Here is a 57,671-nt window from a genome sequence, read left to right as displayed (position 1 = left end):
AGTCCATACGATGCACTTGAATCATCTGATTGATTTGGCTTAAACGACTGTTGGCCTCGTCTTGGCGATCACAAGCATCAGACTTGGCGTCCCAGCTCGTACCTTCAAGGAAAAGGTCACAGTCTTTCTTTAGGCGTTCAATGGAAGGGATGAGTTCATCGCGTTGATCTTCCAGTTTTGCAAGTTCAGCTTTCACTGTCAGCTCTCGCTGAAATAGCTCTCTAGAGCGTTCGAGCATAACAACTTGCATATCCGCTTGGCGATTCAGTTGCTCATTAACTTGGTTTGAAGAGGCCAAACTCTCTTGGTTCTCTGAAAGCTCTGTTCTTAGGGTTTCATTTTGCTTATTCAGCGCCGCTATTTTACGGTCACGATCCGCAATTTCACTCTCATACGTCGCGATTTGTTCTTCCATCTCCTCATTGAGCTTTTCTTCAACTTCGGTATCCAGTTCCGCAGTTCTTCGCTCAACTGAGGTGGCCAGCTCGGTTTTCTCATCAAGCAAATCTTGGTAACGAACTTCCAATGCATCGTACGTTTCCTGCCAGCGGTTTGCGGTGCTAGAAGAGCCAATCACGCCACCCAATGCCGCGCCGAGCACGACTGCAAGAACGATATACAGCCGTGTTTTGTTGTCTTTCTGTTCAATGACAACCACATTTTCTTCTTCAGTGTTTTCCAGTCGTTTATCCACGACAATCTCCAAGCGCTTATCGAGCTAATTCAGTAATCATAACGCCAGCGGCGTAGACAAGAAAAGCACCTACCACTGATATAACGACAATCTTCTGTAATTTTTCGTTGGTTCGATAACGTATCAACAAAAAGGCAATCACAATCAAGGCAACAATCGAAATCAGTCTAATCATAAGAGTTTGCTCCACTCAATCCTTATCGCGGGAATCAAAATGATTATTCATATTGATTCGTTCATCGTACATGAAAGTTAGTTATCTTTCAGTCAGTTCTTCGCAAACCTGGTAGTTGAAAAAGTAAATAAAGGTAACGCGATTCACTCTACTAAATTCTACGTGCCTCCCTCATTCATGCATCAAACTTGAAGCATGCCGTCCACCGAGAGATTGTCTATAAATCATACTAAACAACGCTTCATTATTGGCCAAACAATCACCACTCAGGGCTTTTAACTGATTATTTGATGTAAATCAGGTTGATTGTTTAAATAAATTTGTTAAATTACCGCCAACTTGTTGACCAACAGCAAGATTAGTTTACTCGACTAAATCGAGTAAACGTTCCGATGAAGACTTACAGGAGAGAGGCATACCTTAGAGTATGTCCGCCGAAGAATTAACTATTTCAGGCAAAAGGACTGTTTGTTGGAGGAACCTCTGGAGAGAACCGCACTACTTTGTAGAGAGCGGTCGCCGAAGGAGCAAGCTATCGCACGATAGTGAAACTCTCAGGCAAAAGGACAGAGGAGTGAAAATTTGTTCTCACTTTTTTCGGGCAATATCGTCTTAAGGTATTGGTCGTAGAAGGTTTGTATTCGCGACGATCTCTAATTAGCTCTAGCACCTTTCACTCTTCTCCTTAGTTACGATGTATCTATTAAGGGGAATCAAATGACCACTATTCAATCTGTATTACAAACTATCGACAACCTCGTTTGGGGTCCACCGCTACTGATCCTTTTGGTTGGTACGGGTATCTATTTCACTTTTCGTCTTGGTTTGTTGCAGTTTCGCCACCTTCCAACCGCACTAAAATACGTTTTCAGCAAATCATCTGGCAAAGAAGGCGATGTTTCACCATTTGCTGCGCTTTGTACTGCCCTATCGGCGACTATCGGTACTGGTAATATCGTTGGTGTGGCAACCGCAATTAAACTTGGTGGCCCGGGCGCACTATTTTGGATGTGGCTAGCTGCTCTATTCGGCATGGCAACCAAATACGCAGAATGTTTGCTTGCGGTTAAATACCGTAAGGTAGACTCAAAAGGCCAAATGGTTGGCGGCCCAATGTACTACTTGAAGTATGGTGTGGGCTCAAACGTTTTGGCAGTAATTTTCGCTGTATTTGCATTGGGTGTTGCCCTTCTGGGTATCGGTACTTTCCCGCAAGTGAATGCAATTCTTGATGCGACTCAAATCTCATTTGGGATTGACCGAGAAATTACAGCCGTTGTACTGACCATTCTCGTTGCATGTGTAACGCTTGGTGGTATTCAGTCTATCGCTAAAGTAGCGGGTAAAATTGTTCCATCAATGGCGGCACTTTACATTGTATCTTGCTTAGCGGTTATCTTAATGAATGTCGAGCACCTAGTAGACGCGTTAACGCTCGTTGTGACGTCAGCGTTTACTCCGACTGCAGCAAGTGGTGGCTTCTTAGGCGCGAGCATTATGCTGGCGATTCAATCTGGTATCGCGCGCGGCGTGTTCTCGAACGAAGCTGGTCTAGGTAGTGCGCCTATTGCAGCAGCATCAGCGAAAACCGACTCGTGTGTACGTCAGGGGCTTATCTCTATGACGGGTACTTTCTTTGATACCATCATCATTTGTACAATGACGGGATTAGCGTTGATCTTAACAGGCGCGTGGCAAGGTGATCTTGCTGGCGCAGCAATGACAACCCATGCTTTCGCTACGGGTTTGAATGCTCACACGCTCGGGCCAATGCTTGTCTCTGTCGGCCTTATCTTCTTCGCGTTCACTACGATTCTTGGCTGGAACTACTACGGGGAACGTTGTGTCGTTTTCCTTTTTGGAACAAAAGGTATCCTACCGTACAAAGTCGTATTCTTATGTTTAGTTGCATCGGGTGCATTCTTACATTTAGACATGATTTGGCTTATCGCTGACATCGTTAATGGACTAATGGCGATTCCAAACTTGATTGGATTAATCCTGTTACGTCATGTTGTCATTGAAGAAACCAAACTATTCTTCAATACGGCTAAACAGCCTAAAATGCAGAAAACAGCTATCTAGTTGATAAAAATATGTAATTATCCACATAAAACTTAAGTTTTATGACTTACCTCATGAACACCCTCCGACGCCTTGTGCGAAGGAGGGTGTTTTTGTTTTAACTTGTTAAAACTCCCCTAAACAACACATTTTGTTACTCGCTGTCTTTTTTCCGTCATAGATCTGCGAATTTACTGTCACATTGGACCACTACCTTAACGTCAACTTTTTCAGTAAAACTAATGAGTATTCAAGATGAAACTTATCAAATCAGCTGTCGCTGCAGCACTAGTGATGTCTTTCAATACCGTAGCGATGGATGCACGTTACGAAGACCGTACTGGTAACCTTGTTGCTGACCTTCCTACTGCTGAGTCAGAATGGTCTGACCCATCAACTCTAATCTTCGCTTACACACCTGTTGAAGACCCTGCAGTATACGCTGACGTTTGGAGTGAGTTCCTAACACACTTGGAAAAAACAACTGGCAAAAGCGTTCGTTTCTTCCCTGTACAAAACAACGCAGCTCAAATTGAAGCAATGCGTTCAGGCCGCCTTCATATTGCTGGTTTCAACACGGGTTCTACACCACTAGCAGTAAACTGTGCTGGCTTTAATCCTTTTACTATCATGGCTGGTGAAGATGGTTCTTTCGGTTACGAAATGGAAATCATCACTCACCCAGAGTCAGGTATCGAAAAGGTTGAAGACCTGAAAGGTAAGCAACTCGCGTTTACTTCTCAAACTTCAAACTCTGGTTTTAAAGCGCCTTCGGCTATCCTTGATGCAGAGTACGGCCTAAAGCCTGATGCTGATTTTAACCCAGCATTCTCTGGTGCTCACGATAACTCTATCCTAGGTGTTGCACACAAAGATTACGACGCTGCGGCAGTGGCTAACTCGGTTCTAACACGCATGCTAGACCGTGAAGTAGTTAAAGAAGACGCAATCAAGTCTATCTATAAGTCTCAAACGTTCCCAACAACGGCTTACGGTTTTGCTCACAACCTACACCCAGATCTTCAAGAGAAAATTCAACAAGCGTTCTTCACGTTTGACTGGGAAGGTACAAAGCTAAAAGAAGAGTTCGAGCGTAACGGTGAATCTCAATTCATCCCAATCACTTACCAAGAGCACTGGGAAGTGATTCGTACCATCGATACAGCAAACGAAGTTTCTTACACTTGTAGCTAACCTCTAGTCACTAAAAGTATTACTCAACAAAGTACTACGAATTAAGATGCAGCCTATTGGCTGCATCTTGTTACATTCGGCAACCTATTCAACTCCTAAGGTAAACCATGTCCACACTGACACTTAAAGGCTTAACAAAGCATTACTCTAATTCTGACAAGGCCCTCACAGATGTGAACCTGTCGATTCAAGCTGGTGAAGTGGTAGGACTTATCGGCCCATCTGGTGCTGGTAAATCAACCCTGATTCGCTGTATCAACCGTCTCACTGAACCGACATCAGGTGAAGTTCTATTTGAAGGTAACGATCTGACCAACCTTTCAAAAGGTCAACTAAAACAAGCGCGCCGCCAAATCGGTATGATTTTCCAAGAGTACGCGCTTATTGAACGTCTTACTGTGATGGAAAACGTCCTTTCCGGGCGTCTTGGCTATGTCCCATTTTGGCGTAGCTTCCTACGTAGATACCCTGAGACTGATATTCAAAATGCCTACGCCCTATTAGACCGAGTGGGTCTATTAACACACGCTGACAAGCGTGCTGATGCCCTTTCTGGTGGTCAGAGACAACGTGTCGGTATTGCCCGAGCGTTAGCCCAACAACCTTCTCTACTGTTGATTGATGAGCCAACCGCTGCTCTTGACCCTAAAACTGCGCGTCAAATCATGCGTTTGATTACCGATATCTGTCGAGAAAGCCAACTGCCTGCGATCATCAACATTCATGATGTAAACCTCGCGACACAATTCGTTGACCGTATTGTGGGATTAAACGCAGGCGAAGTGGTATTTGATGGCTCACCTGATTTGCTAGACGAAGCGGCATTGACCACTATCTACGGTGAAGAAGACTGGAATGCGACCAGCAATGAAGAAGTGCAAGACGCTGAACTAGAATTGGGGCTAGCAGTATGAGCCACTACCCAACAACATGGAAAAAACCGCCACTGATTCAAAATGCCTGGGTTAGAAATGGTATTTGGATTGCGATTGCTCTGTATCTTTATGCTGCGACTCAATCAATTGAAATCAACTGGATTCGAATTTATGAAGGCTCTGAGCGTGGTCTTAACTTCATCAAAGCGTTTATGAGTCCAGACTTTAGCGGACGATGGAATAACATCTCACAAGGGCTTGTAGAAAGCTTAACGATGACAATGACATCAACCGTGGCCGGTATTATTCTCTCAATCCCATTTGGCTTAGGTGCGGCAAAGAATCTCGCACCTAAACCAGTTTACTACTTCTGCCGAAGCTTCGTTGCCGTTGCACGTAGCTTACAGGAAATCATTATTGCGATTTTGTGTGTAGCACTGTTCGGTTTTGGTACTTTTGCTGGTTTTGTCACTCTTACTATTGCAACTATCGGCTTCTTAGCCAAGCTGTTTGCGGATGAAATTGAAGCACTCAACCCTGCCCCACTGACCGCAATGAGATCGGCAGGTGCAAGCTGGTTACAACAAGTTAACTACGCGGTGCAGCCTCAAGTTATGCCTCGCATTATTGGCCTTTGCTTATACCGTTTCGATATCAACTTCCGTGAATCTGCGGTTATCGGCATTGTAGGCGCAGGCGGTATTGGTGCCACACTGAACACAGCTATGGATCGCTACGAGTACAGCGCGGCTGCAGCTATCCTAATGATCATCATCGCTATTGTTATGGCCGCTGAGTTTCTCTCCACACAGATCAGAAAGAGCATTCGTTAATGAACACGTCTACACCGGTTCAATGGAGCCGTTACACTCCAAAAGAATCACTACAACAATTTGTCCTTTGGTTGGCGTTTGTTGCGTTAACTGTTTTTTGTTGGCAAGTAATGAACGAAGACACCATGTGGTTCTTTGTTGTTGATGCACCTAAGCAGTTTTCTGATATTTCATCGCGTATGTGGCCCCCTCGTTGGAGCTACTTAGAGCAGCTATGGGTTCCACTTTGGGATACTATCAATATCGCGACACTGGGTACTGCACTTGGCGTTGTCATTGCTTTCCCGATTGCATTTTTAGCCGCGCGCAATACGACACCGAGCCAAACCATTGCTCGTCCGATAGCGCTGCTCATTATTGCATCAAGCCGTTCAATTAACTCACTTATTTGGGCACTATTACTTGTAGCAATCATGGGGCCAGGATTACTTGCGGGTATCATTGCCATCGCACTACGTTCTATAGGCTTTGTCTCTAAGCTTGTGTATGAAGCAATTGAAGAGGTAAACGAAACTCAAGTCGCAGCAATACGAGCGACCGGAGCCTCTGAGTTGCAAGTATTGAGCTACGGCGTGTTACCGCAAATCTTGCCAAGTTTTATCGGTACGAGCCTATTTCGTTGGGATATCAACATTCGTGAATCAACCGTATTGGGTCTTGTCGGTGCAGGTGGTATTGGCTTGAAACTTCAAGAATCGATGTCAATCCTTGCTTGGCCACAAGTAACCGTGATTTTCTGTTCGATACTGGTGACGGTTATCGTCTCCGAGTGGATATCAGCAAAAGCGCGAGCGGCACTCATCTAACCCCCATTAAGGTGCAGTGAAAGCCCTGCTTTCTTGCACCTTTCTTATCTTCATCGAATTCTTGGTCTTATCGAATATCTTTTGGCGAGTCCATCACAACCATAGTAGTTATTGAGTCAACAACGGGGCACTCTCCAAGTACATCAGCATGGAATGTTTTATAGCTGGCCAAGTCTTTAGTCTCAACCCGCAACAGATACTCACTCGCTCCGGTAATGTTATGGCACTCTACAACCTGATCCTCAAACTCAACGTGTTGTTCAAAACTTAGCTGAGCCTGTTTTCTGTGACTTGATAGACCGACGGAGACATAAGCGATAAATCCAATCCCTACTTTCTCGCGATTAATATTCGCTTGGTAGCCAGATATCACACCTGTTCGTTCTAGCTCTTGTACACGGCGCAGTGTCGCTGAAGGGGACAATCCCACCTTATCCGCTAATTCAACATTAGAAATTCGACCATTTTGCTTAAGCTCACGCAATATCTTTTGTTCAAACGCATCCATAAGTGACCATTTGTTGTGTAAAAAAATCATTTTAGTCAATTTTAAACACAAAATTGCGCATATATGAATATAAACTCTCCTCAACGACAACAAATGGAGAACTCATTATGGAAATGGGTGTGATATACGCACTAGCGATTTTTGCTTTCGTCTCAACCTTTACGCCTGGTCCGAACAACATCATGTTGCTCACCTCAGGGGCGAATGTTGGCTTTGTTCGCACACTGCCGCATATGGCGGGCATTATGTGCGGATTTTCATTTATGGTGCTGGTGGTGGGTATCGGGCTTGGTTCAGTCTTCGAACTATACCCTCAACTGCAACAGGGGCTTAAATGGGCCTGTCTAGCGTACCTACTCTTTTTGACTTATAAAATCGTCACCAGCAAGCGCGAACTGAAAGCAACAGACTATGAACCGATGAGCTTTATTGGCGCGTGTCTGTTCCAGTGGGTAAATCCAAAAGGGTGGACGATGGCGCTTACGTCTATCACCGTCTACAACACCACTAGTGATGTGACGGGTGTCATCATCATCAGTGTGGTATTCGCCATGGCAAACATTCCATCAGGCACATTATGGACTTTGATGGGACGAGAAATTGGTCGCTTACTCAACACCCCTAAACGTTTGAGAGCCTTTAACTGGTCAATGGGGGCATTATTACTAGGCAGCACTTTACCTATGCTTTAAAGACGTAACACCTCTATTTCAGTGGTAGTGAGTAAAAATGAACTACCACTGAAATAAATGTTTAACAACGACGTGCCCATCGACTCATACACTTAACGCTATACATTCAAACTGATACGCTCAAACAAGAGCACACTGGTTTAACGATGAGCCATCTGCCAAGAGAAATTGAACATATACTCAATCTAAGCAATAAAAATGCGCAGGTCGACCTCATTGAACTCGCACACATACAACATGAAAATCACTCTCTCCCGCTTTATGCACTGAATATAGGTGCAAAAGACCCTACTCTTCCCTGCCTCGTTTTAACCGGTTCGATTCACGGTGTTGAACGTATAGGTAGCCAGATAATTCTGGCGTTTATTAAGAGCCTAATGCGCCGCATACAATGGGACAAAGAGTTACAACGCTTGCTGACACGGATACAGCTAATAGCGATACCCGTAGTTAATCCGTGGGGCGTAGCGTTAAAAAAAAGAGCCAATCATAACGGCGTCGACTTAATGCGTAACGCCCCTGTCAACGCGACAAACCCAGCAATGCAGCTTTATGCAGGACAAACGATTTCGAGCAAGTTACCTTGGTTTCGAGGTAATCCCGATAATATGGAAAAAGAGCTGACTCACACTTCAAACTATCTATTAAATGTGAGTCGGTCGGCCTCCTCGACGATTGTGCTCGATCTACATAGTGGCTTTGGTACTAAAGACCGTCTTTGGTTTCCTTTCGCCCACCATAAAAAACCGCCAGACAATATTGAGCAGTATTATTTGCTATATCGACTGTTTCGCAAGAGCTACCCACACTACGAGCTCTATCAGTTTGAGCCGCAGTGGCACCAATACACAACGCATGGGGATTTTTGGGATTGGCAGTATCTCCAACACTTTGAGCAATCTAGTCATCACTTTCTGCCACTCACTCTAGAGCTTGGCTCTTGGCTTTGGGTTAAGAAAAACCCGATGCAACTATTGAGTTTCAGCCAACTGTTTCACCCAACTAAGCCCCATAGAATTAAAAGAGTTCAACGTCGTCACAGCACACTTCTAAACTATTTAATGCAGGTGTTAGATAACCGAATCCTAGAGACGATCGACAACAAAGAGCAACTGACTGACAAGGCACTCAAATTATGGTACCCATAGTATTGTTGAGAGGTTTACTCCGTGAAAGTGGTCACTGGCAAAGGTTACTTTGCGAGCTCAAAACCATCGAACCAAGCCTAACGATCATAACTCCAAATGTGGCAGGAAATGGCGAGCTTTACGAACAAACAAGTCCGCTATCCATTGATTCGATGTTACCGCAAGTTATGTCACAGTTGCCTGATGGCTGCACCCGTTACCATTTAGTGGCGATTTCGATGGGATCAATGCTAGCAAGCCAATGGGCCAAGGCGTACCCCGAGCAAATTGCTTCATTAACCCTAATTAACCCCAGCTTTGCGCGATTCAGCCCTTTCTGGCAACGTATCAATTTGCGGGCATTAGGGTCGATACTGGCCGAGCGAGCAAAAGGCGAAAACGCCTTTCAAGATCGTATTCTAAGTATCACTTACCCAAATTATCAACAAGATGGGGAGATTCTGTCTTACCACGTTGAGCTTGCATCCAAACACCCTGTATCTGTTAATAATGCGCTTAGACAACTTGTCGCTGCTGCACGGTTTCGCGGTTTTGAAACGTCTCCAAAATGCATCACTCAAGTTATTGTCAGTGATAAAGATCAGTTAGTCAGTCCTCAATGTGGTGAAGCGATTGCTGATCACTGGGGAGTAGAACTCAACCTATTTGATAGCGATGCCCATGATCTACCTTTGGCTGAATCTGAGGCACTAGCCAAACACCTTTACACGTGGTGCTTAGATAAGCATTAAGCTCTAAATTTGCGGCTTTTCAATTAGCAGTTTCACACCTAATACAATCAGAACAGCGCCCGTTGTGCCTTCCATCCAACGCACAAAAGTGGCGTTATTGAGCAGTGACTTCGCAGAATTAAGCATGCCCGACAAACCACACTGCCAGAGCATCGCAATGACAAAGTGAATCGCTGCCATCAGCAACGACTGCAAAAATGGAGAGTATTCTGGATTGATAAATTGCGGTAAGAACGCCAAATAGAAGACAGCAGTTTTAGGGTTCAATACGTTTGAAAAAAAGCCTTCGCGCAGCGACCGACGCACATTCACATCTTGACTTCCCACAGAGCCAACCGTAACGCCACCACTGTGTTTAATCGACCTTAAACTCGAGATGCCTAACCAAATTAAGTACGCTGCACCCACCGTTTTTACTGCATAAAACAGCTCTGCTGATTGAGTCAAAATTACCGAAATACCTAACGCTGAAAACGAGGCGTGGACAAACAAACCCAGACAGATCCCTAAACTGGTTAATGCTCCATCGTGAAAGCCGCCGCGAGAAGTATTACGGATCACCAAAGCGGTATCTAATCCCGGTGTCAGGGTTAAAATCGTTATCGCTACTAAAAAGGCACTAAAGTTCTCAATCACAATCAATGTCCGTCTATGCTTTATAATCAATGCTTGTTAATCAATGGAATATATCAGATGTCACTGACTTGGGTAGTAAAAAAGACCCTGTTAGAATGACAAACTTATTACAACTCTCTAGAACGACATCGGTCATGGAGGATCCACAGTGAGTGCATTCGAAAACCTCAAAGCACATTTTCAAACCATTTCTAATTTCAATCACCTTTCCGCGATCTGTGGCTGGGATGCAGCCTCTATGATGCCTGCAGGCGGCAATGAAGCCCGCTCAAACGCCATGGCGGAGCTTTCCGTACATATTCACAAATTGATGACGCAGCCACAATTAAGTGATTGGTTCGCCCAAGCAGATCAAGAGTCATTGCAAGGTGACAACCCTGCCGTACTTCGAGAGCTAAAACGTCAGTGGCAGCAAAGCAACCTATTACCTGAAAAACTTGTCCAAGCGAAATCATTAGCCGGCTCGAAGTGTGAGCACGCATGGCGCACTCAACGTAAAGAGAACGATTGGCAAGGTTTTGAAAAGAACTGGGCAGAAGTGGTCAAACTTTCTCAAGAAGAAGCGCAAATCCGCGCAGATGCCACAGGCTTATCCCCCTACGATGCCATGTTAGACATCTATGAGCCCGGCACAAAAACCGAATCCCTCAATCAACTGTTTGATAACGTAAAAACTTGGTTACCTGAATTGATTGATCAAGTTATCGATAAGCAAAGCAGTGAATCCTTTATCGAGCCAAGTGGTCAGTTTGATACGGCTCATCAAAAGGCACTAGGCCTTGAGGTGATGAAGCTACTCAAGTTTGATTTCAACCACGGCCGACTCGATGAAAGTGTTCACCCATTCTGCGGCGGCGTGCCAAGTGATGTCAGGATTACCACGCGCTATGATGAAAATGAATTCGTTCAGTCGCTTATGGGCATTGTTCATGAAACGGGTCACGCACGCTATGAACAAGGCCTGCCAAAAACCTTAGCCGGACTTCCTGCAGGTGAAGCGCGCTCAATGGGTATCCATGAATCACAGTCTCTATTTTTTGAAATGCAGGTAGGCCGAAGTGATGCCTTCATCAAACACCTATCCGCTATGGCCGGCAGCACCTTCAAGGGGCATAACCCAGAGTTGTTCGCATTTGATAACTTCCAAAAACTCTACACTCGTGTGAAGAAAGACTTCATTCGTGTCGATGCCGATGAATTGACCTACCCTGCGCACGTCATTTTGCGCTACGAGATTGAGCGTGACTTAATCAACGGTGACATTAAACACACTGATGTACCTGAGCTCTGGGATAGCAAGATGCAGGAGTATCTTGGCTTATCTACGCAAGGTAACTTCACTAATGGGTGTATGCAGGATATTCACTGGACAGATGGTGCATTTGGTTACTTCCCTAGCTACACGCTCGGAGCTATGTATGCGGCTCAATTTATGGCAGCGATGAAGAAAACGGTTGATGTAGATGCTGCGATTATAAGCGGTGATCTATCGCCTATCTTTGCTTGGCTATCTGAAAATATCTGGAGTAAGGGTAGCTTATTGACGACGGATGAGTTGGTTAAATCTGCTACGGGTGAGACATTGAATGCTGAATTCTTTAAAGCGCACTTGAGAAGTCGTTACCTTTAATCATTTCATTCGATAGAAATGAAAACGGGCTAGCACTTTGCCAGCCCGTATTAATTGAAACTCTTATTACACTTAGAAGCGTCTGCCTAGAGCAACGAACAGGGTTTCACGTGAGCCGAAGCCTGCTTCAAACAAGATATCCCAATCGCGATTGAAGGCGTATTGGAAGCCTGCGGTGCCGTTCCATTTGTCGTCTGCGCTTTGTTGGACTTCGAAGCGCCCATCTTCAAGTATATCAGCCAACTGTGGAATGATATCTCCTATGTTTCCAGACAAATATTGTTGAACATCTTGGTACATAGCTCCCACCCAAACTCTAAGCTCTTTGCCACCATCATATTGCCAACGATGACCGACTCTAGGTGCAGCAACAAATGTCTTAATCTCACCATCAATAGCATCAATATTTGTTAGGGTATAGTTCATGTCAACAAGTGCAAACCAATTGCCCACACCGCCTGCGATTGTTGTACCGGCACCATAGGTCGTTCCATCCATATCTAAAGTGAATGGTATATTTAGGTCATCTATCGTGCACCCATTGTGACATGGCCATCCACCATTGTATGTAACCGACTCAATTAGTGCGGTACTTTCACCTCTAGTTTGTCCTAAAATTCCATAAACATTCAAGAATGGAAATAGCCATAAATCTCCACGAAGTGTTATGTTGGACCCTTTGAACTGTGCTTTAGTCGCATCAATATCGACAGACTCCAAAAGAGGTGTTCCACTCAGACCAATATTATTTACGGTAATTGGATTATTCATATCCATGTAGGATAAAGAAAGGCCCCAAGGTTTTGGCAATGTATAACCACGAGCCTCTGCTTCTTCTCCCCATATGGGGAACATTGAATCTTGTGCATTCGCAAAAGGTGCGCTTACCGCCACTAGGGTAAGCCAAAAAAGTTGTTTCATTTCATTTTTCCAGAGATTGGAAAACAACGACAAAGCGATAGTTATATGTCCAGTAGTGCTACTAAATGCTGTAACACCAAAATTGTCTTGTTTTCATAATGCTTAATGACCCTAAATGAAGAGTCTAGTTAATCATTAATGTTCGGTTAGTTATATAGTTGTACTAATTTAGGGAGCGCATCCTACCACCAGCTATAGGTTGTGATCAAGTTATCAATTTTTGCTAAAAATGAACGTACTTTACAGAGTGAGCAAACGACAAAAGCCGCGTTAGACCAACGTTATATTACGTCAATCAAACGCGGCTCATTATTGAATTTGCAACCGCTTTCCTATGCCTTACCTAAGGCTAATCGCCCTAAGACTTCTTACTAATAGTCAACTGAAGGCTAACCGGCAATAACACCAAGCTATAAACCAAAATGCTGCTCAACGCGATGGTCAGCACCAAACCAATTGAATGCATGCCTTGGTGCTGCGCTAAAATCAGTGCGCCGAATGTCATTAGGGTTGATAGACAGCTCACGACTGTCGCTTTCGGGGTGGATGTCGCGAAGAATGAGTGGATATCCCCAACGGCTCTAAATCGGTTCACGATATGGATACCATTGTCTACGCCAAGACCAAAGATAAGCGGAATCACGATAATATTCGCCATATTCATGGATAGATTGAACCAATGCATCATGCCAAGAGTGGTCAATGAAGCGAGCGTTAATGGCACAAAGATCAGTGCAATGTCTTTGGCACTACGAATTGTCGTTGTGAGTAGAAGCGTAATCGCCACTACTGCAATAATGATCGCCGTCTGGAAAGCATTCACGATGATTTTACCGACTTGTTGCTCGGCAACCGCACGGCCAGTAGCATTAGGCGTAATCGCCTGAACCTCGCGAATAAAACGTTGAACACTATCAACGTTGGTCATATCACCTTGCGGTACAATCGTAACAAGATAACGCTTATCGTCACTGACATATCGATTCAATAACTCACTTGGTATGTCGCTGATCTCTGGTGCGGGCTGTGGGCTTAAAGACTCAGCAAACATCTGTGTACCAGAGAATAGATAAGCGCTATTTTGGGGCTCAAATGTCTCAGGAAGTTGCTCTGCTTGTGGCCAGTTTTGTTCTTGTGCCAGTGCCTTAAACTGCTGATAAGCCATTGGTGCTGCCGGAGTAACGGACGAGATGGTATCCACCACCGCATTTTGGCGAGTCACCCATTGGTGCGGCAAGAAATCATTGGCTATCGTCACACTACTCACCATGTCCAACTCACGCAGTTCATGTTGCCATGCTTGTGCCTGCTCTTCATCATCAGCAACAGCGTAGAGCTGATAGCTTGAGCCCAGACCTAACTCTTGCAGTCGGTTGAGTGACAGCACTGATTCCGATTGGGGATTTTTCAGTACAAGTGTTGAAAAATCAAATTTGAACTGACTCGCGCCTATCCCCATCACCACAAAAAGCCCCAGAGCTGTCGCAACAATGTGCTTTTGCCAACGGTAAATGAAAGTGGCATAACGTTTGCCAAAGCCATGTTGTGCCGAATGACGCACCGTTGGATAACCAAACAATTCAAAAAACAGAGGGATGACGGTAAAGGTGGCTACTAAGCCAAGCACCATCCCCATCGCCGAGATGACACCTAACTCACCGAGGCCTGTATAAGCGGTCGGATAAAAGCTCATAAATCCAATGGCCGAAGACAATGCACACAAGCCTAATGGACGAAACGAGTGCGTTAACGCATGCTTAAGGCTTTGTTGATTATCCTCACCTCCAGCGCGTAACTCTTGGATATGAAGGCAGAGGTGGATAGCGAAATCGACCGCTAGGCCGATGAACATCACCATAAATACGATCGAGATGGTACTGTAATGCCCTACAACGGCGAGCCCTGCTGCAAATGTCCAGGTCAAACCAATGAGAACTGTCACATAACAAGCAACAATCACGCGCAGTGAACGTATGCCAATAGTGAGGATGAGGAGAAGGCCGATCAAAGACGCTGTACCTGCTAGTGCAATACTGTCATTGGCATCTTTAATTTCGTCATAATCAAGCGGTGTCTGCCCTGTGAACTCTACCGTCACACCATCAGGTCGTTCTATGCGGGATAAAATTCGCTCAAGTTTACTAATGACTTGCTGATTTGGGTTTTTCTGTGAGTTGTCTGGCTCAGCAGTTAACGTGACAACGTAATGTTGAGGCGGTGACACCACTTGCTTTAACAGCTGTTGCCAATCCACCTCTTGCTGTTGACTTGCTTGCAAAATCGGCTCTAGTGGCTGCTCAGTGTGCTCAGCTCGGTCAGCCAGCAAGGCAAAATACTGCTCAACGCTCTGCATCCGCGCAGCCAAAATAGCGGGGGCCAGTTGATGCTCAAATTGACTCAACAGACGTGCAAAATCATCCTGTGAGACAAAGCCCAGCGCATATTCATCGAACCAAGGCAGACTGCTTGGCGCAAACACATCGGTAAATATCGGCTCTTGTCTAAATGCCTGTTCAAGTTCCATCGCATATTGACTTGCAGCAACGGATTCGTCACTTGTTTCACTGCTGATAAGTACAAGCACATTTCCTGTATTAGGAAACGTCTCGTTTATCTGTGTGAGATTATCTACCCACTCACCCTCTTGCTTAACGAGCGACGATAAGTCGGCATTGACCTCAAAATTTCGCTGACCATACCAAGCGCTGTAAGCGGTAATAATGGCAAGGAAAATAGCAATGACATAAGGGTGGCGCTGTAAAAGAGAAAATAGTCTGTTCATGCAAGAAGCGGATGAAGAAAAACGGTGGTTTATCATAGCCGTTAACTCATACAAATTGCATAGAATTGATCAACAAAAGGCGTGGGTTTTATGTAACGAAGTACTGATAGAACAGTAAGTAGACAGGAATAGTAAGAAAACTAGAAGAATAACTTTGCGCTTCCATGCGCAAACCGTTGATGCGGTATCAGTAGTTTTGAATATGTTCCACAGCTTGAGTTTGATACTCACTCTTTGCAGCCATGTCACGCAAACCTAGAAAGGTTTTGTAGGGTTGAGAGACCGCGACAGTGTTAACTAACCATGCTGGTAGCTTGCCACCAGGTTCAGTAAACACTTGATAGGTTACATAGGTTTCTGTCTCGCTAACAGGTGTAAACGTCCAAGTACTATTAAGTTGCTCGATACGCACGTTTCCCTTCACTCTTGGAACGAAATCAGGCACGGCGGCTTGGTCAATGGTAACAACCAGTGTTTCAGGATCTTGTGTAGTGATGTTATGCACCACCGCGTCACGATCTGATACAGGCCAAGGTGCTTTTGATAGCGTGTAAGTCACCGTATCAGCAACCGTCGTTGTCTTAACCAAACGCATTTCATCAACGTTTTCTACCCAGCTCGTGCCCGCTTCTACATCATTAAATGCAGCAATGAGAGTGGTAAGGTTGGCATCTACTGTCATCTCAGCACGAAATGCTTTAAAGCTACTGCCTTCAATGCTTTGGTTATAGACTTTAACGCCTTTCTTATCTTTGACCTCATGCCAGTTATTCTGCATCGCACTAGCACCTAGTGAGCAGAACATGAACAAGGCGACAATTAATTTAGATCTCATTGAGAGATACTCCTATTTTTCCAAGTCACACGATTAAGCTTGTGTAATCGCAGTGCGTTTAATGTCAGGAAGCCATTTAAGCTAATACCAACAGGAACAAAAATTGCGTAGTGGATAGGCACAAAAAGCTCACGAACTAAACCAATAAAGGTCGCAATAAGCGCAACGATAGTTACTGTATTAACACCTAGTGTCCATAACGCTAAATCTGAAGGTGTTTGTAGATAATTAAGTGTCGATACCACCAACAACACTGGCGCTAACCATGCGATCCACTGACACTTAAACCAATACCATGACGCTTGAATAAACGTTGGGGCTTTGACAATTCTATGCATGTTTTTAGAAAAGCCATCCCACACTTCTTGTGCATTGGTGTACATGCGCGTTCGCATTAATGAATCGGCAAATGCCCAATAAATTCGGTGTCCACGGCGCTTAAATTTTTCAGCAAACGCGAGATCTTCCGAGATGTCAGCTTTCACTAAATCGTGACCATTTTCAGCGTGGTATGCAGAAGCTAAAAACAACATGGCTTGACCATTTGCGATCGCTTCATCTTTACCTTCGGTATTCGAGGCAACGAAATCCATCGAGTTAGCCGTTGAAAGGAACACGCCCGGTAGCAGCGATTTCTCACTGAACGATAGCATTTCTTGTTGCGGGTTAAATGAGAGCAATTCGATATCGCGTTGCTGACTGAAATCTATGATGCTCTTTATCAGAGCAGGTTCAGATTCGGTGTCAGCATCAACAAAGAATAGATACTCACCCTTAGCATTCATCGAACCCCACATACAGGCATTGCTTTTACCTAACCAGCCTTTAGGCAGTGGGCGACCCGAGATAACGCGAGCATCAAATGCTGTGCCTTCAATCAGTTGCTCGGCGATAGCACGAGTTTCATCTTCAGAGTCATCATCAACAACAATGATTTCCAGTTTGTCAGCAGGATAATCTTGAGCCAGCATGCTACCGAGTGATTTGGTAATATTGGCCGCTTCATTACGCGCGGGAATGATCACAGATACCAGAGGCCAATCGGTGCGTTCATTTTCATGCGCAATAATATGGGAACGCTGCCCTGCAAGTCTTGCTAACTTGACTAAAAATACCAGTACTGTCGTTAAGCAGATGACTGAGATGGCGAGTAAAAACATCTGTTGGCCTCGAAACAAAATAAGGCCGATACAGTAACATTTTGTGTGACCAAGATCGAAATATTAAGGGATTTTGTTGCAGACATTTACATAAATGCACTGTCAGTGCTCATTCGACTTAAACTCGCTAACCCGTAAGGGGTAATAACAGTCAGCTTATTTACTGAGATCTGACTTGTTCAGCCATTTTAGAGCTTCTCTACGCGCGAGCCCTTGTATGCCCTGCTCTTCTATAAAGTTAATAACGCTTGTTGGCGCTGTTTTGGAATACTCCCGCAAGACCCACCCGATGGCTTTTTGAATAAAAAACTCATTATCGTGTTGGTTCTCTTTAATCAGGCTAAAGAGTAGCGCTTCATCGGTGTCAGCTTTGAACTTTAACTGATACAAAAGTGCTGTGCGCCTTAGCCAAATATTCTCCGATTCTCGCCATCGCTGAATATACTCAAACGTCTGTGCAGGATATTGGATAAACAACGCTGAAGCGATGTGCGTAGCCAGCATATCGACCGTATCCCACCAAGAGTGGGTAGTAATTAGCTGTTCGAGGTTAGTTAAATAGTATTCCGGCAACCTCTTTTTCTGCTTAATCAGCAGATCAATTGCTACCAACTGATATTCCCTTTGAGGCAAAGCCCAAAGCTCTTGAACCACTTGTGGCACTTGCTCTATACAAGGAATACGACTTTTACCAAACAACGGCTTTAGCGCTTCGCGTCTAGGCCCTGACTTTATCCCAAAGAACTCAAATTGACCACGCATATAAGCCTTCATATGGCGCGCATTTTCTTCATTTGCCAAAGGCTCAAGCTGAGAAATAACTTGCTGGTTCCAGGTGTGCATGGTGAGGTTCCTTCAGGCTGATGGAGGTATTTTTGATCAGGAATTTAGATTGGTAAAGCGTTACTGACTATTGGGTCGGTAGTTAGACTAGCTGGTAATTAAGATACGACAGAATCGCTCGGTGATCACACGAGCCAGCCGAGGTAGCTAGCTCGGAGCTGGACAAAAACGTCTTAGATTAATCAATCTGATTTAGGGAAATGAGGATAACTTTTGGTCTTGGAAAGCCGTTTAGTTAAGTGCCCAGTCAAGGCCCCTTACATACTCACTGTGGTCTGAATGAATCAGAAAAAAGTGACTAGCTCATTTCACTAAACTAATACTTTATGATCTAATCGTAATGGTGTCAGCAGTTTAGCATACTGACACCGTCATAAATTATAAAAGCTTGTGGTGCATTAACTAACAATCATATGAAGTAGATTGATAAGCTAGTACTTCAGAATGCATGTTATGTTCTAGTTATTGTTTGTCGCCCTGTTGTTTTAGTTATTTTCTTGAAGGGCACCAACCACAGCTAAACCCAGGGCGCGAGCATACTTTGCTCATTTTATAAGCCAAAGAATACTTGCGCTCTATAATCGTCACACCAACCAGCTTTTTTAAGCTTTTGTCTTTGACTCGCAGCGCCACATTCACATTGCTTCAATATATTCATGACGAAGCGCCTAAACAACGCTATATTCTCAACGGCACCATCTAGACAGATTCTTGAACTATCTTCTTTGAAAACTACATCTAAAACATAATGTTGGCTATTCTCAATTCGCCAGTGCTGGCGAATATAATGACCAAGCAATTTGTGATTCGGTGAAAGTGAGCTGACATAATACGATGTATCTACAGTGCCTTTTCCATTGACCGTACGATGTCGCTCTACTGCAATAATGCTGCGTATCGTAGGCCATTTCTCTGTAAGCTCCTCTGGCAGTGTTGCTTTCAGTTGGAACACTATACGCTCTTCTTTTCTACCATGACGAGTCTGCGTTACTTGCGTCACCACTTTTTCTTTTTGGCGTCAAAAACGGCTTGGAACTGAGAGATAACTGCTTCCCGTAGTTTAGGTTGGTTCTTCTTAACCTGAACAACCACATGGGCTTTTTTCTCGGCTATCTTTTCCAATGTCTTTCGTTGGCAGTGCAAGGCATCAACCGTTATGACGCCGCCCTTAACGTTAATAATATCAAGCATCTGCCGTACAACATTGATTTCGCCATTTTTCGTTTCTGTCGGTTTTTGACTAAGTACTAGACCGCGCTCTGCATCATAGGCAGTCACTAATTGGAGTGCGGTTTTTGGGTCGGAGCGATAAGAGCCGCTAGGTACCTTACCATCAAAAGCGATTACTGACTTGCCCTGGCTTTCTCTTTGCTCATTTATCCACAATGAGAGCGCTTCAAGTAAAGATTCCGCTACAACTGAGCGCAATATTCTAGCGATAGTGTGCCTACGAGGGATGCCATGAGTGAATGGTCGATACTTTCTCAGCCATTCAAGCTTGTGTTCACCATATGTTTCGATGTCTTGCCAGCCCTTACTGCCAGCAGAGATGGGGCTAATTACAAGGAAAATAATATCAATTAAATCATGTCGTTGATTGATATCTGAGCGAGTATCTTCGACAACAGAAAGGTGTTCTATAAGACTCAAGGTTGGTATCAGTTTATGAATTTGAGCCTATTAGATCATATATCTTAACAAAGTGCGATCCCGCCCTGGGGCGAGCATCAAGAAGCCTAAATTGACTATCAATTAGTTTATTCAAACGCAATCCATACTTGCTCAATTATTACTCTTTCCTTGCACCAACGGACTCATTCTGCACAAAGGCCAAAATTAATGCGCCAATCATGATAGCAATTGCTATGGAAATAAAACGCATAGCTTGTGCAGAGAATGAGTCATAACCTGGATGGCTAATAATCTTATAAGTCAACGAGGTAAAATTGACGAATAACAGCTGATAAATTGATAAACTGGGTTGGCGACGAATAGCGAAACTCGCAAGCTGTAACCCACAAAACAGTGAGATACCAAAGACAACGAAATCAGGTGCACCCGCCGTCACTAAAAACATAGCAGGCAATGTAAAAAGTACACCTACTGCAGTAGTGATTAACTTTTTATAGCTAAATGTTTTATGGTCACGGTGAGTTGGACTCTTGATCATATTGCTGATTGTGATCGCAATGAGCATCGTTTGTGTCGCGTCAAGGCCGATCAATACCATCACAACCACCGTTAATGCCGTTGCTTTTAGCGCCACGGCAACAATGTCGTATTGTGTTTCATCGGCTTGGGACATTCCTTGTTCTGGCAGTATATCTTTATCGTCACCAGGAAATAGCCAGAAACCAATATAGGTGACGATCATCGCAACAACCAACTTCTCAAATAAGAGGATCGGCAACCCACTCATCGGCAGCATCATCTGCTTGCTAAACACGACCATAACGACCACAACAACCAGCGTTAAGGTCGCAATAATGTCTTTAGGGTCACGATGACTACGTGAATAACCCCAGAACAACAAAAGCCAGCAGTAGAGCAAAAAACCTGTGGGTGAATCGACTAATACACTACCGAACAAAACAATACCAAAGCTGATAAACAGCATCGCTGCAATCACCTTTAGAATCACGCTCATCGGTGGTTTCGATGGCATGATAGTCATGAACATTACAATGAAAATAGGCGATAATACTGGCAGCATTGCTCCGCTGCTTTGTAAATAAAACAGCAGAGCAATAGGTAGGAAAACCAATCGAATGATTGGGTTAGCGGCACTATGAAACATAAGTCCACACACTTAAGATTCGCATCCAAAGCATGGCTAGCCACTCGCCTAATTCACTCTGCTCTGTCATTATCGCGACGGTTGCTTGTGAACCAAAACGAATGTTATGAGGCACATCATCATGGTCAAAGACGATATTGACTGGGTAGCGCTGTGCACTTAATGAGTTGCCATCGGCATTTAAAAATCCAGTTTCTTGGTCGATGCTATTGCTGCCTCCTGTTCCCCAGCCGATACTCTCTACCTTTCCGGTCAATACACGCCCTGGCAGTGCATCGAGCACCATCTTAACGGTTTGCCCTACTTTGATATGTTCTAAAGAATTTTCTCTTAGCTGCGCTGTCACCCAAACTCCGCGAGGGTCAATAAACGTCAGTACTGGCGAGCCGGAGGTAGCGCGCTGCCCAACGGTAAGCTGCACGTTAGTCACCACGCCATAAGAAGGTGCTAATACCTTTGTCTTTTGTAGGTTGAGCTGTGCTTGCTCTAATGTTGCTAACGCAGCGAGAATCTGCGGGTTTTCATCACCTTGTGGGCCTAGAGCTTGCTTAGCTTGAACCAGTGAGGCTTCAGCGGCATTTAATGAGGCTTGGGCGCGGTCTTTCGCTTCAATAGCATTATCGAGATCGGATTGGCTTAAGACACCTCTGCCAGCTAACTCTGAAACACGCGCGGCTTGGTCTCGAGCATTGTCTCTCGCTGCGACCGCATCCGTCACTTTGGCCTGTGCAACTTCGACTGCTGCCGTGCTGGCTCCAATGTTTTGTCCTGCAATCGCTAGGTTGGCTTCTGCCGAACGTACACTGACTTGATAGTTACGATCATCGATTTCAAAAAGTGTGTCACCGGCCTCTACTGTCTGGTTGTTCACTGCGTTAACCGCGGTGATATTGCCAGACACTTCCGGTGCAACGCGCACAATGTAAGAGTGGACACGGGCGATTCCAGTCATTGGGGTTACGCGATCTGCCCATAAGCTATAGAGCCAGATTACGATAATGACACTGATGATGATGGTGCTTAATTTACGTGATGATTTTTCGGCTTTCGACATTTTCTTTCTCTTTTACTCAGTATTATTGTGCTCTGAGTTTTACTGCGTTAATGAACAATATAAAGACTGTGTTATCAGTGTAGTAAACCTACAGGCCGACAAAAAAACTGATCACAAGTGCATTAATAAGATCGACAAAGAAGCCACATACTAGAGGCACGACAATAAATGCTTGCGGACTCGCGCCATATCGGTTGGTCACTGCCGTCATGTTGACAATAGCCGTTGCGGTCGAGCCTAGTGTGATACCACCGAACCCTGAACAAACCACCACCGAATCATAGTTTCTGCCCATTAGGTAATAAACCACGAAGATGGTAAACAAGAGAGAGACTAAGATCTGCATCGCCATAATGACTGAGATATACCCAAACAAACCATCAAGATCCCAAATACGCAGCCCCATCAAAGCCATAGTCAAAAACATGCCAAGACAGATGTCCGAAATCATCGCTAGGCCTTTCTGACCTTGCTCAATTTTCTCTTGTGTTCGGCGTTTGGTAAAAAGTGCGCGTCCGATGTTACCGATCAAAATGCCAGAAATAAGGCAGCTGACAAACATTGGTAGTTTCAGGCCCAGTGAATCGATCACTTCACTGACACTGTAGCCAAGCATTAATGTCACATTGAGCACTAGCCATGCCCATAGCACACCGTAATGACTAAGCTCTACTCTAGCTTCACTCTCTTGGTATGCACCGACTGCTACATCTTGTTGATTAGATGGCTCGATATTGTGTTTTTTCAATAGATAGTTGGCTATCGGGCCACCAATGACACAAGCGGCAATCAAACCGACAGTGTTAGAAGCGACTCCGAGTTCTAAGGCATTGCTGATCCCGAACTCTTCAACAAACGTTGGAGCCCACGCTAGCGTAGTCCCTACGCCACCTATTAGGCTAACTGAGCCTGATAGCAAACCCGCTTTGGCATCTAATCCATAACCGCTCGCTACCGCCATGCCGACTAAGTTTTGGATCACAATGAAGCTTGCCGCTAACACAAGCAATACAAACAGAGGTTTGCCGCCATTGATCAATGTCTTAAAATCCGCTTGTAGCCCGATACCAGCAAAAAAATACAACAACAAAAAGTCGCGGACATCTAAACTAAAAGTAATTTGAATATTGAAAATGTAATACAGCGCAGCGACAGTCGCCGCACAAACAAACCCGCCTATTACTGGCTCTGGTAGTGAGTACTTCTTTAGCACGTCAGAGCGTTCAATGAGGGCCTTGCCAATAAACAGTAACGAGATGGCTATCGTGAAGGAGAGCAAGGGAGGAACAAGTGTTTCTGTCATAATACGTACAATTCCTATAAAACGTGACCATAAGTATTGCCTAGAATTTTGTTGATTGTTTTTTAATCGTGGCAATATTTAAAAAGCGCAACAAATTATTAGAAATAGGCCGACTTGTCTTGGTCATTTCGCGCCAAAAACAAAAAAACCACCAAACTCGTTGAAAATTGAATTGGTGGCTTTCTCGAACAAGCTCTGGCTGTGACATTCTGGCGGCTTTAGGCCGTCTTGGCAGTCGCTATCGAGGCAACTTGAGTCTCTTTTTTGTCTTTTGTGCTTGGCTCTGTATGCGATTGCTTCTCATACAAGAACCTCAAGACCGCTTGACGACACTTCTGATATTCTGGGTTGTCCGCTAGCGCTACGCGGTTTCGCGGTCGAGGCAGGTTGATATCCAACACCTCTCCGACCGTAGCTGCAGGCCCGTTTGTCATCATCACAATTTTATCCGATAGCAACACGGCCTCATCGACATCGTGTGTGATCATAATGACGGTATTGTTCAACTCTGCCTGAATTTCCATCAGTGAATCTTGTAAACGCGCACGAGTCAAAGCATCAAGAGCGCCAAATGGCTCATCCATCAATAACACCTTTGGCTGCAGCGCGAGAGCGCGAGCAATACCTACACGCTGCTTCATACCTCCGGAGATCTCATCGGGCTTCTTATCCGCAGCATGGGACATTTGGATAAGCTCTAAGTAGTGGTTCACTTGCTCTCTGATCCATGCTTTGTTCTGCCCTTTGGCAATCTGCTTCACGGCCAGTTCGACATTTTGATAGACCGTGAGCCATGGTAACAATGAGTGGTTTTGAAACACTACCGCTCGGTCAGGGCCAGGGCCTGCGACTTCTCTACCATCAACGATTACACCGCCACTGGTGGGTAAGTGAAGGCCTGCCACCAAGTTAAGTACGGTTGATTTGCCGCAGCCAGAGTGGCCAATCAATGAGATAAACTCCCCTTCTTGAATACGCAGATTAACATTCTTGAGCGCGACGAAATCACCGTTTGGGGTGGGAAAGCTCATTCCTAATTGAGTTAAATCTAATAGTGGTTTAGACATTGTCTTTCTCCTTAACGTAGCGCCTGCTGTTTATTCCAAGACAGCCATTTTTGCAGTTGAAGCATCCCTCTATCGAGCAACAAGCCAACAAAACCGATGGTGATGACTGCAACCATTATTCGACCTAATGACGCAGAGCTTCCGTTTTGGAATTCATCCCAAACAAACTTACCGAGCCCAGGGTTTTGAGCCAGCATTTCTGCGGCAATTAAAACCATCCATGCGATACCTAACGACAGTCTAAGCCCTGTAAAGATCATCGGAATTGCGGAAGGCAAAACAATCGTCCGTATATGCTGCCACCAAGACAGTTGTAACACTTTACTGACGTTCACCAAATCTTTATCCACACTGGTTACGCCAACCGCCGTGTTAATCAGGGTTGGCCACAAACTACAAAGTGCGACCGTCAATAATGAGTTAATAAATGACTTGGCAAACAGCGGATCATCGCTGACATAAGTCGCACTGACGACCATAGTCACAATCGGCAACCATGCCAGTGGTGATACAGGTTTGAGTAGTTGAATGATCGGGTTAAACGCTTGGTAAACGCTGTTATTCAACCCCAAGACGATGCCGAGCGGAACAGCAATAACGGTCGCGAGTAAAAACCCACACGCAACGGTAAACAGACTCGTGATAATTTGGTCAAAGAAGGTGGGCTTACCGGTATAAGGTCGGATTTTTACTTTGGCATCTGGGTTTTTCGCCAACTTCTCAGCATTGCGTTTTTCTTGTCGCTCAATAAACTTCTGCTCTTTATCTCGCTCCTGCCAATGTTCATCAACAAGATTGGTAAACTGCTGGAAAGTTTGTACTGGTCCCGGCAGCGTACCTAACGATGTGACCACTTGTCTGGCACTCAAATGCCAAAACATCAAAAACACTAAAATACCGATAAGTGGGAAAAGAATAACTTTGCTTTTGTTGGCAACAAGCTTTCTGCTTGGCATCAACGCGATAACATTACTCGACATAAGTGACTCCTGTTACTTCCTTGTAGCGCGCCCAGCAAGCACTCTTGCTGGGCGCTTTATCGTTATACTTTGTCTTGGCCTTTCAGGCCGATGTTAAACTTCTCTAGATAAGCGTTAGGCTTGCGACCGTCATAAACAATGTCATCAATAAAGTGTGTTTGTGGTGCTCTAAAGCCATCTTCTTTGTCAAAGTCTGGGAAGTCTTTATTCGTCAAAATACCTTCTTCCACCAGCGCTTCAGCAGCTTGTTTATAGATATCTGGACGATAAACCTCCTTCGCTACATCCATATACCAGTCGTCTGATTTCTGCTCTGGTAATTGTCCCCAGCGGCGCATTTGCGTGAGATACCAAATTGCATCACTGTAGTATGGGTAAGTCGCGTTGTGACGGAAGAACACATTAAAGTCAGGGACATCTCGTTTATCCCCTTTTTCATATTCAAACGTGCCTGTCATAGAGTTCGCGATCACTTCGTAATCTGCGCCAACGTATTCGCTTTTTGCCAATAGCTTCACCGCTTCTGGGCGATTAGCGTTGTCATTCTCATCAAGCCAATGTGCCGCGCGAATCAATGCTTTTACTACACGAACGTGGGTATTGGGGTATTTTTCTGCCCACTCTTTTGAAACACCGAATACTTTCTCTGGGTTGTTCTTCCAAATTTCGTAGTCGGTGACGACAGGAACACCGATACCTTTAAATACCGCTTGTTGGTTCCACGGTTCGCCGACACAATAGCCTTCAATCGTGCCCGCCTCCATTGTGGCTGGCATTTGAGGTGGCGGTGTGACGCTCAACAATACATCCGCATTCAGCTGACCACTATTATCTCCGGATGTCGGTGCGTAATAACCCGGGTGAATACCGCCAGCGGCTAGCCAATAACGTAGCTCATAATTATGCGTCGAGACCGGAAACACCATTCCCATATTAAATGGCTTACCATCATCTAAATAACTTTCAACAACCGGTTTTAACGCGTCTGCTTTTATTGGGTGAACAGGCTTACCGTCTGCTTGTTTTGGAATGTGGGGAACCATTTTCTCCCAGGTGTTATTTGAAACAGTAATAGCATTGCCGTTTAAATCCATACTGAATGCGGTAATTACCTCCGCTTTTGTACCGATACCGACGGTCGCTCCAAGCGGTTGACCGGCCAGCATATGTGCACCATCAAGCTCACCATCAATCACGCGATCTAACAGCACTTTCCAGTTAGCTTGCGCCTCTAATGTGACATATAGCCCTTCGTCTTCAAAGAAGCCCTTTTCATAAGCGACAGCCAGTGGAGCCATATCAGTCAGTTTAATAAACCCAAATTTTAAATCTTCAAGTTCCGGCTCGCCTAATTCAGCAAAGGCGGAAGGTAAATATAACGAACCACACAGTGCAGCACATGTTGCTGATAACTTAATTGTTGAGATCCATTTCATACAATTTCTCCTGTTGAGCATGACTTTATTAATCCATCGATTGAATAGTGAATGTGCATTTTATTTATCATTCATATCCATTCTTTTATTTCTTTTATGGATTCGTTGTTCCAAGTTACATGCCAACTTGAAAAAACTATATATAATAAACACTTAACCAAGCGTCGCACTATTGACAACATGAGGATGCATAATATTAGTGCGTAGCGCACCAATATCACTTCAATAGTTATAACCCCAAAGTAGTATTGGCATTCAAACACCCACATTAAATATATGGGGTAGCCCATAAACTAGAAAAGGCAGAATGGATAGTACCCATTCTGCCTTTAAAGTTCGAAATATCTATTTCAGATTTTGACTATTTACCGTTAAGTTTAAGCGCCGAAAATGTCACGCTATTGTAGTCGCCATTCGCTTTGTCCACTTTGAAGTCGCCTGTGCCAGCACAGCCTGGGCCCCAAACTGGATGAGAGTCTTGCGCGCTACACTGCCCATACGCCCCAGCTTTAAAGTAAAACGCATCTTTTGCATAGCCTGATGGATAGTCTTTGTCATCCACACCTTTACTCAAGTCAATTTCGTAAGTCACCGTATCATGACGCTCAGTGTCAAACTTCAAAAGCATCATCGTACCCTTGACTTCAATTCGGTAACTGAACTCTTCACCTAGCGCGATACCAGCATCACCCGGCTCTGCTGGGTTTTCCCATGTATTACCCCATACTGGGTAAGCAATATCGATACGGTCAGGGTCATTTTTCGCTAGGTTACGCTCATAGTTCCAGAAAACAGAGCCCATTTTGTGGCCAGGGAATTTTTTATAGAAGATCTTGATAGGCTCGTTGCCGTGGCCATAGCCCGTTTCTGCTTTAATTTGTGCGTTGTCTTTCTCAGCGTGAATTTGTCCTACGACAACCGAATGCGCTGGATATTTTTCAGGGTACTTCGCGTTCACTGAGACGTGATCGACTTTCAAAGTCGCCTCTAACACACCTCCAATTGCACTAAACTCCTCTGCTTGAGAGTGGCTTGATAGTGCCCAGTTATTCAAATGATCATGCGTACCAATCGAGAAATCAGCACCACGTGCCATTTGACGCAGTTCCGAACGAGCATTCTTTGAGTTTTTGGTTGTGATCGCTTTATTGTGAACCTCAAAAACAAGATGACCATCTTCGTTAAGGAAGAAGAAATCTTCATGTGAGTAACTCATCATCGCTACCCCTTCAATCTCATCCACTCGTCCGTCTTGATTTATGTCTGATGGAATCGTGATTTTCCAATTACGCATATCAAAGTTATCCGCTGGAACGGGATAAGACACACCATTGTTCGCGACGGCGGCAAACGCCCCAGAAGCTAGGGAGAGTAGGATTGCACTGGTAAGTACCTGCTTCTTGTTCATCGTTCAATTTCCTTCTGTGTTATTGTAATACAGTATGATATTGATGCAGTTAGAAACAAAAAGTAACAAGATGAAGTTCTATTAACCTGATCACATTCGATATTCAGAATGTTTGATCGAGTTAACATCAATTGTGAGGAGAAATACTTGCACAGAGACTTATTCAGCATCCTATTGCATTCTTCATCCCCCTCTTACAATCACAAAAGGTCTAGCAAAAGCTAGACCTTAAGAATAAAGCGACCAATATTTAACTACGTCGGCTTTTAATTACATCCAAGTGATCGTATCCATTGGGGTAAGTTGATTAGTCACATCACCAAACTGATTTTCTGGACCATCAACAACAATACCTTTAATCGAAGCACCTTCACTAAGATCCAGTTTGTTTAGATCTACCCAGAAAAGCGCAGGCTGGCGTGAAGACTCTAGGTAGTACGTTTTGTTACTATGATCACCAAGCGAACGCCATAGAGTCGCTGAGATATTTGGATGATCTGGATCTTCCATACCTAGAGGTACACCGATTGAGCGCATGATAGACATCGCCGCTGCAGTCGCCATCTTGCCATCTTCAAACTTCGGCGTACTCTCAAGTAAATAGTCGACACGAACAAAGCGATCCGCTGCATTGATAGTACCTGGTAGCATGCGATTGCCTCCTACAAGCTTCCAGTACTTATTGATAGCCAATTGCTCATCAAACGTTGGAGAGTTGGTCATCACTGTATATTCATTGCTATGGTGGATCGTCAGTTCACCATCAATGTACTCTAGAATTGCTGAATCTCCGCTTTCATCAGACAAAGAAATATGTGCAGTAGCCGGTCTGCCATTGGCAAGTAATGGAGCACAAATGATAAACGCAGGCTCACGCATTGCTTCAACGGCTTCAGCAACGGTGGCAAAGTTATCTAAGAAATATTGTGCCCACGCACCAACTGAGATAACAGGCTTGTCTGATTTTGTGTAGTCGCCGTAATCCGCTTCTGCAAAATAAAGAGCGTTTGCAACCAAGCCTGCCTCATTCATGCCATCAGATGACGCTGCATCATACATTGACGTAAAGACTGAACCATATTTTGAGGTCCAAGTAAGGGCATTCGGGTAGTTCCCTCCACTTTGCTTATAACCACGAGGCATAGCAATGACAGCGAACTTAGACGTCGGATCGTTCCAGTCCATACCGCGACCAGTAATAAATTTTTCAGATTGAGTTTGATAGATAATACGAGTACACATAGTTGGCTCCAAGTGAGAAAGTTAATTGTGTATTGACTGAGCAACGGCTCAACTTGGACTCACTTTAACTTTTCATAACCCTTCAAACCAATCACATATGACGGATGGAACTCTCACTACGCTTTGTCAATTGTGGGGCTAGACCGCGTATAGCTAACATCACCAATGAGACTATATTGCCGAATAACCTAAATAGACACCTACTCCAATGGCTCTCCTGCCTCATCTTCAATAACAACCTCTGTTTCTAAACTCGCTTCTTGTATCCAACGTTGCATCGAAGCACTTGCCAGCACCTTTTGCTGATAGGCTGTTGCTGCCGCAGACAACTCAATACCATAAGTTTGAAAGCGTAAAGCTACGGGCGCAAACATCGCATCGGCAATTGACCACTCTCCAAACAACCATTCTCCCCAATGCTGTTCACTTTGCTCAGCCCAGATTTGTTCAATCCGAGCAATGTCATTTCTAGCCCCTTCGCTAAGTGCTACCCGTCTGATAGCACGAATATTCATTGGTAGTTCATTTCTGAGATCATTGAAGCCTGAGTGCATTTCTGCTGCAATCGATCTGGCTTTAGCTCGTTCAATCGCATCTTTAGGCCATGCTAGTCCATCTAGGTACTGTTCATTGATGTACTCTAAAATCGCTAGTGAATCCCATACTGCCGTGCCTTGGTCGACTAACGTTGGTACTTTTGCTGCAGGATTAATGGGCTCAAGTTTTGTGTAAAACTCTTCACTGAATAGTCTTAACTTGATGATTTCTACATCCAAGTTGAATTCAGAGAAAATTAGCCATGCTCGAAGTGACCAGGTTGAGTAGTTTTGGTTACCAATATATAGCTGCATCAATGCCTCCATGATGTGTGTTGAGTGAGTGTCTTTTGTCAGAAACCACAATATCCAATTGTTTTATCAAGCACTAACGGATAGTTTAAATAGAACACTTCAAAATAATCGATGGATGACAGTTTAGGATGGATATCGACGCGCTACGCAGTTTTCTTGCTTTTGTCGAAACAGGGAGCTTTACTCGCGCAGCAAAACAGATTCACCGCACTCAATCTGCTTTTAGCGCCCAGATGCGCAAATTGGAAGAGGAGCTTAATGTCAGCTTGTTTGAAAAAGAAGGACGTAATCTTGTCTTGAGTGAAGCAGGACTCGCATTGCGAACCCACGCTGAGCAGCTTGTGAGTTTGCATAACCAAGCTATAAAACAAGTCAAACGCTATGAAAACAAGCGCCCTCTGCGCTTGGGCTGCCCAGAAGACTACAATGACAGCATCTTGCCTCAAATAATTAAGGTATTACAACAAGCTGAACCGACTTGGTCAATTCATGTATTTAGCGACCCTAGTGTTTCACTGAGAGACAAACTGGATCGTGGAGAGTTAGACGCCGCTATCGTCACTCGCTCACCAGAAAGTGAAGAAGGACATTGGCTAACAAGTGATAGCGGTGTATGGATTAGTCACCCCAGCTTTGATTTAACCAATTGTCAGGCACTCCCCTTGGCGCTGTTCCAAACTGATTGCAAATACCATGCAGCCGCCATTGATGGCTTAACTAAACAAGGCATCAATTATCAACTGATGACCTGCTGCAACACCGCGTCAGCGCAGCGCGCTATCGTACGATCAGGCATTGCCATCGGAGCAATGGGTAGACTCAGTGTTTCACCTGATTTGAAAATACTTGATGGTATGCCACCACTTCCCAACGTCGATATTGCTTTGATTACCAGCGTGGATTCTCATCCAATATTGGATAAAGAGTGTTTGATTCAGTTGCAAAAGGCACTTAGATAGTGAAGATACAAAGTTAGTCTGCTAAATAAATATCGAAATCTTCTAGGCGGGTGACGACATTAGCATTTTGTAACTAACTAAAACGTCAAATGACTATGTTTAGGTTTAGCCAATTTTAAGTGAACCAATAACTCGACCTCTGGCTCATAAAACGACAAAGGCCCGACAACTTAAAAAGTTGTCAGGCCTTATAGAATATGGCACGCCCTGTAGGATTCGAACCTACGACCACATCCTTAGAAGTGATGTAGTTACATGATTACATACAATCACGCACACATAAAAAAACCTTTAAAATCAGTGTAATAATATCCAACCGAAGCTGGGGAATATCACTTACCATTACATATAACTACACAAAACCACTTCCTTACTTGACTAGTTACTTGACTAAATTTAATGTTAGTCAAGTAACGGATATAGGTAACGACATGCTCACAGCAAAAGAGATTAAATCCTTCAAACCCAAAAGCACTCCTTATTATCGATGGGACAAGTCGGGCGAGCGAGGGAAAGGTAGACTAGCAGTTCAAGTCAGTCCATCTGGTTCAAAGAGCTTTAAGTTTAGGTATTTTAAAAACACAAAACCTGTCTTTATCGCTCTAGGTAAACTGCCTGGTATGACGCTTTCTCAGGCTCGTGATCTTACGAAAGAGTACAGCGGAATGTTGTCTCAGGGACTTGATCCTAAAGAGGAGCTTAAACAACGCACCGATACCAAGAAACAAGAAGCGCTTGACGCTAAAAAAGCTGGAACATTTGAACAATTAATGCTCATGTTTACCGAAGACAAAAAAAGTAATGGTAATCGAGGTTATGAAAACGAGCTAAAGAAAATAGTTGATAACGTCTACCCTTATATAGACATACATAAAAAAGCAAAAGATTTCAAAGCTGAGGACTTTATCCAACCTTTAGCCATACCCATCGAAGAAGGCTTCGAACCTAAAAGCAATAAGCTGCGCTCAATCCTTCATGCCGCGTTTAACTTTGCGTTACGTAACGATAATGACCCTAAATATCAAAACCGAGACATCAAGTTTGGTGTTATTGGTAACCCAATATCTGATATTCCGAAACAAACTCAAGCAGAACGAGCAGGAACACACTACATGACATGGGAGGAGGTATCTCAGCTTCTTTTTGACATGGAGTACAGGTATAGCGATTTAAATTTCGCATATCAAACTCGCCAAGTACTAAGACTATGTTTTTACCTTGGTGGTCAACGACCTCATGAAGTAGTCACGATAAAATGGTCGGAAGTTGACTTCGAGCAAAAAACAGTCCTTATTCGAGAGGAGTTTGAGAAAACCAAAAAGCCTCACATTGTCCCCCTAACTGATTCAGCCATCAAAATATTAAAAGATGTTAAAGAGCAATCAAGCTGTGAAAGCCCATTCGTTTTTTTTAAGAAGACCAATGTTCAAGAGCACATGCCTACAAACACCATTGCCCAAGCAATTTTAACCTACAAAAAAGCTACAAAGGTTCGCCCTTTTGTAGCTAGAGACTTTCGTAGAACTGTAAAAACACTTGGTGGACAAGCGAAAATCTCCAAAGAGTATCGGGACAGAATTCAAGGCCATGCAATCAGCGATGTATCTGGCAAACACTATGACATGTACGAGTACTTGGATGAAAAGCGCGAAGGGTTAGAAATTTGGGAACGAGCACTCAACAAACACATAAACAAGTTGATGCACCAGATGAAGTAAAACAGTAAGTCTGTCTGTGCAACTGTACTTCCATACCTTGAATCTGTGACCCTGCAAAGGGTCACCATGATACTGACCGAGGCTTCAAATCTGTGCTCAAGAAGAGTTGATGAGATGGTTTTCTCTTCTCCATCCAGAATGGTGTAAAGTAGCGTTAGGGGTAAGCAGGCGTTGCTGACCATCGACTATGTTGAGTGCGCCCTTTCCTTCGTTGGTTTTTGAATCTTTGTCTTTATGCAGTACCACCGTACCAAGCCGATAGCAAGGCTTAGTGCGGTGGTTAAAGATGTCATCAATCAGTTGATTAACGTGCTTGGGTTGCCATTTGTACGGGCGCTGATACTCAGGAATGGTGAGTTTTTGCTCTAGCAACTGCGCAATAGTTTGAGGCTGATTGAAGACAACTGCCATAGTTATACCGCCTGTTCAACAATAGTGTCGGTAAGGTTTAGTTGGGTAGCCTTAGAATCTTTTATGTACAACTTAAGCTGTTCACAGATAGCCAACAGCTCAGAAACTTTAAAAACGATTCTTTCCTGCTCACACAATGGAGGAATAACGCCAACTAAGTTACTAATTGCACCCAAGAACAAATTTGCTTGTGCTGATTGCTTCGAACGGTTTTTCATCTGAGATTGCAAATAAGTACTTCGCAACATTAGAGCCAAATATTCTTTTGATAAGTTAGTATTGCAAGGGCGGATCATTGCAGCACTTCTAACCATAGAATAAGCATTGTCTCTATCAACCAGAGCAACACGCCCAACACTACCTGAACAAGAAATTAGAATATCTCCAATGTTGGGGTCACATCTATTTCTTATCCTTGCAAATTCAAAATCAGGAACATAATCAACATCACCTAAAATAATACCCTCATTAGTCACATTTCTTGCGGATAACAAGTAATGTCCAGTTTCAGTCCTTTTTGGAGTTGAATGCTCTCCATCGGTGATTTTAAAACAAAGGTCTTGAAGTTTACTCCACTCCCAACCATTTGGCAGTTTAAACGGCTTTTCATCATCAGCGATCGGCGGTAGTGCTTTTTGCTTTTTGATTTTCTTCTCTTTGATTAACTGCGCTTTTTCTTCCCCAATACGCTCAAGCAGCTTTGCAGCAGGTTCATCATTTGAGTCTTGTGGGACAAGCTTACCCATTACCGCCAGTTGCAGGATGGTTTGTTTTAACTGGTCAATGCTTTCTTCTGTGGTGAACAGGGTATCGAAGTGCTCCGCAACCATTTGCCAGTTTTGCATTAGCTCTTCAGCGTTTGCCGAGTTGGTTAGGGTGTCTAATAGCGTTGCCACTAATACTTGATGTGCCGCAATACTGGCTTCGGTTTGTTGCTCTAGTTGGTCGCAGAGTGTCATTAGTTCATCGACTTTTGCGACGATACGGTGTTGTTCTTGTTCAGAACATAAAGGAATGACAAGCTCTGTAACATCACTCATTTTTAAATTTGGTTGCAAGCCACTACCACTAAAGCGGTTCTTATATGTATTCAATACATATGGACTACTCAACATGAAAAAAGCATATTCAGGATTCACATATGCTCTAATTGCTGCAACACGTTGGTTCAATAAAGAGTTATGGTAGCTATCTGGACACATGCTCACTTTCAGTCCATCTGAGATATATGGTCGTGTAAGAGCTAGAATAAGGTCATTCTTTACCACTCTATATTGACTATATGTAGTCAAAAATTCTTCTGGTAAATACTCATCAGTTTCAATCAAATGACCTACACCTGCATTGGTAATTTTGATAGCTTTTGTGCCAGCTTCTGAAGAGAAGTCGCCACTTTTAAAAGCATTACCTGAAAATATTTGTGCATAATCGGCTAAGCGAATCCATTTCCAATTTTTAGGTATATCAAATGGCTTCTCATCATCACTAATTTCAACAGACTTTTTAGGTGGCTTAATCTTCTTTTCTTTGACCAATTGCGCTTTTATTTCCACAATTCGCTCAAACAAAACAGAAGCAGGCTCATCACTTGGATCTTGAGGTACTAACTTACCTCGCACAGCTAACTCTAAAATCAGCTCACGCAGTTTTTTAACGCCATACAGCTCTAGTTTTTTACTACTGCCACGACCTGTTGTTGCTTTAGTTTTTACCGTTGAAGTCCAAGTATCAATATTGTCTGTAATCAACTGATTGATAGGTGTTTGGTCAAGGCTCATCATTCACCCTCACCTACTGATGATTTCAGCGCATCACCAAGAATGCCTTTCAGCTTGTTACGCAGCTCTGTGATCTCTTGTTGCTGCTGCTGATAGCTTTCTAGTAACTCTTGTGGGTCATGACTGACCACTTCTTCTTGATATGGGTTCTTAATATCAAGGTTGAAGTTGCGTTCGATGATCTCTTCAATCGACACTTTCCATGCATGTTTGCTCTCAACACGAGAAGCAAAACCGTCTTCTTCGCTACCCCACCACTCTTGCTCTTGCTTGAACTCTTCAAACTTCATTGGCTTGGTTTTGCTGTAGTTCTTAACGCCTTCTGGGTATGGATGCTCGTAAAACCATACGTCTTTTGTTGGCTGGCCTTTGGTGAAGAACAGAATATTGGTTTTGATGCCTGTGTATGGGTTAAACACGCCATTAGGTAAGCGAACGATGGTGTGTAAGTTACATTCTTCGGTCAGCATCTTTTTGATTTTGGTTTTAACACCTTCACCAAACAAGGTGCCATCTGGCAGTACCACACCTGCTCGACCACCGCTCTTGGTATCAGAGCCTTCATCAAGCACTTCGATAATTAGTTGTAAGAACAGATCGGCAGTTTCACGCGTCTGCATTTCGGCAGGGAAGTTTTTCTCAATACCATCTTCTTCTGTGCCACCAAACGGAGGGTTGGTCGCAATCACATTGATGTTGCTGTCCCAACTTGAAAGCGGCTTGTTTAGCGTATTGCCGTGTTTGATTTGTACAGGTACTTCAATGCCATGCAGCATCATATTGGTGATACACAGTAAGTGCGGAAGCTGTTTCTTCTCAACGCCGTGGATCTGCTTTTGTAGGGTTTGGTGGTCGGCAGCCGTCTTCACGTAATTGTTTTTAACATGGTCGAATGAACAAGCAAGGAAACCGCCTGTACCCGTTGCAGGGTCCATGATAGATTCACCAAGCTTTGGATCGAGACGGTCAACGATAAAACGAGTCACGGCACGAGGGGTATAGAACTCACCTGCATTACCTGCACTTTGAAGATCTTTAAGGATTTGCTCGTAAATATCACCGAATAAGTGACGTTCGTTAGAGTCTGTAAAGTCGATTTCATTCAGCTTATTGATGACTTGGCGTAGAAGCGTACCGTTCTTCATGTAGTTGAACGCATCGCTGAATGCTTCTTTGACTACAAAACCGCGAGGGTTCTTATCAATCGGTGCGGTGTAGTTTTTCAGCGTTGGGAATAGATCGTCATTAACAAACTCAAGCAGATCATCACCTGTCATGCCTTCAGCATCCGCCGCCCAGTTACGCCATAGGTACTCTTCTGGGATTGGTTCTCGATAATCATCCATCTCAAGCTCTAGCTCTTCTTCTTGAGCATCAAACACTTTAAGGAACAATAGCCAAGACATTTGACCTAGACGCTGCGCATCACCATCAACACCCGCATCTTTACGCATGATATCTTGGATGGATTTAATTACTGAACTGACCGACATAATTTTCTTACTTTTCGTATTCCATGATTGGGCGATATTATAACTTAATTGCACTTTTTAACTCAGCGCTGCATTGCATTGTTTACGGCTTTTGAAGGTATTCGAATGAAAGTTCACCAGTCTCTTCCAACGTCACAATTAGATGACCTAAAAAGTGAGGCCAGTCGGCTAATGTAAGGTTGTTAGGTAACGTTCTGGAGGCAAGTGTGGCGAGCATAACATCGTGTGTGACCCAAACATGTAACCCTTCGCTAGCCTCATCAGCCAATGAGGTAGCGATGTTATTAAGGAAAGCGTTCACGGCCGTTTCAAAATCCGCAAAGCCTGGCAAGGCATCAGTTGCTGATAAGAGGTGTTGATTTACTACATCATGGCCTTTGGTTTGCCATTGCTGCCATGCAATTTTGCCATCTTCAATCACAAATCCTGGGTTCCCTAGTAAACGACTGCGTTCTATCTGCTCAAAGGGAAACCCGTTTTCCTTAGCGATAATTTCAGCGGTTTCTATACACCTCTCGATAGGACTCGTCATCATAGAAACAACCTGACCGCTTATGCTTTTGGCATACTGAGTCGTATCTTGCTTTCCCTGTTCGGTCAACACGACATCATTACCCACCTCGTTTGGTGCTATCTCAGGTCGTTCCGCATGACGAATTAAAATCAACTTACGCATATTTACCTCTCCGATATTGGGCAATAACTAACTCTTGTTCCGATTGCTGTTTTCTTAACATCACATACAGGCCCCACGTTAAAAGTGCGTCAAAGGTTATTCCTAGGCCAAACATAATGGCTACCCACTCAAGCGTTGGCTCAAACCAACCGAATTGATATAGCACAAAGGCAGCGCCGTAAAACAAGGTATTCACAGCTAAGGACTGATACAACATTAGGTCTGTACGGCCGATGCCATAGAAGTAGCTATCAATGACATTGTTCAACGCAAAAACAACGTAGAAACCCACCATCAAATACACGAGGTTGACCACCTGTTCTGCGTTACCTACCCCCATTACATTGTGAATAAAGCTCTCCCACAGAGGAGAAGAAATGAACCAAATCAAGAAGATGCCACATGTAACAAGTAGATAACGATTTACCTTTTGTGTGGTTAGTCCGTCATTGGTCGCTGCATCTTGTTTAACTAACTGCCCTAATGTTAATACTGGGAGTAACAACCAACCCCATATAAAACCATTGGTCACCCAGAATGTACCTGCTTGCTGAAGTTGGTTCATAAGCTGCAAAATCATGACTACAAAGGCGGTATTTCTAACTAGGGACTCCGCCCCAGAAAGAGTTCCAATCTTAAACCACTCTTTCAGCCACTCAGCCTTATCAAAAGTCACTGTGCATAGGTTTAAAGTCAATCCATTGAAAGACAACAGTTTATAGGACACGACAACTAAGACCGAATTAACTGCAATTTTTGTGATTGCAATACCCGTCACGCCAAGCTGAAGTGACATTGGTAACTGACTGACTAGCACCGTGTCACAAAGAACCGTCAATACCGTCTGAATTACTAAAAGGCTATACAACGCTTTTTGCTTGTTATGGAGTACTAATACGAGGTTAAAGAACAGGTAAGCACTTGAGACGAAGATCGCAATGGATTCCAAGCGAATATACTTGATAGTTTGCGCCAAGAGACTCTCTTGCTGCTGCATTGCAGAAACTAACTGTGGCGTAAATACAAGAACAAACGCTGTGACTATCGCATAAGTTAGGACCACCACTCCTAGTGAGACGACCGCCCTATTTTGAAAAGCCTCTTTGGTCATGATCACTTGCCCCAGTATGAAAGCAAGTGGTAGAAGTAAGGCTTCGTTGATCACCTCATAGCCGATATTTAGCCACGCGACTTGAGCCGCAATACTAAACGCCCATGCATCAGGCATACTGCCAATAAAGTGTATTCTTGTAGTTGTATAAATTAGCGGGGCTAAGCTGCTTAGAATCAGCACAAGCCATAACTTAACGTTTATTTTGTCTATCCTAGCCACAAGGCAGCCCTTCTATTTTAAATGATGGAGTTGTTCTGCTTGCTTTGAAAAGTACTTATCAATCTCAAGTAAGTCTGCTTTCTCCAATCGCTTAAAGAGTCTCACAAGATATTGAAACAGAGAGAAGTACTGATGTGTTTCTATTGACGTTGGTGACGTGTCGAAACTCTCCCAAGGAAATGCAGGAAGGTTGACTGTCGCTTGTTTTGGCAGGTAGTTATGTGCCGAAATCCCGAGGAGAAGGTGCTCTAATTGAACTGCATAATGACGAATGATCATTGTATGAAAAGAGTACTTATAAGCGTCACCTGATTTGACTAGCTTGGGCAGTGAACAGAACAAAAAGTAAAGTTCACCCGCTATCGATGCTACCAAATTGCTAGTCGAGACCTGTGTACCTATGAAGCTAGTCAGTTGGTCTAGGTCTTCTGAGCTACCTTTAACAAGAGTGAAGGCGCTATTGTGGATTAATGACTCTCGATAATATAGCGCTATCTCTGAAAGCTCTTTTCCAATTACTACTTCCACAAGAAGTGAGGTTTTAAAGCGTAAAGTGATCTTGCTACCAATGAGATCTGCGTGGATGATCTCATGACCAAAATACTCTTGAAACGCCTCAAGCCAATATGAAGCGGGGGTACTCGATTGGATGAAATAATCAATGTCTGAATCGAGTGTAACCTGATTTGCTCCCAATGAGCCGTATATTACGGCAACTTCAATACCTGTTTGCCTTGATGCAAATCGGTTGATACGCGCTGTTAGCTCATGGTGCTGTTTAGGAAACTGCTTCCAAAAAGAGTGAAAACTCTGTTCAAAATTATGCGTATATGAGTGCCAAATTTGATTTTTCCAGGCCAATTCCAATGCCGACAAAGTAGTGTGGCATTCTAACTGTTCAATCGTCTGAACCAGAGTTTGTTGCTGCTTATATTCAATAGGATATGGGACGTTTTCAAACTTTTCAGAGTATACAGATGCGATGTTTTCAGCCTTGTTTCGTGTTATCACAACAAGAATACCGCACTTATACGTAAGAGCAGCTTGAAGCTTCTCAGCGACTGGTCCACGACCAGTAAACTCAACAATAGCGCTAGGCGTATTTGCAACCGCATCAACAAACTTATCGCAGGCAAGCGCCTCACCTTCAAGGCTTCCATCACTGTACAACTGTCTATGATGATCTAGGGATAGCTGAACATAGGTGGGTAGTTTTTCACTTAACTTCTTACAAAACGAAGACTTTCCTACATTCAAATTACCGAACACAAAAATATGCACTGACTATCCTTAGGGTGCTACTAAAAAATCGTTTGAACTTCACTGTTCAATTATCCTACTTGGTAAATTGCTGCTTCTAGATCTTGCACCGCTTCTAGATACTGATTCTTACCACCAAATCCCTTTTTAATGATTTCCAGCGGTCGGCCCATTTCATCAAATGGTTTAACCTTCAGTACATGAATGTTCTCTATCTCTTGAACACCCTCATCAGCGTATTTGTCTAACAGGTTATTGAGCACTTGCTGCGCAGTGTCACCATATTTAGTGAAGTAGTTACGCTTCTTCACGTTATCGGCACGCTCTTTACGAGTCAAAGCAGGTTGGTCGTAAACGACATGGCAAATCATATCGAATGGGTCCATTTCTTTACCCACTTCGTCTTCTAACGCTTCCCATAGAATACCTGCTTCGGCTAACTCATCGATAATGGCTTGCTTACGGTCGGATTCATTCCAACGCTTGGTGAATTCGTCTAAAGAGGAGAACTGTTTCACCATGGTTTTGCACGTGTAATCTTTAAATGATTCGGTTACGAGCTTGCCATCTGAATCATAATATTGAACACGTTCAGCGAGCGCTTTAACCGATACGCCATTGACATGGAACTTACGAACTTTGTTTTCGTCATCCCAGTCATCATTGCCTTCAGCATTACCGCTAGATGAACTGCCCGAATCGCTACCGTAAGTCTGTTCTGGCTCTTGAATTGAATCTGAGTCTATTTCTTCATCACCAAACGGATTGTCTATATCTACATCATCAATACCGTCAATGATGTCATTTAAGTCATCAACATTTTCAAATTGTTCAGGGGTGGTGACTTTCACTCGCTCTGGTGTTCCATCAAAGCGCTCATCGGCAAACAGTTCGGTTGCTTTCTTAAAGTCTAATATGGTGAACCACAGTTTGCCGTAGCGGTCATCAATGCGAGTACCTCGACCAATGATCTGTTTAAACTTGGTCATCGACTGGATGCCTTGGTCCAACACAACCAACTTACAGGTTTTTGCATCTACACCTGTTGTCATAAGCTCTGAGGTTGTGGCAATCACAGGGTATTTCTTTTTAGGGTTGATGAAATTATCAAGCTGGGCTTTGCCGATTTCATCATCCCCAGTAATCTTCATTACATACTTGTCGTTCTTTTTGACCTGCTCTGGGTTGAGGTTAACTAAAGCACGACGCATACGCTCTGCATGGTCAATGTCATTACAGAACACGATGGTTTTTGCCATTGGGTCAGTGCGTTTAAGGTAATTGGTAATAGTTTGAGCCACTAAATCTGTACGCTCATCAATGACCATGGTGCGATCAAAATCTTTCTGGTTGTAGATTCGATCTTCAATCACCTCGCCATGCTTATCAGTTTGACCTTTGGTTGGTCGCCAACCTTGCACGTCTACGTCAATATCGACACGAACCACTTTGTAGGGCGCTAGGAAGCCATCCTCAATACCCTCTTTTAGCGAGTAGGTATAAACTGGGTCGCCAAAGTATTCTATATTAGAGACTTCATCGGTTTCTTTAGGGGTTGCCGTTAAACCAACTTGTGTTGCAGAGCTGAAGTATTCCAAAATTTCACGCCATGCGCTATCTTCAGAAGCACTGCCACGGTGACACTCGTCAATGATAATCAGGTCAAAGAAATTTGGGTCAACTTGCTTATAGGCTTTTTGTTCTTCTTCTGGTCCTGTTAGTGCTTGGTAGAGTGCTAGGTGAACCTCGAATGCAGGGTCTACCTTTCGACCTGTGATTTTCGTCATCGCAGTACCGAATGGTTGGAAATCATTGGTTTTGGTTTGATCGACTAGAATATTGCGATCAGCAAGAAATAAAATTCGCTTCTTGGCTTTCGCTTTCCATAAGCGCCAAATGATTTGAAAGGCCGTGTACGTTTTGCCTGTACCCGTCGCCATGACCAGTAAGATACGATCTTGCCCAGCGGCCACGGCTTCAACTGTTTTATTGATAGCTTGAAGCTGATAGTAACGTGGCGACTTGCCACTACCGTCATCAAAATAATCCTGTGTAATTACTGGCAGGTGTTCTTCTTTGTAACCTCTCCATACACAATATTTTTTCCACAACTCTTCTGGTGTTGGGAAGTCTTCTAAACGAATCTCGGTTTCAAGCTGAATGGGATTAGTGAGATCTCTGAAGATAAACCCATCACCATTTGAAGCAAAAACAAATGGCACTTCGAGTAACTTGGCATAATCCATACCTTGTTGCATGCCTTTGCCTACTTCGTGCTTATTGGCTTTCGCTTCCACAACAGCAAGCGGCATACTTGGCTTGTGATATAAGACGATATCAGCAGACTTTACCTTTTTGCGAGCAGCAGCTTGCCCTCGAACGATCACTTTACCATCGCGCAGTTTCACTTCCTGGCGAATCTGAGTCATATCATCCCACCCCGCCTCTTTGATCGCAGGAAGTATGAATTTGGTAATGATGTCTGTTTCGGATAACTTGGCTTTGTTAATGCTGTTGGTCATTGATGCACTCGCTCAGTTCGACAGAGACATGATTATATCTTAATGCTGATATGAATCCGATGGTCTATATTGATGCATAAATCACTGTTATGCAAAAGAAACCGAATATGATTGTTAACTCTGAAAAACATAGTCAAAGCGTTATAGACATACCTGGTAAGTATCACATTTGAGTTTCAATCTATCAGATTGAGCATCCTCTTATATTACCATTTTTGTTCATACCTTCAGGGCTTTACTGATGCTAGATAAATCTTGAAGAGACGCACTTGGGAATAAGGGTCGTCCACCCGACAGAACTAATTTAGCTAGTTTTTGGGGTGACAGCAGAACAAACTAGTAAAAGCCACCTATTAACACCAGAGGTCAAAGAAAACAGCTATGGACGATCGCCACTATTCCCCTACTGAAATAACCATACATTCATCAATAAAATCAATTACATATAAGCATGACTGGAAATGTTTTTTGTATGATCGGTCAATTGGGGTTGTGTCGAGCTGATACCCTCACGAACCCTCAAAATTTGACTCTAGGCCACCTATTAACACCAGAGGTCAAAGAAAACAGCTATGGACGATCGCCACTATCCCCTACTGGAACAACCATGCATTTATCAATAAAATCAATTATATATGTCATGATATGGAAGTGATTTTTGTACGATCGGTCAATTGGGGTTGTGTCGATCTGATACCCTCACGAACCCTCAAAATTTGACTCTAGGCCACCTATTAACACCAGAGGTCAAAGAAAACAGCTATGGACGATCGCCACTATTCACCTACTGAAACAACCATGCATTTATCAATAAAATCAATTATATATCGGCATGAATGGAAGTGATTTTTGTATGATCGGTCAATTGGGGCAGGGCAACCGCATGAGTTATAAAGTTGTTATCAGAAACAAATTCCCAGCAAGTACAGTACGAAAACCGAAATGTGGCTGTTCGATTTTTAAGCCTTATTTCTAGGTTTCATTTTCTGTTATAGCGTGATTTTGACTAATCATTACAAAGTATAAGATTTTGCTTAACACAAAATCAACTCATGCGGTCGCCCTGTCAATTGGGGCTGTGTCGAGCTGATACCCTCACGAACCCTCAAAATTTGACACTAGGCCACCTATGAACACCAGAGGTCAAAGAAAACAGCTATGGACGAACGCCACTATTCCCCTACTGAAACAACCATACATTTATCAATAAAATCAATTACATATCAGCATGAATGGAAATGATTTTTGTATGATCGGTCAATTGGGGTTGTGTCGAGCTGATACCCTCACGAACCCTCAAAATTTGACTCTAGGCCACCTATTAACACCAGAGGTCAAAGAAAACAGCCATGGGCGATCTCCATTATTTGCCTATTCGAACAACCATATGTACCTAAATAAAATTAATTAGATAGCGTATGAAGTGAGGTTATTTCTGTTAGAACGGTCAATTGGGGCTGTGTTGAGGTTGATTACAAAGATTCCCATTGGCTTAGATAAAGAACAAATACGAAGTGGATTAATTATTAGGAACGAATTCATTCAAAATGCCAACAAAGAATAGGCACGCGTAAACTCGTGAAGTTCATATTTCGGAAATATAACCTGAAGCAATAAAGTCATCAGTAGCCTGATGATGAGTTAGACCAAGTTCGGACTACTAGTAACATCAAGAAGATATGTGCTACTTAAAGAAAACTAGGAACAAGGAGTTTTAACTATAATTTTTCATTACGTATATCAACGCTAGAACCATCCCTGTGAATATCCCAAGGCCTACCCCCGTCAAAAGTGCGAAGTTATTGTTAATAAGTTCAATCATGTGTCATTCCTCAAGAATCGAATCGCTTTTTAAAGCATACATCACTTGAATCCGAATTCAATATCACGAAACTATCATAGCTGTACTGCTTTGTTCCAATGGCGCTTTACGATTGGCAGCGCGAACCTAGTCGCTGCTGCTACTTTCGATTGACTCAACCCCTTTGCTTTATACTCCTGAATTTTGGCGGTTGTAGCTACTGCCTCAGGCCGCCCTACTTTTTTACCTTCCGCACTTGCTCGGGCTTGTCATTCCTGCGTTCTTTCACGAATTCTATTTAGCTCAAATTCCGCAAATGCTAAGAACATTTGCAACCTGAGTCTTCCATTAAAGAACCTAGATCCTTTAATGGAAGATCTAAAGAAACGGGAGTTACGCCTTTTTTCGATCAACATACTAATCGTATGTTGAACATCAATATTGTCTCTACCAAGCCGATCCAGTTTCAATACAACTAAGCTATCACCTGGTTCCAACTTATGTTCAACCAATGTTCTAAATGCTTGCCTTTCCATCGCTAGTGTAGAACCTGAGGTTGTCTCACTAATTACTCGATTGTGCTGGATTTCATATCCAGCGCTTTTAATCGCTAAAACCTGGTTATCAGTAGTTTGTTCACTTATTAAAACACGGCAATAAGAAAATATACGTCCAGCACTCATAATCGAACTCTTTATTGGTATCATAACTAGTATCAACAACAGCAAGGGTATCATAAATACACAACAACCACTTAATAATACCATTTACCATATATCTTTAAACGGTATCAAAAAAATGAGTATTTATTGACACTATTAAAAGATATGGACTTAAATGCCTATATCCCCAAATTAGCACACAACTCAAGTGGGTCACTTGCTGGGAGCTATAATTGTGCGTGCAACTAATTAAAGGCAGTTTAAAAAAGCAGGCTTGATGAATAAGTACTTCAGCAACGTAGATTAATTAGTGAACTGCTAGTGTATTAATTTTAGTGAGCTAGCTATCTGTTATTAATATTTTAACCCCGATTTCAGATAATAAGTGCGACATTCATGGGAAGGTGTAGAAGAGGAAGCCAACTGCTGAAAGTGGTACGCTCTTCTCGCCAAAGAAACAAGCAGTACTACCATGAATTATCAGCAGTTGACCGAGGGCAGAAGATACCAGATTTCTGCTCTTTTGGAACGGGGAATTTCAGTTTCTGAAATCGCTAAAACAGTTCAGTGCCATCGCTCCACGGTTTATCGAGAGCTTAAAAGAGGTTGTAAGGACAATTATTATTGTCCGAGCATGGCTCAAATGGCCTCGAACACAAGGCGCAGAGCAGCACTCAAGTACCGAATACCAAGGGAGCGCGTTGATTTTATTCGCCTTCTTCTAGAAGCGGATTGGAGTCCAGAGCAGATTTCAAGCGTGTTGACGAAAGCTGGCGCAGCAGTCAGCCATGAGTGGATTTATCGCTTCGTTGCTCGGGACAAATGCTCGGGTGGTAAATTATATCGCCACTTGAGGCAAGGCCATAAACGGTATCGTCGTGGTAAAAAAGAGAAAGCTCCAGCGATAAAGAATGCCGTTTCGATTGATGACAGGCCAAGTATCGTTGATAGCAGAGAGCGGTTTGGAGACTGGGAGATTGACACTGTTCTTGGGAAGCATGGTACAGGCGCAATGGTAACTATTTTAGAACGTAAGACACGGTTTTACTTGGTAAAGAAAGTGCCATCTAAGTCAGCCGATGACGTTACCCAGGCCACAATAGAGCTATTGAAGCCTTACAAGAAGCATGTGCATACCATCACCGCAGATAACGGACGAGAGTTCGCAGGTCATGAAGCCATCGCGAGAGAGCTACAGGCAGATGTATACTTTGCTCACCCCTACAGCTCTTGGGAGCGAGGTGCTAATGAAAATGCGAACGGCCTTTTAAGGCAATATGTGAAGAAAGGAACCGACCTATCGACGGTGACCGACAGTGATATAGAGTTCGCTTTATCGCGGATAAACTATCGACCCAGAAAGTGTTTAGGCTTCAAACAGCCAGCCATTGTATTTAACAATATGGCTTTGGCTGCTTGATATTGGAGAGTGTCGCACTTCGCAGTTGAATTCGGGACTACCAACAGGTCTGCTTGGGCGTATGCGTACGCATAAAGCTGGTGAACAACCGCAAATGGGAGTTGAAAACTACCATCGCTTGGGCGTATGCCCACGCATAAAGGTGGCAATCATCCACAAATGTGAGTTGAAAACTACCATCGCTTGGGCGTATGCGCACGCATAAAGGTGGCAATCATCCACAAATGTGAGTTGAAAACTACCATCGCTTGGGCGTATGCACACGCATAAAGGAAGTGTTCAGTATGCGGCAACAAAAAGTTACGCCAGTCAAAATACACTTTATTTGAGAACTCCGTATAATAATTAAATGCGAATGCCACAGGGTTGGGTGTGTCGTTACTTGGATCATAAAATCCATTTCTAAAAAATAAAAACAGCATAATTTCGTAAAGACTAATAACTATTAAATAGCATTTATCGATAAGATAAATATAGGATATACATTACTAAAGGAAGTGTAATATCAACACCAAAAGAGAGACTGTCCTAAATTCTGTGTAACTGTCTAAACTTAAAGCCTTAATGGCTAAGGATAGGCACATGGATAAGAAAGCACTTGAAGCTTTTGCTAAAGAAGCTGCAAAGGGAATTAAAACTCCCGATGACTTAACTGAGTTCAGCCAGATGCTCAAAAAGATCACTGTTGAGGCGGCGCTCAACGCTGAAATGGAAGAGCATCTTGGCTACGAAAAGCACAAACCCTCAAAATCCCAAAATAGCCGTAATGGAAAGAGCACCAAGCGTGTAAAAACAGAAGACGGCGAATTTGAACTCGATACCCCTCGCGACCGTCTTGGTTCTTTTGACCCCAAGTTAGTCAAAAAGCATCAAACACGATTTACCTCTATGGATGACAAGATCTTGTGGCTCTATGCGCAGGGCATGAGCACACGCGATATAGTGAATGCTTTTGACGAGTGGTACGGAGCAGAGATATCACCCAGCCTAGTTTCGCGCGTCACACATGCAGTGATGGAGGAAATCGTGGAGTGGCAATCTAGACCGCTTGATGCCATCTATCCTATCGTTTACCTCGACTGCATTGTGGTCAAAATCCGCCAAGACAAACGCATTATCAATAAATCGATCTTCCTTGCTTTAGGCATTAACACCGATGGTCAGAAAGAACTCATGGGCATGTGGATAGCCGAAAATGAGGGGGCTAAGTTTTGGCTGAGCGTTCTAACCGAACTCAATCAACGTGGCGTTGAAGATATTCTTATCGCTTGTGTCGATGGCTTGAAGGGTTTTCCCGATGCGATCAACACCGTCTTCCCGCAAACACATATTCAGCTTTGCATCGTCCATATGGTGCGGAACTCATTGAAGTATGTGTCTTGGAAGGACTACAAGGCGGTCACAGCCGACCTGAAGCGAGTGTATCGCTCTGCTACCGAAGATGAGGCTCTACTTGAACTGGAGCGCTTTGGTGAAGTCTGGGATAGCCAGTATCCGCAAATCTCCAAGTCTTGGCGCAATCACTGGCAAAATCTCAACACCCTTTTTAGCTACCCAGAAGATATTCGTAGAGCAATTTACACGACCAATGCAATTGAGTCCCTCAATAGCGTGATCCGCAAGGCACTTAAAAAGCGTAAGATCTTCCCGAATGATGAGGCCGCAACCAAAATGGTATATCTAGCAATCAAAGACGCCAGTAAGAAATGGACAATGCCTATTCAAAACTGGCGCCAAGCTATGAGTCGGTTTATTATCGAGTTCGAGGAACGCCTGGAGAAACACATTAACTAAACGGCAGTTACACAGAATCTGTTACAGCCTCCCAAAAGAGGTTAATTGACTCCCGTTAAAAATCAGATCTAACTCCACACCATTAAATATTACTTTTACTTTCTGTTTAATTCATGCTATAACTATTATAACCGTTATAGCTATTATAATGTTATAAATTTAATATAAGGACGGGTTTAAATTTCATCTTTTTTAAACACGAAAATTCATAGTACCACATCAAAAAGTGCTGCGCTGTGGTGCACTTGTTGTGCGTCAAACGGCACTTCCTGTGCTCGAAAAAGCATTTAAAGTAAAAATACCGCAAAAATGGTTGCACTACCTCTTTGCAAAGTATTTTTATAGAAATATTAGTCGCTCTCCCATAGAGCAAACTTAATGTAGCTCTAATATCAAGAAAATTCTCCATCGCGAATTTTCTCCAATATACCTAAAACGGCTTGTCCCCCGTCTGGTTTCTGCAACATTTCGTCCGCAGTCAAACCATTAAAAAACCACTTAGGAGTATTTAGCCACACTTCTGCCACATTTTCTTGTTCAAATATTTCCAATGCTAATTTTCTTACTTCATTAATATCCACCATTTCAACCCCCTCATCCATACATTGGTAAACAGTATAAAGTTCTCCTTTAACAAGTATGACTTAAAATCTGAGACAATTATAACCATTAAAAGCCAGACATATATTATCAAAGTTAATTATTCATAAAAAATCACACTAAAACAAGCTTAACATACCTTTTTAGTGTGATATTAAAACCACGGGATTTATATTGTTATTTGTATGAAACCAACTGTCTTCCATTTATATGAAATGATGACAATATTCCATCAGTAGTGTGATGTAAATGACCTCTATTCCTTCTGTATGCCGTCATTTTCCCAATTCTTCGAATACGTTTATCATGCGATTTGAGTTTTAGCCTATCCAAAGTAAGCTTTTCAATATTTAAATAACACTTATTGAGGTGTGCATATTCTAAAATGGAATTTACAACTTCAACACCAGAATTCAATATAATATCTAGGTTTTTAACATGTCTTAAAATCACAGTTTCACTATCTAATGAACCAACGATAAACGCTTCATTAAGTTCGAAACTTTCAAACTGGATTCCATCATGCTCATCTAGTATTTCATTAAACGCATGCTCTCTGATACCTTCACTAGATAATTTATCTTGTGTATTTAACACGTTCATTAGTTGATATATAAAGCTTTCGTAATCATCTCTTAGATTTGAGCTAGAAAAAGGCTCATAGTCATCATGTAGAACGAAATCTGCCAACGCATGCTGAGCTGACGTACTAAATAACAATGAAACCCAAAAAGTATGATTATTCCCATCTAGATTTATGCTAATACGTCCAAGCTTATAGCTAAATATTAACTTTGTTTTATTAATTAAAGATTCAACCTTTACAAAGTTATAACCTTGTTCAGCTTCGAGTAATTTCTTTAGATATTCGCCATTTTTAAGCTTATAAGTATCTGAAGAGTGATGTTTTGCCGTTTTGTAATCTATTATGTTTAAAATGCTACTTACGAACTTTTCAGAATTGCTTTTTTTTAGAGGATTGCCAAATTTTTCCTCTATAGTAAGGTTGACATGTTCACGCCAGAGATCTAGTTCAGTTGAAGTTAGTTTGTCTAATATTGCTTTCTGAGCTTTGAGGGCTGCTGCGGCAGGAGTTTTGGCTGCTTCGGAATGTCTTTGTTTTTTCATTGCTTGTTTGTCCGTTTTTAGGCACAGAACTGTATTAAGCAAGATAAATTTGTCGCAGTATGAATTACCTTACTGTGTTGTGCCATCATGGATTCAACAAAGCATTAATATAGCTTTACAATTTAGAGCAATTTAAACTCTTCGTTTGACGTTTGCCTGCGACGAGCAGAGGGTCGACCTCTTGTGAACGCTACACAGTTAAACTGAGCAGAACTCTTAATTATCTGAACATGAACACCAACAAAAGTAAATCACAAAAACACATAAACACCCCCCATATCACATTATGAAGTTCTTAATGACTCGTGAGTGGACAAAGATGCGTCAGATAAACGCGTTGGGGCAATTGCGTTACAACTGATCAGATGCACCAATCACTCTTAGAGTACATAGATGTTGATTATAATCTGACGAGAAGGCACAGCGGTCTTGGGTATCGAAGCCCAATTAACTTTGAACAGCAAAACGCCGCTTTATGTGGAGTCCAGTATTGCTGGAGAAGATCACTAGTGAGATGAGGGGCAACCAATGCAAGCACCAACATTTGATAGCATTGAGTTCAACTTCAATGACTATGGAATGAGTATATATCACTACGTTCGAGGTTGCTGGATGGTTACGGTCATTGTTGACCGTTCCCACGGTTAGAATGTGGGAGTTGTCTTTACCAATATGCTAATTTCCACGCATACCAAAGCTAGTTTTCTCGCTGCCTTCGATGCGCAACTAGTCTCTTCCCAACATATGAGTACGCTAGAATAATCCCTGCAAACAAGCCTAAACCGACGCCCAGCAGAAGAGCGAGGTTGTTGTTGATGAAATCTATCATGTCCAATTCTTCCTACTTAGTCCAATCACCTTTTAAGCATACATCAACAGAGACCGAACTCAACAGAATCGCTTGGTGATCACACCAACGAAACCCCTTTTCTAGCTCGGAATTGGACAAAAGTGCGCTACAGCTTTCGCTAAATTAGCAGCTAACGAATTAGCTGAGGTATTGCAAAAACTTCGAATGGGGTAGCTAAATTCGTTCAGCTACTACACTTCTTCAACCCATAAATTAGAACCATTTATCTATTATGTAGGGAGCTGCTAGGAACACAACGATCGCGACCAGAAGTTGCTTTATGACTAATACATTTTTAGCAATCTGCTCTAGTGCAATTACGCGTCGCTTATCTAATTCAATATCATCCATGTATATCTCACATATGTCCTGATTTATCATACAATCGCTTTGGGAAGCGCACTGTATTATTCTTCGCCTACCATTTTCCAATACTCTGGCTTGCTTTCTAACGAAACCCTCTCAAGCCCTAGCGTCTCGGCATTTCTAATTATTTGATAGGTTTTTGGGTGAATACCTAAGTTTCGGATTAGATTAACAAGCGCATGCTTGGAATCAATCGTAGTTCTCAAACCAAAAGTTATACTGGTAATAGCGTTTTTATTTATAGAGTAAACTTGCCCTCCACACTCAGGTAAGATGAATCGCCACTCCTTTTCGTACGTCCAATCTGACACTTTAACAGAGAGCATTCTCTTGAAAAATTCTTTTGTAGCTGCTGAAGAGCTCCCGAATCCGCTTTCAGCATATAAGAGGTAACTATTCCTTGATATTTGAGATTCGTCTAGATACTTTACTTCTCTCAACCAAGGTAAGCCATTTCCATATGATTTGTTAAATAGTTTAGATGGATCATATCCTATGCAAATACCAGTATGTTCATCTCCGTAATGTGACCACATCGTGGTATTTTCAGCCGTCGATGAAAGTGATAAAACACCCGTATCCTTGCATTTGCTCTCAAAAAAATCTTTGAAGCTATGGGCATATTCTCTTAACTCATCGTTTGGGGTTCCGTCAGGCAAGAACATTTCTTTTCGGATATTCTCTATATTAATTGTTAGCCCTTCATTTTGCCCAAACCATTCGGAGAATTTAGCACAGTGATCGATGAAAGTATCAATGTCAGGAGCAGCATCAGTTAACTTGAACTGGCCATCAAAAGGGTCATTTAGTTGTTCAACCTTAGGAAGCCAAACAGTTTGATTCAAAAGATTTAGGATTGTGTACTTGTCAAAAGCACGATATTTAAACAGTTCAACTGGCAACTTATCTCCCTCCAATGGAGTATCACAGCATACTTTTGCTAACCATCAGCAAAAGTATGCCATTAAGTACATAAATCTAACAAGAGGTGCAGATAACCAAACTCATATCGGGGCAGTTCCGTGTTACGCTGTTCTACCCCCGCCAGCACAGGTCCGGACAGAAACGGCTTAGTGCTACTACGTAATACATTGTCTAAAGAAATATCTGAGATATTGCTTGGAACATTTGTCTATGCCGCCTGCTTCGTGCCACATTCTGGGCAAAATTTAACGGTCGGGTCGAGTAGTGTTGAGCCACAGCCTTCGCACTGAAGAGAATTCATTTTTTTTCTAAGCATCGCGATATGGATTACACAAGGAATCGTTACTCTGTAAGCAGGACCCGCAATATCATACGCCGTCCAGATTCCAGATAGCGTCCACCCGATAGGTCCAGAAAGAATTGATGCTAGTTTTGTAATAGTTCTATTTGTTGCGAAACTTAATCCTCTTCCTAAGATAAATTTCGCAATCTCATTCGCAATGATAAGGGTTAATTGATAAGATTTGAAACCTCCAGCCCTAAACGCTGCAATTAACACAGCAGAAGTCGCACCTCCTTTACTCATTTTGCTATCAGCGCCAACTTCCTCCAAAAGTTTTTGCCTTTCCTCTTCAGACATAGAGTCAAGGGTTCTTTTGAGAATGGCTTCTAGGATTGAATCTTCAATTAAGCTTGTATCCTTGCTCTTGTTATAAGGAACTTTAAGCTTGTCTGCCACGTTGCAAACTATTTCATGGTATGACGGACCCTCCCAACCACGCATCATATTAGCGAATGTATTGCCGCCCATATCTCGTATTTCTTTTGCAATTAAATCCGCATATTTGGAATGATTAGGTGCATGTAGTTTATAAGCGTCTTGTTTGGTCAACTCTTCTGACGTTTTTTTCTTCAAGAAATCGACCAGCTGGGCTAAGTCACTATCACAACTTGCTTCTAGAACAGGGTTCAAATCATAGTCGTATACGTTTGTATTTTTCATCGTCTTATACCTTTTAGCATTGCCAGGCTAGCTATTGCATTTTAGCTACGGTGACAGCTTGGGTTTATTGAGTATTTAAGCAGGATAGAGCTATGACTATACGAGGTCTTGGACTCTCAAATCTGTACATTCTGCGTAGAGCCTATAGTCATCAGTATCTTCGTCGCCCTTTTCAACTTCTAAGCGGTTTATTTCCATTTCATGACTATTGAGACTTTTAAGTGCCGTCCATTTGTATTGTTTTTCTGTAGGAATGCAAGGAAAGTAAACAACTCTCAAAGAACCATCGCTCGCTTCACTTGCAAAAAAATTGTCATCCCTATTGTTAATTTCTGAAATAAGACGAGGGAAAAACCCTCCTTTACCATTGGAGTATTCCTTGCGCATCCGTTTGAGGTTTGCTAGCTCCTTTAGTTCCTCAATAGATAGATACACCTCTAACACGCCCACAGAACTATCGGCTGGATAACTCGCTGTTCCTTGAGCCTCATACATAGATATATTAACCCTTGTCAGAATTTCAAATCTAATGTTGCTACTGATTGCAGAAAAATCTGTTGCCATAAATGCCCCCCCCTTGATTGATGTAATTCACCATATCAAAACGTTATGATATTCCAACCACTTTCTTAAGTTGTTGATACATATCCAGTATTTTTGAAAAATAATCTTATGTTTGTAGCAGGTGGGGGGCTATACAAAAAGAGACCAATCAAGGCATAACTAGAGCGTGAAAATGATTCTGACCCTGCCGAGAAAGACCTAACGATATTTGGGAAAAACGATACATCCAGTTGTTTCAGTAGAAGTACTCAAATTGAAAGCCTGGGAAACTTTGGGGGGTTGAAGGCTAAACAGAGTTGGTCACCACTTTAAAAGAACACATTTCGTCAGCATTAAAAAATTTTGGCTTAATGGTAGCTACCAGTGATGAATTCTTATGGGGTGCTATCATGATGTATGGAATCCACTCCCCTTTAGGCACTCTAAACTTAGTTTAGTGCTGAGATACATGAGGATTCCACCATGCTTTCTACCAATGTTATCGCTATCGATTTAGCCAAAAACGTTCTTCAGATCTGCTACATCAGTGTTCACGGTGAACTACTTTTTAACAAAGCTTTTAGCCGACAAAAAGCTAAAGAGTTCATTATCAACGCAAAGCCCTCCATCCTTGCGATGGAAGGATGTTGTGGGTGCCATTATTGGGGACAGCTCGCTCAGGAGCATGGGCATGATGTCCGAATTATTAACCCTAAAAAAGTGAAAGGTTATTTGGAAGGACACAAGACCGATCACAATGATGCCCTTGCTATTGCTAACTCGGCTATCCAGATCGGCATCAAATACAGCCGTCCAAAGTCTTTAGAGCAGCAATCAATGCAATCACTTGAGAGTAGTCGTCGCTTTTTGTCTCGTAGCGTTGTTTCATTAGGGCAACATATTCGTGGCACACTACTTGGTTACGGAATTGCTAACCCTAGAGGTGAGAAAGGCCTGAAAGCTTCCGTCCGCGAGATCTTAGATAATCCATCATCGGTTCCCACGAATGTTGTATCTGTTCTTTCAATGCTTTGGGAGCAATACAAGCAACTCAAGGCACAGTTGATAGCCTTTGAAAAAGAGAAAAATGCTCTGACTCGGCAGATTGAACCTTGTAAAAGGCTAATGGAGATAGAAGGGGTTGGTGAAACAACAGCATCAATGCTCTACACAACCCTTGGTGATGGTAAGCAGTTCAAGAATGGTAGGCAGGCGTCAGCGTTCGTTGGACTTACTCCAAAACAGCATAGTTCTGGTGGCAAGGTTTTTATGATTGGTATCGATAAGTGTGGCGGCGTTAAGGAGTTGAGATCGTTACTCTATTTAGGTGCTATGTCCTATGTTGGGAGACTACCAGATGAGCCAAGAACACAAAAAGATGCTTGGCTCATCAAGATAATTCAGCGAATTGGATTCAAAAAAGCTTGTATAGCTTTGGCCAACAAAATCGTGAGAACAGCATGGGCAATGCTCCGCCATGAGACCGTTTATAAACCGATTCTACTGAACGCTGATTAAAATAATTTTTGCAAAATGATGAAGCAAAAAAGGTAAGACCAACCTACTGAAAACCTGACCATTCTGTAACGCTAATATAAGCTGATAACACGTTGAGGACAGTAGGTGCGCAAACATCTAAGGCTAGAGGGTAGCTCCCTTAAATAGAAGCCGAATATACGTACGCATCTTAACTTTTATCGCTCGGTCACTTTGCAAATACGTGGATTCCATATACACTTTGGGGCAAACTCGTGTTACACACCCCAGTCAGCACACCTATGGACAAAAATGAGTTTCGACTTATCAGTGTTGGGATTAGTGCAGATAAGGCAAAGTTCTCTCTCGCCTAGAGCAACTCATTCAGGCGAAAACACAACTGGACATCATTGCACAATTTCAGTTTAAGCAACTTGTTACTTAGCCCTTACTCAAAGCCATATTTTTCTTTTCTTCGAATAAATGCATCTTCACCACCTTCAAGAATTTTAGCAGCAAGATTTTGAATATTTTCCTGATCAATAGAGCCTTGATTCTGGATTGGTAAAGTTGCATTTTCATTGTTTGATTCTAAAACACCAATCCATTCTGCATCACCAAAAACTGGTATGTTTGCATTATGAGTTGCAAAGATAAACTGCCTTGTCAATTTGGCGTCTCTAACTTGAGTAACAATTCTTTCTGCAATAAATGCATTGTCTAGATTATCTTCAGGTTGATCTAAAAGTAATGGGTCTTGGTTATCAAGTAAGAGCATATGTAACAAAGCGGTACACTGTTGACCTGTTGATAATGAATCTAGCTTTTTATATTGTGGCTCTTCAGTAGTTGAGACATTCAACTCAATACTAACTAAATCATCGATCTTGAATTCTTCAATTTCCATTATCTGTTCGTTACTGATTTTTGATAATCTTTCGGCAGTCGTAGCGGTCATTCCCCAGTTTTTATTTATTAAAGCATCCCGTCCTTTCTTTATTGTCTCAGCGAGTAAGGGAGCAGAAAACTCATCTACTGCTTTCATCCAAGATAGTCTGCCCTCTGCAACATCAGGTAAACGGTAATCAATGATAAGCTTTATTAATCCAAGTCTATTTTTTTCTGCTGCATAATTAACCCTAATATTGCCTTTTAACTTCCTATTTAACTTCTTAACTCCCTTTTCAAAGGCTGTAGCTCTATCAGTTTTTTTCTTAGACAATTCTGCAAGTAGTTTCTGTCTTTTGGCTATTTCTTTGTCTAATTTAGCCCGTTCTTTCTCAAGCTCCGCTCGCTTAGGTTTTAGCCTTTCAATACTCTTAATTAGATCACGATATTCTTCACCTATTTGTTTCCCAGTTAAACCTTCAACTGGAGCTAATTTTCTAAATTCTTTAGTTATGGCTTCTTCTTGTTTTTCTATGCTTTCTTGAAGTTGCTTATTAAGTAACTCTATCTTTTTTTGGGAGCTTTCAGAATCAAGTTCCATTTTTGTAATAGACTCTTCAATATTTTCTCTAAATTCGACTAAGGCCGCCTTAGTCTTTTCAAATATGTCTTTGTCGGGATAGTCCTGAATCAACTCATCAGTGATAAAATCACTGCATGGAATTGATTCAGAGAACTCTTTCAATGCACTCTTTAAAGTTTCAATTTTTTCTGAAACCGTACTGAAAGTACTTCTTTCCGATTCAACTATTGGCAATAGCTTTAATTGCTGGTCTATTCCAAGTTCCTTGTACCTATTTTCATCTTCTTCATGTGCCTTCAAATCTTCTACATCTGATTCCAAGCTAGAAACACTAGATGTTAAATCAGATATATTTTTTCTTGTTATCACTAAGGATTCTTTAACAGTTGAAATACCAGATTCTTGCTCAATTTTATCTGTGTTTAGGAATCGCTCCACCACCTTCAATTGCTCACTAGAGTCTTTAGCGATTTCGTGGATTTCATTTTGACCGAAGATTTCAATGTCAGGTAATAGATCTTGAGGAGAAAAAGTAGATACAGAGCCACTGTCATCTTTTACTATTGGTGATTCACCATAGCGTCTTGATATTGTATATAGCTTTCCATGTTTTACTGCTGATTTGATAGATAATTCAGCGAAACCAGAGCCAATATTTTGCTTTATAACTTTAAGGTGTTGTGCTTTCGTCTCTTTACTAATGGGCTCTATATCTAAAACATAACGAATTGACTCAATTAAAGTCGACTTACCTGTGCCTCTTCCACCTATTAAAGCATTTAAATGCTCTGAATATTTGATATCAATCCCATCAAGAA

Annotated in this window: 47 protein-coding genes, 1 tRNA gene, 2 pseudogenes and 1 riboswitch (2 of these 51 only partly in view); of the genes and pseudogenes, 15 read left to right on the top strand and 35 right to left on the bottom strand. The window is 42.8% G+C overall.

The annotated features are described in order from the left end of the window. Positions 1-694 carry the 5' portion of a chromosome partitioning protein ParA gene (locus QWZ05_RS19130; RefSeq protein WP_264877338.1) on the bottom strand. It extends 44 nt beyond the left edge of the window, so the window shows 694 of its 738 coding nt (coding positions 1-694); the start codon lies at positions 692-694; its stop codon lies off the left edge, out of view. Positions 695-710: 16 nt separating this feature from the next. Next, positions 711-869 (bottom strand): hypothetical protein, encoded by a 159-nt coding sequence (locus tag QWZ05_RS19125; RefSeq protein WP_264877337.1) that lies wholly within the window; start codon positions 867-869, stop codon positions 711-713. Positions 870-1,342: 473 nt separating this feature from the next. Then, a riboswitch (glycine riboswitch) is annotated at positions 1,343-1,449 on the top strand. A gap of 137 nt (positions 1,450-1,586) precedes the next feature. On the opposite strand from QWZ05_RS19125, the gene QWZ05_RS19120 reads away from it, so the two are divergent. From QWZ05_RS19120 to phnE (QWZ05_RS19100), 5 genes are all read left to right on the top strand, one after another. Continuing rightward, on the top strand, positions 1,587-2,954 hold the full coding sequence (locus QWZ05_RS19120; RefSeq protein WP_264877336.1) for an alanine/glycine:cation symporter family protein: 1,368 nt from the start codon (positions 1,587-1,589) through the stop codon (positions 2,952-2,954). A gap of 234 nt (positions 2,955-3,188) precedes the next feature. Continuing rightward, positions 3,189-4,127 carry a phosphate/phosphite/phosphonate ABC transporter substrate-binding protein gene (gene phnD / locus QWZ05_RS19115; protein ID WP_264877335.1) on the top strand — a complete coding sequence of 313 codons (939 nt, stop codon included), beginning with the start codon at positions 3,189-3,191 and terminating at the stop codon, positions 4,125-4,127. Between the two features lie 107 nt (positions 4,128-4,234). Then, entirely contained in the window at positions 4,235-5,041 is an 807-nt protein-coding gene (phnC, locus tag QWZ05_RS19110) for a phosphonate ABC transporter ATP-binding protein (RefSeq protein WP_264877334.1), read from the top strand. Continuing rightward, positions 5,038-5,835 (top strand): phosphonate ABC transporter, permease protein PhnE, encoded by a 798-nt coding sequence (gene phnE, locus QWZ05_RS19105; RefSeq protein ID WP_264877333.1) that lies wholly within the window; start codon positions 5,038-5,040, stop codon positions 5,833-5,835. Before phnC ends, phnE (QWZ05_RS19105) begins: the two co-directional genes overlap by 4 nt. Further along, on the top strand, positions 5,835-6,641 hold the full coding sequence (gene phnE / locus QWZ05_RS19100) for a phosphonate ABC transporter, permease protein PhnE (protein ID WP_264877332.1): 807 nt from the start codon (positions 5,835-5,837) through the stop codon (positions 6,639-6,641). Before phnE (QWZ05_RS19105) ends, phnE (QWZ05_RS19100) begins: the two co-directional genes overlap by 1 nt. 67 nt (positions 6,642-6,708) lie before the next feature. On the opposite strand, the gene QWZ05_RS19095 is transcribed toward phnE (QWZ05_RS19100), so the two are convergent. After that, positions 6,709-7,149 (bottom strand): Lrp/AsnC family transcriptional regulator, encoded by a 441-nt coding sequence (locus tag QWZ05_RS19095; RefSeq protein WP_264877331.1) that lies wholly within the window; start codon positions 7,147-7,149, stop codon positions 6,709-6,711. A gap of 107 nt (positions 7,150-7,256) precedes the next feature. Between QWZ05_RS19095 and QWZ05_RS19090 the strand changes: the two genes are divergently transcribed. The 3 genes from QWZ05_RS19090 to QWZ05_RS19080 all read left to right on the top strand — a co-directional run bounded on the left by QWZ05_RS19090 (position 7,257) and on the right by QWZ05_RS19080 (position 9,720). Further along, a complete protein-coding gene (locus QWZ05_RS19090; RefSeq protein WP_264877330.1) occupies positions 7,257-7,841 on the top strand; it encodes a LysE family translocator in 585 nt (194 codons plus the stop codon). A 146-nt stretch (positions 7,842-7,987) separates the two neighbouring features. After that, positions 7,988-8,989 carry a DUF2817 domain-containing protein gene (locus QWZ05_RS19085; RefSeq protein WP_264877329.1) on the top strand — a complete coding sequence of 334 codons (1,002 nt, stop codon included), beginning with the start codon at positions 7,988-7,990 and terminating at the stop codon, positions 8,987-8,989. After that, positions 8,977-9,720: an alpha/beta fold hydrolase gene (locus QWZ05_RS19080; protein WP_264877328.1), complete on the top strand. Its 744-nt coding sequence runs from the start codon at positions 8,977-8,979 to the stop codon at positions 9,718-9,720. Before QWZ05_RS19085 ends, QWZ05_RS19080 begins: the two co-directional genes overlap by 13 nt. A gap of 3 nt (positions 9,721-9,723) precedes the next feature. Here QWZ05_RS19080 and QWZ05_RS19075 read toward each other — a convergent pair whose 3' ends face one another. Next, complete coding sequence (locus QWZ05_RS19075) at positions 9,724-10,359, bottom strand: LysE family translocator (protein WP_264877648.1); 636 nt, start codon at positions 10,357-10,359, stop codon at positions 9,724-9,726. 145 nt (positions 10,360-10,504) lie between these two features. On the opposite strand from QWZ05_RS19075, the gene QWZ05_RS19070 reads away from it, so the two are divergent. Next, a complete protein-coding gene (locus tag QWZ05_RS19070) occupies positions 10,505-11,986 on the top strand; it encodes a carboxypeptidase M32 (RefSeq protein WP_290300082.1) in 1,482 nt (493 codons plus the stop codon). Positions 11,987-12,058: 72 nt separating this feature from the next. Here the strand turns inward: QWZ05_RS19070 and QWZ05_RS19065 are convergent, their stop codons facing one another. The 15 genes and pseudogenes from QWZ05_RS19065 to QWZ05_RS18995 all read right to left on the bottom strand — a co-directional run bounded on the left by QWZ05_RS19065 (position 12,059) and on the right by QWZ05_RS18995 (position 30,665). Continuing rightward, a complete protein-coding gene (locus tag QWZ05_RS19065; protein WP_264877327.1) occupies positions 12,059-12,907 on the bottom strand; it encodes a hypothetical protein in 849 nt (282 codons plus the stop codon). A 358-nt stretch (positions 12,908-13,265) separates the two neighbouring features. Beyond that, positions 13,266-15,689 carry an efflux RND transporter permease subunit gene (locus tag QWZ05_RS19060; RefSeq protein WP_264877326.1) on the bottom strand — a complete coding sequence of 808 codons (2,424 nt, stop codon included), beginning with the start codon at positions 15,687-15,689 and terminating at the stop codon, positions 13,266-13,268. Between the two features lie 187 nt (positions 15,690-15,876). Beyond that, positions 15,877-16,524, bottom strand: coding sequence for an START domain-containing protein (locus QWZ05_RS19055; protein ID WP_264877325.1), 648 nt, complete (start codon positions 16,522-16,524; stop codon positions 15,877-15,879). Continuing rightward, complete coding sequence (locus tag QWZ05_RS19050; protein ID WP_290300080.1) at positions 16,521-17,684, bottom strand: glycosyltransferase family 2 protein; 1,164 nt, start codon at positions 17,682-17,684, stop codon at positions 16,521-16,523. Before QWZ05_RS19050 ends, QWZ05_RS19055 begins: the two co-directional genes overlap by 4 nt. A 156-nt stretch (positions 17,685-17,840) precedes the next feature. After that, positions 17,841-18,527 (bottom strand): DNA alkylation repair protein, encoded by a 687-nt coding sequence (locus QWZ05_RS19045; RefSeq protein WP_264877323.1) that lies wholly within the window; start codon positions 18,525-18,527, stop codon positions 17,841-17,843. Positions 18,528-19,077: 550 nt separating this feature from the next. After that, positions 19,078-20,177: pseudogene (locus QWZ05_RS19040) on the bottom strand (ISAs1 family transposase). A 139-nt stretch (positions 20,178-20,316) separates the two neighbouring features. Next, positions 20,317-21,324 carry a DUF2955 domain-containing protein gene (locus QWZ05_RS19035; RefSeq protein ID WP_290300079.1) on the bottom strand — a complete coding sequence of 336 codons (1,008 nt, stop codon included), beginning with the start codon at positions 21,322-21,324 and terminating at the stop codon, positions 20,317-20,319. Beyond that, positions 21,314-22,378 (bottom strand): HlyD family secretion protein, encoded by a 1,065-nt coding sequence (locus tag QWZ05_RS19030; protein WP_290300077.1) that lies wholly within the window; start codon positions 22,376-22,378, stop codon positions 21,314-21,316. Before QWZ05_RS19030 ends, QWZ05_RS19035 begins: the two co-directional genes overlap by 11 nt. A gap of 88 nt (positions 22,379-22,466) precedes the next feature. Next, entirely contained in the window at positions 22,467-23,681 is a 1,215-nt protein-coding gene (gene gltS, locus QWZ05_RS19025) for a sodium/glutamate symporter (protein WP_264877319.1), read from the bottom strand. Positions 23,682-23,899: 218 nt separating this feature from the next. Next, positions 23,900-24,748: an ABC transporter ATP-binding protein gene (locus QWZ05_RS19020; protein WP_264877318.1), complete on the bottom strand. Its 849-nt coding sequence runs from the start codon at positions 24,746-24,748 to the stop codon at positions 23,900-23,902. A gap of 11 nt (positions 24,749-24,759) precedes the next feature. Next, the gene (locus QWZ05_RS19015) at positions 24,760-25,728 is read right to left on the bottom strand and encodes an ABC transporter permease (RefSeq protein WP_264877317.1); all 969 of its coding nucleotides are present in this window, start codon (positions 25,726-25,728) and stop codon (positions 24,760-24,762) included. Positions 25,729-25,790: 62 nt separating this feature from the next. Then, positions 25,791-27,164 carry a CmpA/NrtA family ABC transporter substrate-binding protein gene (locus tag QWZ05_RS19010; RefSeq protein WP_264877316.1) on the bottom strand — a complete coding sequence of 458 codons (1,374 nt, stop codon included), beginning with the start codon at positions 27,162-27,164 and terminating at the stop codon, positions 25,791-25,793. A gap of 361 nt (positions 27,165-27,525) precedes the next feature. Further along, a complete protein-coding gene (locus QWZ05_RS19005; RefSeq protein ID WP_290300069.1) occupies positions 27,526-28,572 on the bottom strand; it encodes a polysaccharide lyase family 7 protein in 1,047 nt (348 codons plus the stop codon). 270 nt (positions 28,573-28,842) lie between these two features. Then, positions 28,843-29,814, bottom strand: coding sequence for a linear amide C-N hydrolase (locus QWZ05_RS19000; RefSeq protein WP_264877314.1), 972 nt, complete (start codon positions 29,812-29,814; stop codon positions 28,843-28,845). A gap of 200 nt (positions 29,815-30,014) precedes the next feature. Further along, complete coding sequence (locus QWZ05_RS18995; protein WP_264877313.1) at positions 30,015-30,665, bottom strand: glutathione S-transferase family protein; 651 nt, start codon at positions 30,663-30,665, stop codon at positions 30,015-30,017. A gap of 128 nt (positions 30,666-30,793) precedes the next feature. On the opposite strand from QWZ05_RS18995, the gene QWZ05_RS18990 reads away from it, so the two are divergent. After that, the gene (locus QWZ05_RS18990) at positions 30,794-31,624 is read left to right on the top strand and encodes a LysR family transcriptional regulator (RefSeq protein ID WP_290300066.1); all 831 of its coding nucleotides are present in this window, start codon (positions 30,794-30,796) and stop codon (positions 31,622-31,624) included. Positions 31,625-31,822: 198 nt separating this feature from the next. Here QWZ05_RS18990 and QWZ05_RS18985 read toward each other — a convergent pair. Beyond that, positions 31,823-31,899, bottom strand: a tRNA-Arg gene (locus QWZ05_RS18985). A gap of 156 nt (positions 31,900-32,055) precedes the next feature. Here QWZ05_RS18985 and QWZ05_RS18980 point away from each other — a divergent pair. Then, positions 32,056-33,342: a tyrosine-type recombinase/integrase gene (locus QWZ05_RS18980; RefSeq protein WP_290300064.1), complete on the top strand. Its 1,287-nt coding sequence runs from the start codon at positions 32,056-32,058 to the stop codon at positions 33,340-33,342. Between the two features lie 96 nt (positions 33,343-33,438). Here the strand turns inward: QWZ05_RS18980 and QWZ05_RS18975 are convergent, their stop codons facing one another. The 8 genes from QWZ05_RS18975 to QWZ05_RS18940 form a co-directional block, all read right to left on the bottom strand. Then, the gene (locus tag QWZ05_RS18975) at positions 33,439-33,753 is read right to left on the bottom strand and encodes a DUF262 domain-containing protein (protein WP_290300062.1); all 315 of its coding nucleotides are present in this window, start codon (positions 33,751-33,753) and stop codon (positions 33,439-33,441) included. A gap of 2 nt (positions 33,754-33,755) precedes the next feature. Beyond that, positions 33,756-35,531 carry a restriction endonuclease subunit S gene (locus tag QWZ05_RS18970; RefSeq protein WP_390216792.1) on the bottom strand — a complete coding sequence of 592 codons (1,776 nt, stop codon included), beginning with the start codon at positions 35,529-35,531 and terminating at the stop codon, positions 33,756-33,758. Then, complete coding sequence (locus tag QWZ05_RS18965; RefSeq protein ID WP_290300058.1) at positions 35,531-37,024, bottom strand: N-6 DNA methylase; 1,494 nt, start codon at positions 37,022-37,024, stop codon at positions 35,531-35,533. Before QWZ05_RS18965 ends, QWZ05_RS18970 begins: the two co-directional genes overlap by 1 nt. 82 nt (positions 37,025-37,106) lie before the next feature. Beyond that, complete coding sequence (locus QWZ05_RS18960; RefSeq protein ID WP_290300056.1) at positions 37,107-37,700, bottom strand: histidine phosphatase family protein; 594 nt, start codon at positions 37,698-37,700, stop codon at positions 37,107-37,109. Next, positions 37,693-39,033 carry an MATE family Na+-driven efflux transporter gene (locus QWZ05_RS18955; protein WP_390216788.1) on the bottom strand — a complete coding sequence of 447 codons (1,341 nt, stop codon included), beginning with the start codon at positions 39,031-39,033 and terminating at the stop codon, positions 37,693-37,695. The genes QWZ05_RS18960 and QWZ05_RS18955 overlap by 8 nt, the downstream gene beginning before the upstream one ends. Positions 39,034-39,045: 12 nt before the next feature. Then, positions 39,046-40,314, bottom strand: coding sequence for a hypothetical protein (locus QWZ05_RS18950; protein ID WP_290300055.1), 1,269 nt, complete (start codon positions 40,312-40,314; stop codon positions 39,046-39,048). Between the two features lie 50 nt (positions 40,315-40,364). Beyond that, positions 40,365-42,815, bottom strand: coding sequence for an EcoAI/FtnUII family type I restriction enzme subunit R (gene hsdR, locus QWZ05_RS18945; protein ID WP_290300052.1), 2,451 nt, complete (start codon positions 42,813-42,815; stop codon positions 40,365-40,367). A gap of 2,070 nt (positions 42,816-44,885) precedes the next feature. Beyond that, positions 44,886-45,299, bottom strand: coding sequence for a recombinase family protein (locus QWZ05_RS18940; RefSeq protein WP_290300051.1), 414 nt, complete (start codon positions 45,297-45,299; stop codon positions 44,886-44,888). A gap of 451 nt (positions 45,300-45,750) precedes the next feature. Here QWZ05_RS18940 and QWZ05_RS18935 point away from each other — a divergent pair, with 451 nt between their 5' ends. Then, positions 45,751-46,698: an IS30 family transposase gene (locus QWZ05_RS18935; protein ID WP_290297780.1), complete on the top strand. Its 948-nt coding sequence runs from the start codon at positions 45,751-45,753 to the stop codon at positions 46,696-46,698. A 582-nt stretch (positions 46,699-47,280) separates the two neighbouring features. After that, positions 47,281-48,492, top strand: coding sequence for an IS256 family transposase (locus tag QWZ05_RS18930; RefSeq protein ID WP_290296716.1), 1,212 nt, complete (start codon positions 47,281-47,283; stop codon positions 48,490-48,492). Between the two features lie 392 nt (positions 48,493-48,884). Here the strand turns inward: QWZ05_RS18930 and QWZ05_RS18925 are convergent, their stop codons facing one another. After that, entirely contained in the window at positions 48,885-49,076 is a 192-nt protein-coding gene (locus QWZ05_RS18925) for an MbcA/ParS/Xre antitoxin family protein (protein ID WP_290300049.1), read from the bottom strand. Positions 49,077-49,269: 193 nt separating this feature from the next. Next, positions 49,270-50,220, bottom strand: coding sequence for a hypothetical protein (locus QWZ05_RS18920; protein ID WP_290300047.1), 951 nt, complete (start codon positions 50,218-50,220; stop codon positions 49,270-49,272). Positions 50,221-50,570: 350 nt separating this feature from the next. On the opposite strand from QWZ05_RS18920, the pseudogene QWZ05_RS18915 reads away from it, so the two are divergent. Further along, a pseudogene (locus QWZ05_RS18915) lies at positions 50,571-50,738 on the top strand (IS3 family transposase); the annotation flags it as partial. A 545-nt stretch (positions 50,739-51,283) separates the two neighbouring features. Here QWZ05_RS18915 and QWZ05_RS18910 read toward each other — a convergent pair. From QWZ05_RS18910 to QWZ05_RS18895, 4 genes are all read right to left on the bottom strand, one after another. Next, positions 51,284-51,421, bottom strand: coding sequence for a hypothetical protein (locus QWZ05_RS18910; RefSeq protein ID WP_290300045.1), 138 nt, complete (start codon positions 51,419-51,421; stop codon positions 51,284-51,286). Positions 51,422-51,477: 56 nt separating this feature from the next. Further along, entirely contained in the window at positions 51,478-52,338 is an 861-nt protein-coding gene (locus QWZ05_RS18905) for a DUF2971 domain-containing protein (protein WP_290300043.1), read from the bottom strand. Positions 52,339-52,568: 230 nt separating this feature from the next. Beyond that, positions 52,569-53,363, bottom strand: a complete 795-nt coding sequence (locus QWZ05_RS18900; RefSeq protein ID WP_290300041.1) for a YaaW family protein — start codon at positions 53,361-53,363, stop codon at positions 52,569-52,571. Positions 53,364-53,459: 96 nt separating this feature from the next. After that, positions 53,460-53,927, bottom strand: coding sequence for a hypothetical protein (locus QWZ05_RS18895; RefSeq protein ID WP_290300039.1), 468 nt, complete (start codon positions 53,925-53,927; stop codon positions 53,460-53,462). Positions 53,928-54,389: 462 nt separating this feature from the next. Between QWZ05_RS18895 and QWZ05_RS18890 the strand changes: the two genes are divergently transcribed. Further along, on the top strand, positions 54,390-55,424 hold the full coding sequence (locus QWZ05_RS18890; RefSeq protein WP_290300037.1) for an IS110 family RNA-guided transposase: 1,035 nt from the start codon (positions 54,390-54,392) through the stop codon (positions 55,422-55,424). 406 nt (positions 55,425-55,830) lie between these two features. Here the strand turns inward: QWZ05_RS18890 and QWZ05_RS18885 are convergent, their stop codons facing one another. After that, positions 55,831-57,671 carry the 3' portion of a TrlF family AAA-like ATPase gene (locus QWZ05_RS18885; RefSeq protein WP_290300035.1) on the bottom strand. Its footprint extends 814 nt past the window's final position, so only the last 1,841 of its 2,655 coding nucleotides appear in the window; its start codon lies beyond the right edge, outside the window — the gene reads right to left on this strand; it ends in the stop codon at positions 55,831-55,833.

Origin of the sequence: Vibrio agarivorans (assembly GCF_030409635.1) — a bacterium.
In the GTDB taxonomy this organism is placed as follows: domain Bacteria; phylum Pseudomonadota; class Gammaproteobacteria; order Enterobacterales; family Vibrionaceae; genus Vibrio; species Vibrio agarivorans.
This window is presented reverse-complemented; position numbering and strand designations above follow the sequence as displayed.

What these genes read in the sequence shown, in the direction of transcription:
- QWZ05_RS19045 (WP_264877323.1), bottom strand. Translation starts at nt 18,527, where the DNA reads ATGCACACCTGGAACCAGCAAGTTATTTCTCAGCTTGAGCCTTTGGCA.
- QWZ05_RS18975 (WP_290300062.1), bottom strand. Translation starts at nt 33,753, where the DNA reads ATGGCAGTTGTCTTCAATCAGCCTCAAACTATTGCGCAGTTGCTAGAG.
- QWZ05_RS19080 (WP_264877328.1), top strand. Translation starts at nt 8,977, where the DNA reads ATGGTACCCATAGTATTGTTGAGAGGTTTACTCCGTGAAAGTGGTCAC.
- QWZ05_RS19060 (WP_264877326.1), bottom strand. Translation starts at nt 15,689, where the DNA reads ATGAACAGACTATTTTCTCTTTTACAGCGCCACCCTTATGTCATTGCT.
- phnC (WP_264877334.1), top strand. Translation starts at nt 4,235, where the DNA reads ATGTCCACACTGACACTTAAAGGCTTAACAAAGCATTACTCTAATTCT.
- QWZ05_RS18925 (WP_290300049.1), bottom strand. Translation starts at nt 49,076, where the DNA reads ATGGTGGATATTAATGAAGTAAGAAAATTAGCATTGGAAATATTTGAA.
- QWZ05_RS19015 (WP_264877317.1), bottom strand. Translation starts at nt 25,728, where the DNA reads ATGTCGAGTAATGTTATCGCGTTGATGCCAAGCAGAAAGCTTGTTGCC.
- QWZ05_RS18970 (WP_390216792.1), bottom strand. Translation starts at nt 35,531, where the DNA reads ATGAGCCTTGACCAAACACCTATCAATCAGTTGATTACAGACAATATT.
- QWZ05_RS18910 (WP_290300045.1), bottom strand. Translation starts at nt 51,421, where the DNA reads ATGGATGATATTGAATTAGATAAGCGACGCGTAATTGCACTAGAGCAG.
- QWZ05_RS18895 (WP_290300039.1), bottom strand. Translation starts at nt 53,927, where the DNA reads ATGGCAACAGATTTTTCTGCAATCAGTAGCAACATTAGATTTGAAATT.
- QWZ05_RS18900 (WP_290300041.1), bottom strand. Translation starts at nt 53,363, where the DNA reads ATGAAAAATACAAACGTATACGACTATGATTTGAACCCTGTTCTAGAA.
- QWZ05_RS18920 (WP_290300047.1), bottom strand. Translation starts at nt 50,220, where the DNA reads ATGAAAAAACAAAGACATTCCGAAGCAGCCAAAACTCCTGCCGCAGCA.
- hsdR (WP_290300052.1), bottom strand. Translation starts at nt 42,815, where the DNA reads ATGACCAACAGCATTAACAAAGCCAAGTTATCCGAAACAGACATCATT.
- QWZ05_RS19095 (WP_264877331.1), bottom strand. Translation starts at nt 7,149, where the DNA reads ATGGATGCGTTTGAACAAAAGATATTGCGTGAGCTTAAGCAAAATGGT.
- QWZ05_RS18990 (WP_290300066.1), top strand. Translation starts at nt 30,794, where the DNA reads ATGGATATCGACGCGCTACGCAGTTTTCTTGCTTTTGTCGAAACAGGG.
- phnE (WP_264877332.1), top strand. Translation starts at nt 5,835, where the DNA reads ATGAACACGTCTACACCGGTTCAATGGAGCCGTTACACTCCAAAAGAA.
- gltS (WP_264877319.1), bottom strand. Translation starts at nt 23,681, where the DNA reads ATGACAGAAACACTTGTTCCTCCCTTGCTCTCCTTCACGATAGCCATC.
- QWZ05_RS18940 (WP_290300051.1), bottom strand. Translation starts at nt 45,299, where the DNA reads ATGAGTGCTGGACGTATATTTTCTTATTGCCGTGTTTTAATAAGTGAA.
- phnD (WP_264877335.1), top strand. Translation starts at nt 3,189, where the DNA reads ATGAAACTTATCAAATCAGCTGTCGCTGCAGCACTAGTGATGTCTTTC.
- QWZ05_RS19065 (WP_264877327.1), bottom strand. Translation starts at nt 12,907, where the DNA reads ATGAAACAACTTTTTTGGCTTACCCTAGTGGCGGTAAGCGCACCTTTT.
- QWZ05_RS18960 (WP_290300056.1), bottom strand. Translation starts at nt 37,700, where the DNA reads ATGCGTAAGTTGATTTTAATTCGTCATGCGGAACGACCTGAGATAGCA.
- QWZ05_RS19020 (WP_264877318.1), bottom strand. Translation starts at nt 24,748, where the DNA reads ATGTCTAAACCACTATTAGATTTAACTCAATTAGGAATGAGCTTTCCC.
- QWZ05_RS19010 (WP_264877316.1), bottom strand. Translation starts at nt 27,164, where the DNA reads ATGAAATGGATCTCAACAATTAAGTTATCAGCAACATGTGCTGCACTG.
- QWZ05_RS19125 (WP_264877337.1), bottom strand. Translation starts at nt 869, where the DNA reads ATGATTAGACTGATTTCGATTGTTGCCTTGATTGTGATTGCCTTTTTG.
- QWZ05_RS19120 (WP_264877336.1), top strand. Translation starts at nt 1,587, where the DNA reads ATGACCACTATTCAATCTGTATTACAAACTATCGACAACCTCGTTTGG.
- QWZ05_RS19005 (WP_290300069.1), bottom strand. Translation starts at nt 28,572, where the DNA reads ATGAACAAGAAGCAGGTACTTACCAGTGCAATCCTACTCTCCCTAGCT.
- QWZ05_RS19000 (WP_264877314.1), bottom strand. Translation starts at nt 29,814, where the DNA reads ATGTGTACTCGTATTATCTATCAAACTCAATCTGAAAAATTTATTACT.
- QWZ05_RS19085 (WP_264877329.1), top strand. Translation starts at nt 7,988, where the DNA reads ATGAGCCATCTGCCAAGAGAAATTGAACATATACTCAATCTAAGCAAT.
- QWZ05_RS18935 (WP_290297780.1), top strand. Translation starts at nt 45,751, where the DNA reads ATGAATTATCAGCAGTTGACCGAGGGCAGAAGATACCAGATTTCTGCT.
- QWZ05_RS18980 (WP_290300064.1), top strand. Translation starts at nt 32,056, where the DNA reads ATGCTCACAGCAAAAGAGATTAAATCCTTCAAACCCAAAAGCACTCCT.
- QWZ05_RS18930 (WP_290296716.1), top strand. Translation starts at nt 47,281, where the DNA reads ATGGATAAGAAAGCACTTGAAGCTTTTGCTAAAGAAGCTGCAAAGGGA.
- QWZ05_RS19030 (WP_290300077.1), bottom strand. Translation starts at nt 22,378, where the DNA reads ATGTCGAAAGCCGAAAAATCATCACGTAAATTAAGCACCATCATCATC.
- QWZ05_RS19035 (WP_290300079.1), bottom strand. Translation starts at nt 21,324, where the DNA reads ATGTTTCATAGTGCCGCTAACCCAATCATTCGATTGGTTTTCCTACCT.
- QWZ05_RS19050 (WP_290300080.1), bottom strand. Translation starts at nt 17,684, where the DNA reads ATGTTTTTACTCGCCATCTCAGTCATCTGCTTAACGACAGTACTGGTA.
- QWZ05_RS19055 (WP_264877325.1), bottom strand. Translation starts at nt 16,524, where the DNA reads ATGAGATCTAAATTAATTGTCGCCTTGTTCATGTTCTGCTCACTAGGT.
- QWZ05_RS18995 (WP_264877313.1), bottom strand. Translation starts at nt 30,665, where the DNA reads ATGCAGCTATATATTGGTAACCAAAACTACTCAACCTGGTCACTTCGA.
- QWZ05_RS18965 (WP_290300058.1), bottom strand. Translation starts at nt 37,024, where the DNA reads ATGTCGGTCAGTTCAGTAATTAAATCCATCCAAGATATCATGCGTAAA.
- phnE (WP_264877333.1), top strand. Translation starts at nt 5,038, where the DNA reads ATGAGCCACTACCCAACAACATGGAAAAAACCGCCACTGATTCAAAAT.
- QWZ05_RS18890 (WP_290300037.1), top strand. Translation starts at nt 54,390, where the DNA reads ATGCTTTCTACCAATGTTATCGCTATCGATTTAGCCAAAAACGTTCTT.
- QWZ05_RS19090 (WP_264877330.1), top strand. Translation starts at nt 7,257, where the DNA reads ATGGAAATGGGTGTGATATACGCACTAGCGATTTTTGCTTTCGTCTCA.